The organism is Priestia sp. BR_2 (assembly GCF_041954005.1).
In the GTDB taxonomy this organism is placed as follows: domain Bacteria; phylum Bacillota; class Bacilli; order Paenibacillales; family Paenibacillaceae; genus Paenibacillus_AQ; species Paenibacillus_AQ lautus_A.
This window is the reverse complement of the sequence record NZ_JAVFHM010000282.1, coordinates 115343-173013: the sequence shown is the minus strand read 5'-3', so window position 1 is coordinate 173013 and position 57671 is coordinate 115343. Positions and strand designations below refer to the sequence as shown.

Sequence of the window (57671 nt, the reverse complement as noted above, 5' to 3'; positions counted from 1 at the left end):
GGCTTCCAGGTTACCGTCCAGGATCTCGATCCTTCCATGCGAATAACGGGGCTGCCGCCTTTTATCCGTAGCGGAACCGGGATTGAACAGCAGGACCCCCTGTACATCTTCTTTATAGGGAATATGGGAGTGGCCGAACAAGATGCAGTCCACCTCCGTATCTGCAAAAGCTTTTCTGGCTCGTGATGGCGTCGTTCCGCCTTGACCGTGTCCGTGCACAATCCCGATGCGCTTGCCTTCGATTTCAACCATTCTTTTATACCCAAAGCGTTCCACGATCCGCGCGTCATCCACATTCCCGGCCACGCCCTCCACGGGAGCATATTGACTTAACAGCTCGTAGAGCTCCCAATCGGACCAGTCTTCGGCATGAACAATAAGCTCCGATTGCCGTAAATCTTCAAGCAGCGGGTCTGGCAGTTCCTTCGCCTTTTTGGGCATATGGGTGTCTGACAATACCGTAATCCGATATGGGCGACTCATTGGGATGCACCTCTTCTTATGGTTATGTAATGCTGCAATACCAGCCATCTGACATTCATCTATATCCTACCAAATAAACGAAATCAAATAAAACCGCGCAGGGAGCTGCGCGGTTTTTCACGTCTTCTTTTAAGGCAGAAAAAAATTTCCAATCCAGTTTTAGTTTGTCCGCCTGCCGAATAGAATGTACGAGCAAGCAGGTACAAGCTGTGTTATCCATGTTCCAGACGAGAGGTGGAAATTGATGAGTATTCTAATTAGCTACATGATCCTTGGCCTTTCCCTATCGGCACCCGTTGGTCCGATTAATGCGGCGCAGCTTGATAAGGGAATCAAGAAAGGGTTCTGGCATGCTTGGCTGTTCGGCATTGGTGCGGTTCTTGCGGATATCCTGTATATGGTCCTCGTCTATCTCGGCGTTGTACATTTTCTGAATACGCCGTTCATGCAGACATTCCTCTGGCTGTTCGGCGCTTTTGTCCTTATTTATTCCGGGCTGGAAAGCATCCTGAACGCCAATAAAGTGACGATCAGTCAAGAAAAAAGCGAAGATTCGTTATGGAAAAGCATGCTCTCCGGATTTCTCATGTCCGTCTCGAATCCGATGACGATTCTGTTCTGGCTCGGCATCTACGGCTCTATCCTGGTCAAAACCGCGGCGGACGAAGGGTCCGGGAACCTGTTTCTCTACAGCGTAGCCGTGATCGCCGGGGTCGTGATTTGGGATTTGTTCATGGCCGCGCTCGGCAGCGTATTCCGTCGATATTTAAACGAGCGGGCGCTTTCTCTCATTTCGGTGCTCTCCGGGATCTCGTTAATCGTGTTTGGCGTTTATTTCGGAATTCGAGCTCTGGCATTACTTTATCCGCTCGTATTCTAACGGGCCGGTTTGGGGCTAAGCTTGCGCTTTTTCCTCTCCATCGCGCGGCCCTGACCGGATTTTTTCCACACGGAGCGCATGCATAATACGACCAGTCCGATTAACAATATGAACCCGAGACTGATCCAGAGTCCCGGCCGACTCGTCGGGTGCAGGGCGGTTCCGCTGACGGCAGCCGCTATGAGTATCATACCGATGTATCTTTTGGCCTTGCCCCATCCCGTAAGCTCCATCAGCCGGCCGGCCGATATCAGGATAAAAAACCAGTTGTACAGCAGCATAAGTCCTGCCGCAGTTGTCAGATACTCGTAAATCTTGCCGGGCATGAGCAGAGACAGCACGATGGATACAATCAACCCGGCGGCGGTAAGGGAAAGGGAGAAGATGGGCGTATCGCGCTTGAACATTTTTCTGGAAAACAGCTTGGGCGCATCCTTATCCTCGGATAACGTGACCAGCATCGTGGTTACGGCATACAGCGAGGCAACCATCGTCGAGAATCCGGCAATGATTAAGACCGCATTGAATATATGGGGGATAAAAGGCAGCTGATACGAGCTAAGCGCCACAACGAAGGGGCTTTTCGTCGTGGAGAATCGATTCCAGGCTACCATCATCACGGCCATGCCAATAGACAGTACATATACGATAGCCAGCAGGAGAATCATCACCTTGCCCGATTTCGGGGCTTCCTTCGGATTCTTCAAGCGGACGGCCATCACTCCCATGACTTCAATTCCGCCGAAAGCATAAAACGCAAAGATCAAGGACGACCACACGCCTTTTCCGCCCGTCGGGAATAAGGCGTTCATGCTGCCCGGAACATGGGGTCTAGACCCGCCTTTCAACCATCCCATCCAAGCGGCGGCGGCAATGACAAGAAACATGACGATGGCAGCGACCTTAATAACAGCCAGCACATTCTCCAGGCGGTCGAAGCCCTTGGTGCCGATCCATATGACAAAAAGCCCCAGTACGGCATAACCTGATGCGAATATCCACATCGGAACGCCAGGAAACCAAAAGCGGGAGAATATCGCCAGCGCCGTCATCTGGCTCCCCATGATCAACACTTCGGAGCACCAGTACATCCACCCTGTTGAGAAGCCTGCCCACCGGCCGTAGGCTTTTTTGGCGTAGGTTCGGAACGAGCCTTTTTGCGGATCCTCCGCCGTCATTCGCGCCAGCACATCAAACACGAAGTAGGTGGCCGTCGCCGCCAATATAATAGAAAGAAGAAAAGCCGGTCCCCCAAGCCGGATACCCAGCGCGGATCCGAGAAAATACCCCGTGCCGATCGTGGATGCGACTCCCAGCAGCGATAGCTGCCACCACTTCAGATTCCCTTTTGCTTCCCCTGCCTCCGTTTTCACTCTTCTGTTCACGGTTATGTCCTCCGGATATTGTGATGTGTTCGATCAAAACTTTCCTTATTATGAAGGGATTCTCCGTGATTTATGTACCGTGCCGCCGAGCCTAAAAATGCCTTTTAAGTTCATGATGAACAAACGAGCAAGCGGTTCATGCAGCCCGAGGCTGGATGCTCTCGCATATTTTGGCTGTTCCCCGAGAAGTATAAACGGAAGAAAGCAGAATTGGGGGATCACACATGTCATTAGCTCGCGGTATTCCAACGAATCAGGCGTTTATGATTATGATGCTCACGGCAGGTTTGACCAATCATGTCATGATCATCCCTGTGCTTCTGGAGAAGTCCGGACGGGATGCTTGGATCACCATTCTCGTGTCAGCCGTGTTATTCATGCCCTGGGTTCTGCTTATTTATGGAATCATCAAAAAAGTCGGCTCCCGTTCGATCAAGCAAGCGTTGGACGAAAGCAGCGGCAGAGCGGCGCGCATGCTTGCGATGGGCATGTCAGGCTTGTATTTTTTTGCCTTCGCCTTCTATACCTTGAAGGAAGTCATCGATTGGACGAAATCGACCTACATGGTCCAAACCCCTGTCGTTGCCACCGCATTCGTGCTCATGATGCTATGCCTTATCAGCATTAACCATGGGATTAAAACCATCGGCGTTGCCGCCGGCATCTTGCTGCCTTGCGTCGTCTTGCTGGGCATATTCGTATCCGTGTCCAATCTGAAAGTGAAAAATTACAGTTACTTGCTGCCTGTCCTTGAGGACGGCTTCATGCCGGTTCTCAGCGGAGTTCCTATCATGCTCGGAGGGCTGTCCCAATTTATCCTGATCTTGTTTCTGCGGCCTCACCTGCAGAAAAAACCCGGTTTTCTTACGATCCTGCTCATCCATCTGGTTCTCATCTTCCTCACGTTTGGACCCACGATCGGCGGCATTGCCGAATTTGGTCCGGAAGAAATGAAGCTTCAGCGGTACCCCGCCTATGAGCAATGGCGTCTCGTGAAGCTGGGCAAATTCGTGGAACACGTCGATTTTTTATCCATCTTCCAGTGGCTTAGCGGAGCTTATATCTCCATTTCCATTTCGATTTTTTTGCTCTGCGAAACCCTTCTTCCCAAGTCCAGACAGAGCGTTGGCGTATTAGCCGTCACCACGCTGCTCATCATACTGTGCGCCTCACCGATCAGCAATTTGAAAATGTATTATGCCATGGCCGACTATTTCTTGCCCGCATCCGCCGTTTATATCACCATCCTAAGCCTCCTGTTATTCTTCCTGATCCGCAAACCGAATCAGCAGGAGCCGCAGGATGTCAGTTCCACGAAAGGAGAAACGCCGCAATGAACATGACCGAACAGCAATTGCGCGATCGTTATGCCGATTCCGATGACGTCTATATAACGTCCTACCCGGGAATGGATGAAGAGCCTTGGGCGATTATGGTTTACAGCCCGATGATGTGCGATTCGAAAGTGTTGTCCGAGGTCTTTTTGCCTGTCATCAGCAAGGAATGGAATACTTCCGTTTCGCAAAAGCATCCGTTTGACCCGACCAGCCTTGAATATTATCTTACGCTGGATGTCGCCGATGCCGATTTGGAGTCCGTCGATGACATTGTTTATTCCGGCTACGTTGCCCTGTATTTTCCCAAGGACGATAAGCTGTATTCGTACAGCGCCGGCAAAACCATCGGCCGAACGCCGGAAGAAAGCGCCACGGAAACCTCGGTCAAAGGGCCCCGCGACGGGTTTGTCGAGGAATTGGATATCAATGTAGCACTTATCCGCAAAAGGCTGAAATCACCGGGACTTGTCTATTCCTCCTTTAAGCTTGGGGACAAAAGCAAAACCACCGTCGGCATCATGTATTTAAAGGACAAGGTCATACCGGAGACCGTCACGGCCATCGTGGACAAGCTAAACCATTACGCCGGGGATCCTCCCGTAGGGATCGGCGAGCTTGTGGAGCATCTGACTCCGTACAGGTTCAGCGTGCTTCCCATGTTTGACTACACGGGGCGGACGGACCTGGCATACGACTCTCTGACTCGCGGCCGTTTGGTCATTATTATGCAGGGAAGTCCCGTCCTATTGATCGCGCCTGCGAGCTTCATGCAGCTGCTGTTCGCTGCCGAAGACCCCCAAATGCCGTTCTATTTCGTGATGCCCTGGAGGATTCTGAGAATGTTCGGGTTCCTGATTTCCATTTTCCTTCCCGGCTTCTATATAACGCTATTAGCCTTTCACCAGGATCAAATCCCTTTTCCGCTGCTGGCAACGGTTGCGAATACCAGGCTCGGCCTTCCGATCCCGACCGGGTTTGAGATGCTGATCATCCTGTTTCTCCTCACTCTGCTGCGGGAGGCAGGCATGCAGATGCCTTCTCCGATCGCGTCGACCATTACGGTGGTTTCCGGTATCATTATCGGCGACGCAGCTATTCGGGGCGGTTTTTTCTCGCCGACGATGACCGTCATCGGTGCCCTATCCTTTGTGGCGGGGTCTACCCACTCCAATCAGGATTTTGTTGTCAGCCAAACGATCTTGCGTTTCTTTGTCCTTACCCTGTCCTCGATGTTCGGGTTATTCGGTTTCTTCATATCGGTCTTCATGATCGTTCAATATGCAGCAAACCATAATCCGTTCGGGCAGCCGTACCTTGCCCCTTTCTCGCCCTTCTCCATATCTAAAATCCTGGGCAATCTCTTGCGATTTCCGGGGAAACGGAAAAAGGGCGGCGCGTTATGAAGCGGGTATGGATACTCGTATGCCTGACATCTCTGCTGCTCTCAGGCTGCTGGGACAACAATGAAGTCCAGGATATCAACTATATCACGGCTTTGGGCGTGGATTACAAGGACGAGAAATATATCATATATGTGCAGATGCTTGACTTTGCCACGATTGCCAAACAAGAATCCAACAAACAGACGGAGAAAGCGCCTATCTGGGTTGGCCGTGGAACCGGCACCACGTTGACTGAAGCCCTCGTTGATCTGTACACGTCGAGTCAGCAGCGGGTCTCCTGGGGTCATGTGACGGCTTTGGTGCTTACGGAAGCCGTGTTAAAACCTAAGCAGTTGTCTCAAGTGTTCGACCTGACCAACCGCTCGCAGGAAATCCGGTATACGAAATGGATATACGGGACCAAGGATAAGATGGAGGATCTCTTTACGGTGTCGCCGTTCTTTCAGCTCTCCCCCCTGCACTCGCTGCTTCATGAACCCAGGGAAAGCTATGTCCAATTCTCGTTTATACGTCCGATCCAATTCGTGAACTTTATTCGTCTCTATCGGGAAAAAGCTGCAACCGTTCTGCTTCCCTCCCTTCATATTTCGACGCAGAACTGGTCGGAAAATCTGAAGCAGCATCCGATATTGGAAGTGAACGGCGGATTTCTGATCAAGAACAAAGAATTGATGGGCTGGCTCCCACGATCCGATCTGCTGGGGACCCGCTGGTTAGCATCGAATAATACTCACGCTGCCGTCGTCGTTCAGGCGGACGGTGAAGCAATCGGGAGCATTCGGCTGGAGAAGCCCCAATCTACCATCGAAGTCATCCGGAAGCCAAACGATGCTTCGTATCGAATCAAGCTGAACGTCATTGGCACGGTACAGAATATTTACAAGCAGGTGGGGATTAAGGAAATGAAGCGATTAACGGAAGATACCCTGCGTAAGGAATTGCAGAACACCTTTCATAAAGCAGCATTGATCCACGCGGATCCTTATGAACTATGTCTCCAATTGTACCGAACAGACCCCAAGCTTTGGAAGAAATTAGTGGAACAGAAAAAGGAAATCTACGACGAAACGCCGCTTGAGCTTGATGTCAATGTCAACATCCGGTATTGGGGACAACGCAAAAGCCTGAACCGATAATGAACATATGCAAAAAAAGAGAAACCCTGTGCTTGGAATAGCACAGGGTTTCTCTCGTTAGCAGCAGCTGCCGCCACATTTACATCATTTTTTTGATTTCGTCTTTAATGGATTCCGCCTGCGGTCCGAATACGACCTGAACCGCGCCATGACCCAGACGCATGACACCGGATGCGCCTAATTTTTTCAACTCCGAATCCTTAACGGCCTTCTCGTCTTTAACGACGAGGCGCAGACGCGTGATACAAGCATCGATGCTGGTAATATTATCCGCACCGCCGATGTTTTGCAAAACCTTGGCCGCTTTGGACTCATTGGATGCCGCGCCGGATGGAGCCGGGGCAGCTGTATCTCCATCGTCAGAAACCGTATCCATGTCGTCGTCTTCCTCGCGTCCAGGCGTTTTCAAGTTCAGCTTGACAATGAGGATTCTGAACAGCAGATAGTAAACGACTCCGAAAGCCAAGCCGACCGGCAGAAGCAGCCAAGCATTGGTAGACAGCTTCAGATTCACCAGGTAGTCGATCAGGCCCGCCGAGAACGAGAAGCCCAAATGCACATCCAGGACATACATGATCAATCCGGAAAGACCTGTCAAAATCGCATGGACTACATACAGTACCGGAGCAATGAACATGAACGCGAATTCAAGCGGTTCGGTGATCCCCGTCAGGAACGACGCCACTGCCGAACCGATAAAGATGGAGCCGACGAGCTTGCGTTTGGACGGCTTGGCGGTATGCATAAAGGCCAGCGCCGCAGCCGGCATCGCAAACATCATGATCGGGAAGAAACCGGACATGAACATGCCTGCCGTCGGGTCTCCCGCAAAGAAACGCCACAGGTCGCCGTGAACGACTTCGCCCGCGGCATTCGTGTAATCGCCGATCTGGAACCAGGCGATGGAGTTTAATACGTGATGCAGACCCAGAGGGATCAGCAAGCGGTTAGCCGTACCGAAAATGAACGAACCGATGCCTCCCAGACCGACAACCCAGTTGCCGAAGGCGGAAATGCCATCCTGGACCGGGCTCCAAATCATGCCGATCAGCACTGCCAGCACCATCGTGGAGGCCGCCGTGATGATCGGTACGAAGCGTTTACCCGCAAAGAAGCCCAACCAATCCGGCATCTTAATGTTGTGGAATTTATTATACAGGTAGGCGGACCATAGACCGACAAAGAAACCGCCAAGAACGCCCATATTCAGCTTTACGTCATCCGGTATAAACGGCATTTGCAGCGGCACTTGCGCCAGCACTCTTGTAAGCACCATGTACCCGATAAGAGCGGAGAGACCCGCAACGGCATCCCCGGCGAATCCGATCGCAACGCCGATCGCAAAAATAATCGGCAGATTATCCAGAATGGCAAGGGCGCCTGAAGTCATGAACGGAGTTACATATTGATTCAAAAAAGCTCCGAGAGCTCCCAATGGTATGTCTTTTTGATAGTCGATCAATCCAAGCCCCTGCAAGATACCTGCCGCAGGCAACGTGGCCACCGGCAGCATAAGGGACTTACCCAGCTTTTGCAATTTAGCCAGCATGTCAATCATCCTTTCAACTTCAATAATTTAGCTTTTGCTGAAACCGTTTACATAATGCGTCGATATAATAACCACTTCTTCCCATTCACTCCGGAACAGAAATACCTCAGAAAATCCTCCTCCTTGCGGGCTCTTGTATTCATCATTTTAAGGCGGCATGGATACCATCATCATTCGAAGTCAACAAAAAAAGCCAAGAAGAACGGCGACTATGCATTAAATAGTCCGTTTCTTCTTGGCTCATGCCCATGTTTATGGTAACACGCCTTAAACGTATTCATTTGATGTTGTTATCTTAATTCACGTCTTCCCGTTTTGTCAATAACCAATATTTATTTCCTTATCGAATGAATACTATTTCAATTCGATGGTCAAAACAGGATTTTGGCCGGACACGACGTCACCGGTCTGACCGTCCACCTTGGAAGCCACTTCATCCGCATTGGTTACGATAATCGGCGTAATCGTCGGATAACCGGCGGCCCGGATCGCAGCCATGTCGAATTCGATCAGCGTCTGACCCGACTTCACCTGGTCACCGGCTTGAACATGGCTTGTAAAGCCTTCACCCTTCAAACCGACCGTGTTAATCCCGATATGGAACAAATACTGCAGGCCGGTTGCGGGATCCTCGAGCATGACGGCATGCTTGGACTTGATGACATGCGCAACGGTCCCGTCAAACGGCGCGATTAATTTGCCCTCGGAAGGCTCGATGGCGATGCCTTGGCCCATGTGTCCGGCAGCAAACGCCTCATCGGGCACTTGCGATAAAGGCAAGGCTTTACCCGACAATGGGGCTGTGAGTTGAATGACAGTAGCTGTTTTTTTCTTTTTCCAACGATCAAACATGTTAAGATTCCTCCCTGGGTTGATTCTTTTGCTGTAGTCGGCCAGTGAAGAGCCGGTATAAATGCATAGCCAGAAAGCAGACCTCCGCTTCGGGCACTTTCTTGCCGAGTTCTTTCTCCATCATGCCTGCTAGACGTGTTGCCAATCCGTATTCCTGCGTGAACTTGGAGCGGATCTGTTCCGCGAACGGATTATCGACATGGATTTCCTGATTCAGAATGCGGTCTACCGAGAACCTTAAATGCATGAGCAGACGAACATAATCCATGCTTCCCCGGTCAAAGGCGACCTGCCGCTCCTCTTCAATATACCTCACCAGGCTTCCCACCACGTTCGATGCCTTGACCAGATGGCCAACGGGCACATGACTGACGGCCGAATACACATGGTAGGTCAAGAAGCCAATCTCATCCTCGGGAACCTCTATATCGAAGGTCTTGCCGATCAATTCCGCTGCCTTGGCTGCGATATCATATTCTTTTGGGAAGCTGATCCGGGTTTCTTCAAGGAAAGGATTGATAATATCCATGCCTTTGCGGATTCTGTAGATCGTAAACTGGATATGGCTTGGAAGCGCCAGGTATACCTTATCATTCAATGTGCCCGGAAATTCCTGTCCGATGAGATTCAGTATCTGATCCGTAATCTCCATCACCTGCGGATCAAATTCTTCCAGCAGATGGTGAGCTTGGCTCCACTGCTCCCGATCCTCCAGCCTGAACAGCTTTTCAATCCGCTTATCGTCCGAAGCGATCGTACCGCCTATTTTCGCGCCGAAGCCAATGCCTTTGCCTAAGATGACATATTCCGATTCTTTTTTGCCGCCAGTAACCATCACGACATTGTTACCAATAACACGAACGACTGTAAACAACTCGATCCCGCTCATTAACTTCCCCCTTTCCTTTAAGTTTAAACAGTGTTCCGCCATAGGATTCATTTGCGGAGAAATACTCCCACCGCATGAACATTGAAAAAGCCAAGAAAAGACCCCCTTAAATAAAGATGTCTCTTCTTGGCTCATGCCCTGCTTCAGGTAACACGCCGTTTTATGTTTCTGCTATGATTCCATCATAAAACAACCCGCTAGCATTCGTCAACTTACGACATGCCCTTGCAAGGAACAGCACATTAGCGCCGTCATATCCCGGACTTGACTTGATCGCTTATTACCCTATCCATTTCTGAAGGGTAAGGATGACCTCGCGGAGTTGGAGCGGCTTGTGAAGGTAGCCGTTCGCACCTTCTCCAATGAATTGATCCGAATCCCTCATCGCATTCGAGCTCATGACGATCAGTGGCAGATCGCTCCACTCCGGGTTCTCCCGTATCCGCTTCATCGTTTCGACGCCGTCCATTTCAGGCATGACCGTATCCAGCAATACCGCATCGATGGATGAATGTTTGCTTAACAGCTCCAAGCACTCGAAGCCGTTCTGGGCTGTGTGCACGGTCAACTGGAGTTTCTCCAGCGCATTGGTCAAAGCGTACACATTCCGTATATCATCATCGACGATCAATACGGTTTTGTTCTCCAACCGGCTAAACTCCTCCTGTTCGTACTCTTCCATCCGGATATCGCTCAAGCTGTTGTCGCTTGCCGTGGCAGCCACTTCGGGCAGCATAAACAGGCTGTCGACTGCACCGCTCTCCGTGACGAGCGGCAAATATAATATAAAGGTGCTGCCGATTCCTACTTCGCTCTCCACGGTTATATACCCGCCAAGCAGTTTGGCCAAATGCAGCGATATGGATAAGCCGAGACCCGTGCCTCCGAATTTTCTGGCGGTGGTTTCTTCGCCTTGCTGGAATGCTTCGAAGATCGGCTGTAAATGCTCTGCCGCAATCCCGATGCCGGTATCCTCAACGGAAAAAGCAATGACGTCGCCGCTGATAATGAAATCCGAAGTGACAATCGAATTCATTTTCTTTACCTTCAGCTTCACGCTGCCGCTCTCCGTAAACTTAATCGCATTGGAGAGCAGGTTGCGCAGGATTTGATGAAGGCGCATCCCATCGCTGTACATCATGTCGGGCAGGTCATCCGCCATCTCGATATCAAATTCCAGATTTTTGGATTCTGCGCTTTTGGAGAAGTATCCTTCCATCAGCTCCGGCAGCTCCGTCAAGTTCACCAAGTCCATTTCGATCTGCATCTTACCTGCCTCGACCTTGGACAGATCCAGGATATCATTGATCAAATTCAACAATTCACTGCCTGAATTATGAATGACGGTAGCGTAATGCTGTTCTTCCTCCGTCAGATTCCCCTGCTTATTCTCCGCCAAAATCTGGGAGAGGATGAGCATGCTGTTCAGCGGCGTCCGCAGCTCATGGGACATATTGGCCAGGAACTGCGATTTATATTTAGAGCTCTTCTCCAGCTCCTTCGCGTATTTTTCCAATTCGCTGGCTGCGATTAAAGCCGCTTCCTTTTGGGCTCCCAACCGTTCATTCAGCAGATGCATTTCCACGGAGTGCGTTTGAAGCTCCTCGGTCTGCGCTTGCAGCTCTTCGGTCTGGCTCTGCAGTTCCTCGTTCAGCGTTTGTGATTCATGATACAGCTGCTGGATTTCCATTTTGCTTTGAATCGAATTCAAGGTCACTCCGAGCTGAAAATTCAACTGTTCGATCAGTTGAATCTCCAGCTCATCGAAGGGTTTGAACTTGGCCAATTCGATCACGCCGAGAACTTGTCCCTCGAACATCACGGGCGCCAGCAGCAGCGTCGAAGGCTCGGCATCGCCGAGTCCAGATTCGATTCGCACATAGTTGGGCGGTATATCGTCCAGTATGATCATGCGCTGCTCCAGCATGCACTGCCCCACCAAACCTTCGCCGGGCAGGAAGCGATCCCTGACCTTGTTCCAAGGCTCTCCGTCCGGGTCGGCAAAAGCAGCAGCCTTAACCAGTTCCGATCCTGACCGGGTAATAAACACCGCCCCGTACGGAAGCTTCATGATCAAAGCCAGCTTATGGATGAAAAATTGCACGGCCGTCTCCACGCGATCGGACGATTGAAGAATCGTCGACATGACCGAAACATGGTCCTTGGCCCAGTTCTGCCTGCCAACCTGTGCGAGCAGTTCGTTGGTTGTATCGGCCAACTGGCCGACCTCGTCATTGGAATGCACATGGATTCGCTGGGAGAGGTTTCCTCCCTTGACAATGTCGGAGATGACGTTGGTTACTTGATTGATCGGCTTTACGATGCTTTTCGCAATGACCCAAGCCGCACATATGGTGATCAGTGCCGCCCCGGCCCATAACAGGTACATCGTGTACAATAAACGGGCATTGCTCTCCTTCATTTCTTCGATTCTGCTGGTTGTCAGTTCACGTTCCTTGCTTCGAAAGGAGAGGAACAGCTCATGAATGGAATTCATCGCTTGCTTTCCGGGATCGTTAATAAAGAAATGAAGGGCCTCTTCATCCTGTCCCAGCTGCATGAGTTGAACCGCAGGCTGTCCGGCGTTGGTAATCCACTCTTTGATATTCTCCTTAATATTTTCCAGATGATTGGCTTGCTCCGAGTTATCGCTCACAAGCTTGTACAGCTTGTTATAATTGATCTGCCAGGACGACAGCGCTTGGTTGAACGGCTCCAGGTAGGTTTCATCGCCCGTAATGACGTACCCTCTCTGGCCGGTTTCCATCTCCAGCATATTCTTCTCGATTTCATGCGTGAGATTATGTACTTCGATATCATGTTTCTCTATAAAATCCGCTTCTTGCTGCAGGGAAGAGATACGGTCGGAGACAATCCAGAGAAAAGCTCCAAGACACATTAATATCAATAAATAGCCGATGACAATCTTGCTGCGGATGTTGAATTTCAGGTTGTTAGACATACGGCTAACCTCCCTTGTTATCGATCAATATAAGTCTGCTCATATTCTCATAGTAATTGTTATGAAAATGGTTTACAAGCAAAACCAGTTTTCATGACATTCAATGATTCTTTAGTCGTAGGCAGTCAGATTTATAAACGTTTGGGCATATATTGTTAGGGGACGTGCTTGTACACTTTTAATATATTCCAGCTAAAAAAAGGAGGACCGCTCATATGAGGAACGTCACAGCGTTTGCGGAGACACTGCGGTGACAAGGCATGTATATCATTCCAGGAAACAGGCTGAACGTACTGCCGGTCGAGGAGCAGCGAACGTGTCGTCCCTGGAGCTGCCCCTTCTGCAGGGCATGTTCATGTCGGAAATCCATCTCGGCCGCGGTGAGGGGCTTCCGCCTCACGGCCATCCGGATACCGATGAATTGTGTTACATCATTCAAGGAGACATCAGTTATTCCCTGGTGGATCCGGAAAGTCACCGGAATCTCGTGTTTCAAGCCGTACCCGGTCAGGTGGTACATGCCCCGATCGGTTGGTGTCACTGGATTACATCGCTATCCCCCGGGACAATCCTGCTCTTGATCTATCGAACCGGGCATCCGCACCAAATCGATTTTGCACCGTTATGGCCATATTCGCTTTACGAAGAACATGCCTATGAAGGTAACGACCCGAACAAGCAGCTTTACTCGAAGACACTCCTTACGCCCGTCCCGCTGCAAAACAGGATCGAGAGCGAGACTCCGGAGAAGCCCCTGCCGGGGCCGCCATGGCTCAAAACCGGGCACCTAAACAACAAAACCACACGCAGCCGGTGATCGGCCGCGTGTGGTTCTTGTTGCTGGGACACTTCTTATGTAATGATTTCGCTCGCATCGTATGGCATTAATCAATATAGAATCTTTGTTCTGGGCGGATCTGCTTCTTCAGAAGCCGCAAGTCGGCTTCCAGCTTCGCCACCGTCTCTTCGATCTCTTCGGGATTCAGTGCCGGACGCTCAGCTTCTGGCTTAACGCCAGCCCTCAGATCGCGAATGGTGATCTGCTGCTCCTGCCATTTATCCATCAGATCGGAGATGGTGGCATAGAACCGCTCATAATCTTGAATCACTTCGTCCAGAAAGGAATCCACTTCCTCCTGATCGTAACCCCTCAGTTTATTCGAAAAATTCTTTTCATGGATAGACAAAGCGTCCAGTTGAATGCCTAGCTGACGAAAAAGCTTTTTCTGTTTATCCAATCGGCGTTTCATGTGTTCATCCATAATGATTTACCTCCAAATATTGGTGCAGCCCTTCTTCCTAGCCTTCTCTCTATCATTGTTTATATCATATTAAGCACCGTGATTAAAACACTCCGGGGCTTTTTTGGAGAATGTTCCAAAAACGGCAGGCCGTCATTCCCATGCTTCATGTGATTGTTACCAATCCATTTCGGGTATTGAATTTACATAAGAAGTTTCTATTGTGCACATAACCCAGAAAGGAGCGACTATTCCTATGACCAGCATGACAAAACAACAATACAGTGAACTAAGACAACGGTTGCTCAGTGATAAAGAACGGTTGGAAAATCAATTGGAGTACCGGGAAGACACCAACAAGGATCTTTCCCTGCGAGACTCCACGGGAGAGCTGAGCGCTGCCGACAACCATCCCGCTGACGTGGGCACCGAAGTTTTCGAACGCGGTCGGGATTTGGCCATTCAGGAGACGCTCGAGCGTGAATTGGAGCAGATTGATGCTGCCCTGCAGCGTATGGACCAAGGCGAATACGGAACCTGCGCCGAATGCGGACGGGAAATTCCGTATGAGCGGCTGGAAGCTTTGCCTTATACGGCCTATTGCCTCGAGCATACTCCCCGAAAAGACATCAACGACAACCGTCCGGTTGAAGAGGATGTCATGACCCCGCCCCCATCAGGCGCCGGCGTCAACCGCCAAGCAGCCGACGGTAAATTTGATGACGCCGGCGCCTGGGATGCCGTGGAAGATTACGGAACCTCCACATCGCCCGGCATGTCCATTAAACCAGGACAAGACGATTATAAGAAGAATGTATGAATTGATTTGGCAAATTAGAAGGGAAAGCTGGTACCTTACGTTCGGGTACCAGCTTTTTTTGCGTAATCAAGATTCTTTATGGTTCCGAACATTGGAAGCAAAAAACTCGTATTCGTCAAATTCTTCCCCGCGCTTCTTTTTATAAGGGGTCAGCATTTTATCCAGCTCAACAAATAACTCGCGCGCTTCATCTTCGCTCATATACAAGGTGGTATTGGTCAACATGGACGTTGCTTCGCCATCCTGGCTCATATTTTTAAAGAAACGGTCTCGATTCTGGTCGAACAGCTCGGATAATAATTTGTTCGTTTCGGATCGAATCAATTCCTTGATGACCGGCTCGTCGGAATCCGCCCCACGCTTGATCTTTACCGTACCGACAAAAGGCTCGTAATATTTAGCGATAATTCCGTTGATCTCTTTCGTCGATACGATCTTGACCAGGCCGATCCGCTCCAGCTTCTTCATATGATAATGAACCTTCGCAGGCACATCCCCGATCTTGTCCGCGACCTCCTTTACGGTTGCCGGACGATCCATCTTGTTTAATACATTCAAAATCTGGAGCCGATAGGGATCTGAATATATTTTGATCTCTTCCAGTGTAGTCAATTCCTTCGTTTCCACACCGTACACCTCAGCTTCACGTTAATTTTTCACCTTTTCATTATAGGCCGAGAATGTCGAAATTACAAAAACGGCGATGGGTTCAGATGGCACGGAAACTCTTCTTTCGAATCAGGAACAGCACGGGCACCAGCATGACGAATCCCATCAACGAGAAGAGCGCGGGAGGGGATTGATGCTCTGCCACAACTCCCGTTATCAGGCTTCCGACAGGAATTGCAGCCGTGCACAATACCGTCATCAGGGCGCCAATTCTGCCCAGCATATGCCGCGGCGTTACTTCCATCAGATACGTCGAGATCGGGGCATTCAGCATGGAGACGGCAAAACCGGCAACGAACATGCAGACCGCCGCGGACTCCACGCGCCACGCCGGGAGATGTCCTGGAATCCCTAATGCAAAATATCCGATCCCGAGCATGATCGATCCTGACATGATCAAGGTGCTCTTTTTGAAACTTTTGCCGTAGCGACCAATCCATAGCCCGCTGCAAATCATACCGATCAGAAGCGCCGTTCCCATTACGCTCAGACCTCCCGCTCCGGCACCCAATGTCTCCTTGACGTAGACCGGCTGCAGCACGTTCAACGGTGCCAAGCAGAAATTATTGATCATCGCCAGAACCGTCGTGATGAGAAGCAGCGAATGCTGCTTCACAAACAGAAGCGCCTCTTTGATGTCGCCGAGCACCGTTCTGTTCTTCTCAGGCACCGGTCCAGGGAATTCGGACTTGTCTTCGTCCTGTTCGGCCGCTTCCGGATTCGGCATGAATGCAATAATAACCGCGGCAATTAGAAACGTCACGGCATCGATCAGGATCGTTCCCGAGATTCCGATCAAGGCGATCAGGGCTCCGGCAATGGACAGACCGATTAATTCAGCGCTGCGGCTAACGGATGTGGAGAAAGAATTGCCCGCGAGCAGCTGTTCCTTGGGGAGCAGCCGGGGAACGATGGAGGTTTCGGCGGGTCTGGAGAAACATTCGAGCGTTGAATTCAGGAACGTGAAGACAAACAGATGCCAGACTTGAAGAGAACCGATCGCATACAGAAAGGCCGTCAGAGACACCACGATGCCGCGGCTGAGGTAGGTTAAGGCGAGGACTCTTTTCTTAGGCCAGCGGTCTACAAAGGTTCCCGTAAACAAACTGAAAAGCAATCCCGGCAGAAAGTTAAAAGCGAACAAGGTCCCCATTAACAGCTCTGAGCCTGTGAGCATATAAACCATCCAACTGTAAGCGATGGAGTCCAAGGAATCCCCTAATCGGGTAATGGCTTGAGCAGATAAATAAATCAGGTACGGGCGGATTTTCAACAGTTGGCCAAAGCCTTGTTTTTCCAAAACGGCGGCATTTTGCATGTTTCTTTCTCCTCTTCGTTATGAAATGGTTTCATTAAACTTTTTTGTTCGTTAAAATTATGATTACGTTAAATATTTTTTAACGTTAAGTTTATTTTAATGATTTTGAAGAGGAATGCAATAGGCAAAAAAAATAAATCGCCATGTTGGCGATTTAAGTCTAGCGTTATTATTTGATAGCGCAGCTTTATTTAATTTCCACCCGCGATGAAGATCTCGCAGCTTGAAGGCATGCTTCGATGGCTCTGATATTGCTGATGGCATCTTCCGGACCGTATGGCAATGGCGCGCCATCCATCACGGCAGCAGCCATGGCGTCCGCTTGCAGGGCAAAATGGTTGTAAATCCCCACTTTCTCCTCGCGGGTTCCCTTAGCCGTATGAACGAATATCTGGGCCATATCCTCCATTCTCTCCCAGCCGAAGGCGGAGGGCAGCTCGATCCTGCCGTCGGTTCCCGCAATCTCTAACGAGCATCTGGAGTAGGTCCACATGCCGCAGTCAAATGTCAGGCCCAGTCCATTGTCAAATTCCATCATGCCATGGACCATCATGTCCACGCCGTCATGCTCCTCGGAGAAAAAAGCGTGGGCCGTCACGGCTTTAGGCTCCTGTCCGTATATCATTCTCGCCGCCGAGATGGGATAACATCCCACGTCGTAGATCGAACCTCCGCCCATGTCCTTGCTGTAGCGGACATTGCTTTTATCCTCCGCATTGTTGAAGGTGAACGACCCGTGTATTCCGCGAAGCTGGCCGATTTCGCCGCTTTCGATGATTTCGCGGACGCGCGCGTGCTTCGGATGGTAGCGGTACATGAAGGCTTCGGCGAACAGCACGTTGCGTGCTTTGGCCGCCTCTGCCATCTCACGGACATCCGTTTCCGTCAGGGCCGCCGGTTTCTCGCACAGGATATGCTTTCCGGCCTCAGCGGCTTTGATGGTCCAAGGTTTATGCAGGTGATTCGGCAACGGAATATACACCGCATCAATGTCGGGATCCGCCAGAAGCTCATCGTAAGAACCATAGTATGTTTTAATATGGTATCGTTCCGCGAGCTCCCTGGCTTTATCGGCATTGCGGCTTGCGACGGCCCCAACCTCACAGCGTTCCGATTTCAATATGCCGGGTATCATTGAATTTCTTGCAATTCGAGCGGTACTCATAATCCCAAAGCGCAGTTTCTTGCTCACGAGGTCATTCCTCCTTTGGCTGCATTCCGGATCGATTTTTAATAATTGTCGTTTACGGCTTTATGAAGGATCCCCAAGCATCGATCCAAATCGGTCTTAACCTGTTTTTTATAGAGTTTGGCCTTCTCGGCACCTTCGTCAGTAAAATGATAAAGTACGATTTCCTGGAAATCGACCCGCGGATCGTTTCCTTTCAACTGTTTGGTACGGTATAGAACACCCTCCTGCACCAATTCATGCAGCGCACGATAGATTTCGCTTTGCGGCGGCGAATATCCATGGCTCTTGAATTCCTGCCGAAGCTCTTCGAGCATCTGATATCCATATCCGCGCTGCTGCTCCACCATGGTAATAAGATATACCTTGATAAAAGCGCGCTGCGCGATCATAAATGCCATTCGGACGCCTCCTCCTTCACGAGCTAATTGTCCCATAATATACCTTATTATAACCCACAGTTTCCCAGTTTGCACAATAGGAAGCATCCTTCTCTTTTTAAACCAAGAAGCCGTGGATTGAAACGTTGGCAGGTGATGGTCGCATGGGAATGAGGCAGGAAGCGCATGTTTTCATTATTGTGAATTTTTCATATGTTGCAATTGTATAATGTTTAGTTTTTCAACTGTTGTTGGTTCGGTCGTTTGGTTCGTTTGGGTCTTAGGAACGATGGCGCGAGCCCACGAAAAAACCCACCCTAAAGGGTGGGCTTCATTTTATTTTCACATGCCGGAGGTTGTCCCGGCGGATGGGTGCGATTTGCCGTATGGCCGAATAGAGCGAGGGTTCCGTGCACCCGCGATGCCGACGAGCCATTTTCCGAACGGCAGCTTTGCAAGCAGGCGCGTTGCGGCGTACGCTATCGCCACGCTGATGATCCATGAAGAAAGGATCCTCACCAGAGATGGCATGCCGATCAGCAGATACTCATCGACTGCATAGCTTATCCGGAGCGTTAATAAATGCATCAGGTAAGCTCCGTACGAATAGACTCCAATGGAGGTCAGGAGCGCATTCGTCCGCACTCCGGCATGCCGGGTAATCCAGCCGGCCGTATCGTACATGACCATAATGGAGCTAATCAGGAAAAGCGCCATCATCGGCCGCAGCAGCGACAAGGAATAGAACGTGATCGCTCCATCCTCCGCTGAACGGATTTCATTCACGGCCTGCATGAGCATCCAGCCGAACGTAAATGCAAAGACCAGCCATATGGCCGGCCGGGCCTTCCTGAGCCATTTTATCCAAGTGGCATGATATAAGCCGGCTGCTGCCCCAAGCGCAAAATAGAAGAAATAATAAAGTGCATTCCGATCCGCATAGGTTGTGAACAGCTCGCTCCACACCGGTATGCTCAAACTTCCCATCCAATGTCCGATATCGTTGATAACTCCCGTTAAGCCCACGTACAGCAGCCCGGAAAGAACCAGTATCGTAAGCTGCGTCCGTATGCCGCATCGTTCCTTGATTCCCAGTATGGCGGATCTGAAGAGTGGATACAGCAAATAAAATTGGAACAGCATAATAATATACCAAAAATGCGAGCTGGCTTTTCCGGTTAACCATACTTCCCCAAGATATTTCCAGTCCCCGATCAATGCGGGATTAAACTTATGATTGATTAATAACGTGATCAGGGTCCATACCGCAAAAGGAACATAAATGTCGCCGAATCGTCTCTTGATGAACCTGCCGTAATGTAAACGGCCTTTATCATTATAAAACAGCACCATGCCGGTAATAAAAATAAAGACGGGCACAGCGAATTTCGTCGCCATCAGGAGGAAGCCCATCATCAAGCCATCGTTTGCCGTCATCCCCGGCGCTACCGAATAATGCGCGATGGAGTGCTGCAAAACCACAGCCAGGAAGGCCATTCCTCGGAGGCGCTCGATTTCCGGAATTCTTTGTTTGGACATACTGCTCCCCCTTCATGCTGGCTTCGTATAATCAACCTCATTGTAAGGGACTTCTCCCTTGACGGGCTAATCCAATTATTTACTGGGGCATGACGGCTGGCTCCATACCTAGCATTCATCCGTATGATTATGTATATATTGAAAACTTCTATCGGCGTGCGTTCACGGAAGACTTACCGCGGGTAGCGACCTCATGGCTAAACGAATATCTCCAGGGCACAAATGAGGAAGTGTTACTTTCTGACCACAAAAAAAACCGGTTCCGAATCGGAACCGGTTCAAGCGCCTTTACAGCAGCGTAGTTCCTCGAGGAGGCAATGTGTCGACCCGGTCTGGATCAACCGCACCGTATCGCCCCTCGTTTCTGTAATCGTAATCGCGGAAAATATCGTAAATGCCGGTATTCTCTTGATCGGCATCAACCAGGACAAGAATCCGTCCCTGCTCGACATAGGACTCATATTCCTTCGCCTCATCTTCCGGGATGCCAAGGCCGATAAAACCTCCGACCAACCCGCCGGCTCCCGCACCGACTGCTGCGCCTGTAAGCGTCGCTGCTATCGGTCCGGCCGCAAGAATCGGGCCGATGCCGGGAATGGCGAGGGCTCCCAGTCCAGCCAGCAATCCTGCCGTGCCTCCAAGTATGCCGCCTGTTGCTGCACCCGCAGCTACTCCTTCGGGAGCCATCGTTCCCGTCTGCTCGGCTATCATGTCCGCCTCGCGTTTATCCTTCGCTATAATGGAAATGGCATCGTTCGGAATTCCGTGCCGCTGCAGCTGCTCTATGGCTTGAGCGGCCTCCTGTTCCGAACGAAATACCCCAACAACTTTCTTCTCCATGATAAACCCTCCTCATCGGTGGTCGTTCATATTTAACATTACCCGACGGGAGGGGAAATTAAACGTGGCGCTGCCTTGTTATGCCTTGGGTCTGGTCCGATTTGTTGCGATCGCCTCCAGCGGATCATCAGGCCAATAATGCTTAGGATATCTACCCTTAAGATCCTTTTTCACCTCGTAATACCCGTTTGCCCAAAAGCTCGACAGATCGGAGGTAACCTGGACCGGTCTCTGCGCAGGCGATAACAAATGTAAGGTCAGCGCAACGCGCCCGCCGGCAATTCGCGGCGTGTCCCGCATCCCGAACATCTCCTGCAGACGAACGGCCAGAAACGGCTGTTCAGGATTGCTGTAGTTGATCGGGATCTGCGATCCGCTCGGCACCTTGATATGCGTCGGCGCTTCTTTCTGAAGCTGCTGCTTCTGCTCCCAGCTGAGCATATGCTCCAAGAGCGTTCCGGGTGCCAGTCGCCTGATATCATTGCGATTCCGCAGCCCGTCCAAATAAGGAAGCAGCCACGCTTCCGCGCGATCCAGCAATCCTTCGTCCGATACATCCGGCCAATCCCCTTCGGCTTCGTGCCGGAACATAAAGGCCATCCGTTCTCTCAGCTGCACGGCCGCCTTGCTCCACTGAAATAAGCCAAGGCCCTCCTGCCTGATCCCTTGCAGCAAGGCGCGCGCTATTTCCTCCCCAGTCGGATTGGGATAGGCTTGTTCCTTGACAACGATGGCTCCCAGCATCAGCTTCTGCCTGGCCCTGATGCTGCCGGAAGCTGTATCCCATGCGACTTCTTTCTGCTGTTCCATCTCGTCAAGGTAATACTGCTCAAGCCAGGCTTCATCCATTTCGGAAGCCAGCTGGATATTCCCGTCTGCACCTTGATCATCTACGGCTGCGGCCACAATGTACCGGGCACGGCTCATAGGCTGAACCGCAGCCAGCTTCACGCCCCTGCCGCTGCGCATGAGAAACCCGCTGCTTCCCCTGTTCTTCGCGATCCGATCCGGATAGGCAAACGACAGCAGCAGGCCGCAGAGATTCAAGTCACCGTCAGCTGCATATTCGATATTCAGCTGGGCATGGAGCTTCCGAATCTCTTGTTTCATCCGCTGCAGCACGGCTTCGTTCGCCGTGTCCTGCTGGGCGGATCGCTGTCCATGCTGTTCAAACAAGAGAAGCCGTTCCACGCGCGAACGCAAATCCTGGTCCCGAAGCGCTTCGCTTCGGCTCAGTATATCGCGCTCCTGAAGCAGAACGGCGATTCGGATGGCTAGCGGGGCCTCGCCGATTTCCTGTGCCTTCAGCAGCATGTGAGCCAGCCTCGGATGAACTCCAAGCAGCGCCATCTCACGGCCGTGCCGGGTGATGCTGCCCGCATCATCCAGAGCCGATAGCTGTTTCAATAACGCTTGACCTTGCGTATAGGCCAGCCGAGGCGGCGCGTCAAGCCAAGCGAGCTGCTCCGGATCACGCGCACCCCATACGGCCAATTCCAAGGCCAGCGGCGCAAGATCGGATTCGCGGATCGCCGGAATGGTACTCTCCGGCAGATGGCGGTGCTCTTCCTCACTCCACAAGCGATAACACACGCCGGCCGAGACGCGGCCTGCCCTGCCCCTTCTCTCTGATCGGCGGACGCTCTGGACAGCCGCCTCGTGATCAATTGCGGCAGTCCCGTTCTCGGGGAGAATACCTCTGTTCGCATATAACCGCAGTCCACGACGGTTTTGATCCCCTGAATGGTAATGCTGCTCTCCGCGATGCTTGTGGACAGAACAATTTTACGCCTTCCGTTCACATCGCGTTTTATGGCTTCATCCTGCTTCTCCGCTGAAAGCGCGCTGTATAATTCACGAACGACGACTTCTGCGCTTAAGCCCGATCTTAATAATTCATTCGCGGTCCGCCTGATTTCACGAGCACCTGGCAAAAATACGAGTATGTCGCCTTCCTGTTCGGAGAGCGCGCGCGTAATGGCGTTAGCCGCACCTTTATGTATCTCATCCAGTGGGAACGAGCGCAGATAGCGAGTCGTTACCGGAAAAGCACGCCCTTCGCTGACGATGACCGGTGCGTCTCCAAGGAGCTTTGCAACCGGCTCCGCCTCAAGGGTAGCGGACATGACCAGCAGCCTTAAATCCTCCCGCAGCACCGCTTGGGATTCCATCGCAAAAGCCAGTCCGGCATCGGCCTGCAAATTCCGCTCATGAAATTCGTCGAATATAATCATGCCGATGCCGGTCAATTCCGGATCATCCTGCAGCATCCGCGTCAAAATGCCTTCCGTGACGACCTCGATCCGAGTGTCCCGTCCGATCTTGCTGTCCATCCGGACCCGGTACCCGATCGTTTCTCCTATCGCTTCTCCCAATGAGGACGCCATATATCCAGCCGCTGAGCGGGCCGCGATCCTTCTGGGCTCCAGCATGATGATCCGTTTGCCGGCAAGCCAAGGTTCATTCAGAAAAGCAAGCGGCACTTGCGTCGTCTTCCCTGCACCCGGTTCGGCGATCAACACGGCATGAGTTCCTGTTGATAAAGCCTTTTTCAATTGCGGTAATACTCGGTGAATCGGTAGTTCAGTCATGGATATCTCTCCGTCATCCTATCGAATATCAATATAATCCCTTAATTATATTAAACAGCCGATTTACGTCAAGTAGGCCATTGGCTGGCGAGAATCGATGCATATGCGCTACAATATGAATATCATTCCCATGGAAACATCAAGATTCAATTAGTCGGAAGGTGAAATGTATGGAGCAGCAAGCCACATTTCGCGGCCGCTTTGCCCCTACGCCATCAGGTAAGATGCATATCGGCAATGCCTTGACCGCTTTGCTTGGATGGCTGCAAATGAGGAGTATGAACGGTCAATATATACTCCGAATCGAAGATATCGATGTGCAGCGTTCCCGCCAAGAGCTCGCAGACGAGATCATGAGAGATCTGGAATGGCTCGGATTGGATTGGGATGAAGGCCCCGGCGTTGGCGGAGCCTGCGGGCCGTATCATCAGGCTGCTCGCCACGCGTTGTACGAACGGGAAATCGCCAAATTGAAGGAATCCAGTATGTTGTACCCCTGCTATTGCAGCCGGGCGGATATAACGGCAGCAGCCAGCGCACCGCATGGCATTGCATCGGAGGGCTTTCGCTATCCGGGAACCTGCCGAGAGCTGACCCGGGAGGAAGCTGCCCTGAAAGAGCTTCATAAGAAACCTTCGCTGCGCATGAAGGTGCCGCACAGAATCGTTTCCTTTGTTGACGGCATTGCCGGAGTGCAGCGCTACCGGCTATCCGACGGCGGAGATTTTGTCGTGAGGAGGGCCGACGATATCATTTCGTATCAGCTCGCGGTGGTGGTGGATGACGCGCTAATGGGCATAACCCATGTGCTCCGTGGAGCTGATCTTCTGGACTCCACCCCTCGTCAGCTGCTATTGTATGAAGCGCTGTCCTATCAGCCGCCGCAGTTTGCGCACACACCGCTGATGGTGGATGCGGAGGGCAAACGGCTGGCCAAGAGAACCCGCGGGCTCAGCCTCTCCTTTCTGCGCGGCCAGGGCATCGGGCCGGAACGCTTAACTGGCTGGCTGGCATGGACAGCCGGGCTCCTGGACCACCCGGAAGCAGTAACTCCTGCGGAATTGATCCCTGTTTTTGATTTATCGAAAGTTTCTTCATACCCCATAAAAATTACGGATCCTGTCAAAAACCGGCTGTTCGAGCTTTAACTTTAGCGAAAAACAATCAGCGCCAGCCCTTTCATTCTCGAGGCGAGAAGAAAGACTGGCGCTGTTATGTTATTCCTTACCGGTCAATCGTTCCCTGACCTTGGACTCATACTGCGTAAACGCGCTGTTACCGCTTAGCCCCCGCTGTTCCAGCAGCAACTGCAGCCTAAGATGCTTTTCGTTCAGCTTGCGTTTGAGCTGCTCCTGCTCGCCCTCGTTTCGGGTAGCGCCGAGCAAATCATAGAGCTGGACGCATTCCTTCCGAAGCGTGACTTCTTCAGGAACGTAACCCGCGTTTTTCATGATGCGGTAGGACATCCTCAAATCTTCCGGGATGTGCGAAAGATCGTCGATCGGGAGTTTTTTGCCGGCAAGAGGCAGGTTATCGAATTCTCCGTTGCGGATCGCTTCCTCGATCTTCTGCTCAGCCAATCTGGAAAAGATGCTCATGTAAGTCCAGCCTCCTCCTGTTCCTTCGTCCTCTCATCATAAATCAGCTCGCGGGATATTCCAAGTTCTAAATGTAGGGGATCACACACAGGTACATCCGATCCCTTACAACATTTCGACATTACAACAGCGATTCCGCTCCATCTATGAAGATCTGCGCCCCTGTAATATGTCTCGATTGGTCGGAAGCGAGGAACGCCACCAAATCGGCGACCTCTTCCGGCGTCCCCGGTCCGTCTGCCAGCGGCTGACTTCCTTCCGGATATTCAACCGGTATCACGATTTCCTCCAAATCCCCTTGCTTCTTCGTGCTTTGGTCGATGTTGGTGGATATCGCGCCAGGACAAATCACATTGACTCTGATCTTGAATTGAGCCAGCTCCAGCGCAGCCATCTTCGCAAAAGCGACCTGTCCCGCTTTGGTTGTGCTGTAGGCGCTCATGCCAAAGTTGGAGAAGGTTCGAGTGCCATTGACGGAGCTCGTAATGATGATGCTGCCCTGCCCCCTCTTCTTGAGATGCGGAATTGCATATTTGACCGTCAGGAACGTCCCGTTCAAATTTACGTTCAGCGTCTTGGCCCATTCCTCCAGCTTCATTTCATCGATCGGCGTCATGACGCCGTTGATCCCTGCATTGGCAAATACAATATCGACGCCGCCAAATATCTCCACCGTTTCAAGGACTGCCTTTTCCACCCGGTCGGGATCGGTTGTATCCACGTCGAATGCTCTGGCCGCCCCTTCGCGGATGGAGTTGATCTCCGATTCCGCTTGATGGGTCCGGTCATCCAACAGATCGAATAAGGCCACATTCGCGCCTTCCTTTGCAAGCTGAATGGCAGCCGCCTTCCCGATGCCCGATCCGGCACCGGTAATGATCGCCGTTCTCCCATGAAAACGTCCGTGTCCTTCATTCATGTCCAACACGCTCCTTTTGTCGTTATCCGTTATGCGTTCATCTGTCACAAGATTACCCAAAAGGAGTTGTTTTATAATCATGATTTCTAATTTTGTGCAAGATCCGGTTGGACTTACACGTCCGTTCGCGAAAAGATATAGGCTGAGAGCTGATATGAAGCGAAAACCACCAGGCAGGATATGCCGAGTCCATACCAAAGATAATCCGTTTGCAGGCCATCCGACCACAGCGTGTTGATAGCCATCGTAATCGCGAACAACACCGCTACCAGCACCAGCTTCAGCGTTTGTCCGCCCTTGGGCCCCAGCCAATAATAGAGAGGATAGTACACGGCTATAAACAGGATCAAGGAAATGCCGGACACTATATTTTGATAAAGAACAGCGCCTTCTCCATCCCCGCCTAACCAGATGTAAGCGATTTGGACCAGGAAACCCGCCAATAACCCGATCAACATAAACAAGAGGGAAGAGACATACTTGCTCAACACAATGTCCCGGCGCGGTATCGGCAAGCTCATGGAATATTTATGGAAAGGATGCAAATCGGTATTCGATATGACGATGATCATCATCCCGGCCACCATATAACCTAGGATGCCGACGGCATTGCCAAACGAAAACAACGCCAGCCAGATCGCGAAGAGCCAAGCATACTTACGGATGACCAACCAATCCTTATGAATGAGGGGAACGATATGACTCATGAACAGCGTCTCCTTTCGAAGTGTAATACATAATATCCTCCAGGGCAGGCCGCTCGTATAACACGCTGTCTCCGAACAGCTTGTGCGCGGATTCCCGGTTTGCCGAGAGAGCCTCGAACCCGTACGGCGTTTCCTTGAGGCCGGTAAACTGCTTGCGGACATCCGGGTCCAGCAGGTCGCTGCTGCCTTTGACAATGACATATTTATCGATAATTTCATCCTTGCCTTCACTGAACACGATGCGACCCCGGTGAATAAAGGTGATGTAATCCGCGATTCGATCCAGATCATCCGTATTATGCGTCGAGAACAGGATGCTACGGGTCTCATCCTGTATAAAATCGCTCAGCAATTGCAGCAGCTCTCTGCGAAATACCGGGTCAAGACCCGCTGTCGGCTCATCCAAAATCAATATTCGCGGATCATGGGCCATGGCCATCGCAATGGAAAACTTCATTTTCATGCCTTTCGAGCAATCCTTTAGTTTCTTTCTGCCAGGAAGCTCGAACATCCGCATGAGCTGATCCATTCTGGTGCTGTTCCAGCGTTTATAAAAAGGGGACGTCATGCGGATAATTTGATTCAGCGTTAAATACTCATAAAAAATATTCTCGTCCGAAACAAAACCGATCTCTTCCTTATAACTTGCATCGTCCGAGCGAAGCCGCCGGCCATTCACGACGATCTGGCCTGAATCCGGGACAATCATCCCCATGATGGAGCGGATAAGCGTGCTCTTGCCGGCTCCGTTGGGGCCGATCAATCCGGTAATGTAACCCTTAGGGATGAGAAGGGAAATGTCGTTCAGCGCAAACGACGGATATTTCTTGCTCAGATGGTTGATTTGCATTGCAGGTTGATCCTGATCCTGTATTCCGTCTACATGCTTCATTCGGATTCCTCCTTGTTTATTGTATGGATCATCTCGATCAATTCCTCGGCCTCTATAGGAATGCTTCGGCATTCCTCGAGAATGTCCCTGATTTTATCTTCGATCAGGCGCAGGCGCTGCTCCCGAATCATATCCTGATTGCCTCCCGATACGAAGGAGCCTCTGCCTACCATCGACTCGATCAAGCCCACGGCTTCCAGCTCGCTGTATGCCCGCTTCGTCGTAATAACGCTGATTCCCAAGTCCTTGGCTAGCTGCCGGATGGAAGGAAGCGGCTCGCCCGGCTTCATCTCTCCGCGCATGATGCTCTGCCGGATCTGTCTTTCAATTTGCAAGTAAATCGGCTCGCCGCTGGAATGGGATAGAATAATCTGAATCATCGCAATAATTTTTCACCGCCTTTTTTGTGCCTGATATTAGGATTTTGTATGTTGATGATGTGTATATAAAGTATTCATTGTATATATACAATATACACATTTGAAAATGCCGCGTCAATTCCGTTTATCTTCGAATCCAAATAAAAAAAGCCGGACCTCATGGGTCCGGCTCGCGAAATAATCGGTCATTTCTGTATTACCATACGATCTCCAGAAAGGAAGCATCATCTTCCAGGCCGCCTGTATGGCGGGCATTCATTAATACTTGCACTTGCTCATCGGGAATCGGCTCCTTCATCGGGTCCAGATCCGTAAGCCCGTCGCTGTATAATTGAAGACGATAACCGGTCTCGGGTTCCAGCTTGCACGTAAACACGTGAGGACTGCCTCCGATCGGTCCGGTGCGGGAAGACCAGCGTTCGGCCGTTCGGAAGCGGTCTCCGAATATTGAAGTAATCTCCTCCTGCTGACGCCATAATCGTACCCTGGAGTCTCCCTGCCAGGCAAGCCACAGCCTTCCTTTTCGACGAAAACCCGATGACCGCTCGATGCGTCCGCATATGTACATGGCTTCGCTTCCCTTGCGCTGCTTCTCCTCCAGCACTTCACGCAGCAGCTTGGGGGTTTCGGAGCTCAGCGAATGCGTGCGCATTTCCCGATCTGCTTCATGCGTTAGTTCCTTCAGCTTGCGCTCCAGCGATGAGGACGTGGGCTCTTCAACCGTATCCAGCCAGTTCATCAAGCCCTGACCGAGCAGGCGCGAAGCCACATCGCCTCGATAACTCAAGCCGACGCCGTCACACAATACAAAATGGCAGACCTCTTCATCCATTTTCAAAGCAATGAAATCCTGGCCCGTCTCGGAGAGCATGACGGATTCCGCCGCTCTGCCATACGCATAACGACATGTGAACAAATCCCTAATCTTCGTAAGCGGCTCTTCCCCGGTCTGCTTGCTCTCGTAATAAAACGACGCTGCTTGAGCCTTCCGCTTGCGAATCCCCAACGTTTCCATGCTTCTAGCGTATGATCGCTTCATGCTGTGACCTCTTACCTTACCGGCGTGGCGGCTGACATCTGGAACCCGATGGACACCAGCTCGGAGCATGTGCCCGGGAGCATCATCAAGGCCCCCGGACTCAGCTGATAATCCGCCTCAACCAGCATTTCTCGATAGCTTTCGGGAAGAACGGAAGACATCATCTTGAGTTTGCGCGCATGTTCATCCTCAAGCTGCGTATCAGCCAATATCCCCTTCCAGCGGCGTGGTTCGGAGATCGGCTGGTTCATCAGATGGTCGGAGATGAAAATATTCTCCACCAGTACGTTTCCGTCCGGAACGCTCATATTCATGATACGGCGGGCAATCGGTTCCGGGTCCTCTCCCGTGGCCACGCCATCCGTCATATGGCATACGAGCGGCGCAGGGCAATCCTGCATGTTGGGAATCTCCGATTGCAGAATTTTCTCGGCCTGAAGAAACGCTTTGGCCGAATCGGAGAAACGCTTCGGCGTCAAATCCGGAAGCGAGCCGATCGCCGCAATTTCGTCAATGCCCTTGATCCCGTTTAACAAATCATATACGTCATCGCTGTATGCAAGGATGGCGATCCGGTACCTCGGCGTCAGCCGGTTCCCCTTGGTGGAACGAAACACCATTTGCCGAATGGCTAAGGATAATGCTTCGTAAACAACATCAATCCTTCTTCGATCCTCCATCAGCATATTCATGGACGCGCTGATATCAATCAGATATATAATGAGCGCTGGCGTGCGCTGCGATGCTTGAATGGTATAGTTCATCGTGAATAACATTCACCCCTGCAATTTGTCATGTTTACTTCTTTACAGTTTAGGTATCCAGTGGCTGTCGTCACTGATGAATTGCTGCAGATTGTTAAGGCGGCTGCTCATTTTGCCAACCGTTTTGTAATAGGATTTGTCCTTGTTATATAGCGCTATGAATTCACGGGCGGCATTCTTCGCGCGGTCCTTGTTGCCGGCCACCTGCGCATTATACGCCTTGTTATACAAGGCAACCAGTTCGACAACGTTTTGGGACCGCTGCTTCTGAAGCTGGGCGGCTTGCGCTTGCTGAGCGGCCCGCGCTCGAGCCTGTCGTTCCGCCTCCGCCTTGGCCGCTGCCTCTTCCTGAGCCTGCCTTTTCTTCTTCTCTTCCAGCTGGGCTAAATACGCCTCGTATTTTGCCTGATTATCATATTTCTCCTGCAGCGCCTGCTTTTTCTTTTTCTCCTCAAGCGATGCCAGATAAGCTTCATACTTCGCCTGCTTCTCATACTTTGCCTGAAGCTCGGATTTCTCCTGCTCCTTGCGCGCCAACTCGGCTTCCTCGGCCTTCTTCGCCTCTTCCGCCTTCAGGCGTTCCTCTTCGGCTTTTTTGGCCTCCGCTTCCTTCTTTGCAGCCTCCTCCTGCTGCTTCCGCGCTTCTTCCTCCTGCTTGCGCGCAGCCTCTTCTTTCTCCTGGGCCTGCTGCTCCGCTAAACGCTGGGCATCCATCTGGCGGCTCTCGGCCTTCTCAGCCAATATCTGATTCACCGTAATCGCGGAGCCCGCTAAGATCACGATGGCCGCAGCGGTAGAAAGCATGAATTTGCGGGATGACAACAAAGCTTTAATGCCTTTGTTGGATGATTCTTCAGCGGGACGCAGTTGTTCCTCCAGCCCCTGTATGGCGGCCGCAAGCTCCACTTCAAGCGGACTGTCCTTCTTTACGAAGTGATACGCCGAACGGAATATCTCCAATGCTCCGGAAAGATTGCCTGCCTTCTCCAAATCGCGCGCCTGATGAAACAAGCGTCCTACTACATTGTCGTTAACCTCTCGCGTGCCCGGCTCGATTCCAAGCGATGCCATGATGTCTGCAGGCACCTCCCGGGAACGTTCAGAGCCGGATTCATCCGAATCGTCCTCCTGGGCAGCCGCAGCGGCAGTGGCGGCGGCTGCCGGAGCTTCTTCCACCACTTCTTCCTCACTTACCGAGGATAAAGCGATGAGCCACTCGCCAAAGGTAGGGCAGCTGCTCAAATCCTGACTGTCCCAAGCTCTGCCGAACAGATCCGAGATCCGAGTGCCCCAACGCTGACCCAGCGATTTTTTAAGCAAAAAATAACGTTCGCACGGGGTCTGCATTTCATGCTGATCAAAATAGCTTTCGCCCCATGCCCGATTCACGATAGCCGGATCGCTCCACCCCAGCATCTCGGCAATGATGACGGCCCCTGCAAAACGATCGGCATACGCACTCCATAAACCGCTGTGCACCGTTCGATGCGCCGCATATCCCGGCGAGCCGGCGAGCAAAACGTCGGGACGGTCCATTTTTGGACTGTACATCTGCTCCACATCGACAAGCTCCACGGCAGCAGCGCCTTCCGGCAGCTTCACTTCCGAAAAAAACGGAAGCATGACATTGGGCGCAGACAGATCGCAATGCGCCAATCCGCGCTGCTCCATGCTTGAGCCGATGGCTGCCAAAGCCTTGGCCAGCATCAGGCTTTCGGAACGTCCCAGATTACGCTGATCGCTTATAACGTCAAACCAAGTACATCCATGAATCCATGGCATGATGACCGCGTAGAGCAAATCCGGATATTCCGCTATCAAATCTCCGTTTCTTTCGGGAGTGAGCACCTCTCGACTGCTTACCTGCAAACCCGGTATCTCGCGATAATTCCCCATATGCTCGGATTGATAAACCATAGCCGGAATTCTGAACTTAGGAAAAAACACTTTAAGTGCTTTGGCTTCATGCAGCTCCCCGTTCACGGGGATCAGCTGGTAGACGATCCCTTGCCTCCCAGCCTGGGCATAAGCTACGCCCGGTGCCGCCGGATGCTGTCCTACCGTATAAGCCGTTCCATTAACAACGATCCCATCGCCCGGGTTTGGCTGAAATGTCATGAACTTCACCCTCTCTTAACTCCATTACCTTGCTATATAACTCTATTAACCGATTGAACCGCGATTGATTCACGATTAACTACATTCTAAATATCCAAAATTGCAAGAAAACCGGGTTGCCTACCACCCGGTTTATTTTGCCTATTAAACTATTATAATGCATCAGAAAGCAAAAGTCTCCGAATGATATTAACGGGATTCGTCAGCCATACGGAATTTCTGAGCGATCGCCTTCAGCTCATTGCTGATGCTGTCAAGCGTTTGTACGAAGGAGTTCATCAAGCGGCTTGCTTCCTGGAATTCCTGGAAGAAGCGCTGCTTCGTCATACCATCCCATTGACCTTCCATTCCGTTGATCGATTGCGTCAGGCTGTTAACGATTTGCTGACTTTGATCACCGCTCTGTTTAAATTGGTTCGCTACTTGCTCCACTTGTTCTGGCGTAATTAAAATACGTCCTGCCATTTATGTAACCTCCTTGAAATTCGTTTTCTGGTGACACTTGACATCTTAGCCCAGAAGACTCGGTTTATCAAAATGTCCTCAGACCTAATTTCGAGTTACCCTATACGTCCCAATTTGAAACATTTTCCATCCCGAATTTCCCAAATGGAATAGGGATTTAGTTGGCAATCCCAAACGAAGACGGATCGGTAAAGGTCCAGCTCTGCCCGGCTAATGCGGCCTGTTTAGCCGCTCCCCCGTTGTCTCCGCTGGTCATGCCCACGGCTGCGGCTGCCGAACTCGGGTTCGATATAACCGTGCCGGAGTTACCATATTCCGGAAGTATGGACGAGCGCCCATCCATCCCGGAAGCGGCGAACAGAGCCGTCGGTGATACGGTGCTTACGATAGCATGCTCCAAAATCGTATGGTATTGATGATCCGTTTCTTGAAATTGATCGGCTTTGCTTTGAAGATGCTTGCCCAGCTGAGCAAGAAGAGCTCCCAGATGCTCTCCAAGACTCCGGGCAGACTGCCATTCATCAATAACCGCCGCTTTGAGAGACGTCTCCCAAACAAGGGATTCCATGGCTTGGTTGAGCGTTCTCGTTATCGCTAAATATTCATCGCCACTATGCTTCAGCTGACGGCTTAACGTCCGGAGAGACTCCGGCTCGACAGAAATACGCATTGGTCCTCACCTTTCATACAGGCTCTGTTACTGTTTCAGCCACATGAGTAACATATGACGAAACTGCTCTTTGGTCGCTGGCGCTGCGGTTAGCCAGTCCTGGTCTCCCTCCAGGCTCATACGCAGCAGCCAATTCATGGACTCGTTCACTATAAATGCTGCATTTTGACTTTCCCAGCTGATTCCGTTCCAAATCGACAGCTGGAGTTCCCCCGAAGATACCTTGTTCTTCATGCATTTCGCCAAAGCGATTGAACCTTCCGCATCGTCCGTCAATCTGGCCAACCGATCGCCGATATCGTCGCAATTATGCTCGGTAACCGAGGTATAGATATCGCCGAATTCCTTCCGGCTAAGCAACAGTGCCGGAATATCTCCCCAGTTTTGGTCGCTGAGGGCCAGATCCTGCACCAGTTGATCGCAGGTTTGTTCGATGGTACCGAGTTCGCTAAGCATGTAACACCGGTTGTCTTCATCGCTTCTGCATACTTGTATTACCCGTTCGTCAGTAACATGCAAATATCCTTCAAACGCCGAATCCTGATTTTCATATTTCAACCAGCACGCACGTTCCGCAAGACCGGCAATAGCCACTCGTGAGAAGACTTCGGGTGGAATCGACAATTCCCCGCCTTCCTCTTGAATCAAATATTGCTTGCTTAGGAGCGATTGTTTGGTTTTCTCCCACTCAACCGCGATTTCTTCCGTTAAATATCCTACAAAAGGATCTTCAACACCAAGTAATCGGTCCGATCCGATAATTCCAGCCAAGAAGAAAAATTCCTTGTCATTCAGCGTGATCGTTTCTTGTTTGGAAGCATGAATTGTCAACATTATGAGCCACCTCCCCTCAAACTACAACATGCCATCGGTCGCGAATTTCTGTGACCCATCTTTGGGCGTTCCATTCCTCATCGAACGGAACTGCGCCTTTTATTCTGGAAAATTTACGTTTTACGTAGTACCCTTGTCCCGGCGGAAGTATTTTTAGTCCTCCAGGACTATTAGAAGATTCGGAAAAAGGAATCCGGAAGAACGATAAATCGTTGGAATCCAAGGTCCCGAATAAAAATCCGTTTTGAGCAGCTTTGATATCGGTAAACCAGTCGACGCCATACGTCGGGAAATCCGCCGGCACGCCGGCAATGACGACATGAACCCTGCGGTCCCTTCCCTGTCTGACGATGGCCGACAGCTGGTCCTTCAAGGTGAAATCCGAAAGCTGCTTGCTGAGAACGTCGGCGTCATCGATCATAAGCAGGATGGCCGGGTCCTCGCTCTCCTTCGACCGGGTCTGAACCCGTTCATACAGGCTCGTAATAAGTGGACCCAGATCCTCCTCATTCTCCGCGTGGCCGCGCACATGCGGAAGATGGTTCATCCGGCTCAGGCCGCTGCTTCCATAGCGCGTATCCACCGTATAGATCTCCAGCTCATCGGGAGAAGTATGATATGCGAGCGATAGCATCCAGCTAAGAAGGAATGACGTCTTGCCGCCTTCCATTGGACTGGCCACGATAAAATGCGGCCCATCCTCCAGATTGATCGCAAAAGGAGTCAGATCATCCGTAGCCACCCCGACGGGCACCTGATACTTTACCGTTGCGGCCGCTTCATAAGGCTTTTGCACCTTAAGCAGCTGATGGAGCGGAATCTTGTCCGGCAGCGATTCGATCCGCGGGGCTTCCTCGCCATGCCATGATTCATGGTGTACCCGAATCCTGTCGCGAAGGGCTGCCGAACGGTCCCCCTCCTCCTGGCCGGAAGCCGGAAGTGCCGTCTGGAATTCAAGCGGAGGCACCTGGCCTTTGACCAGCCCTCTTCCTGGCGGAAGCTGGCTCGGGGCTCTCGTGGGACGACCCACCGCGTAATAATAGTCGGCCGGATCGGCAAGCTCGTACGATACCGCTTGCGAGATATTGCTCCGCACCTTCTCGAACATATCCGAAATCCGGTTCGCCGTGATGATAAACGTGATGCCCAGACTGCCGCCTTCCCGCAGCAGGTATTCCAGCATATCATTCTCGTCCGGATAGGAATTCCTAAAGTTCAGATAACCGTCGATAACCACGACCAGCTGTGGAACCGTCTCCGTGCTGCCACGGCGGTAGGACGCAACGGTCTTCACGCCTGCCTCGGCGATCATGTCTTTGCGTACAGCGGCCGTTTTCGCAAGAAAACGGAACAGGCGCTTGATCCGGTCATCTTCCTCTGCCGTCATGACTCCCCCGATATGCGGCAATCCTGCAAAGTCCCGCATCATTCGACCCATATCCACGATATATCCATGCCAAAAGTCCGGGGTATATCGACTTGCCAACGACATGAGCATCGTTTGAATAAAGGTCGTCTTTCCGAGTCCTGGCATCCCGTATACGGCCCAGTGGCCTTGCTCCAGATTGAGCACCAGCGGCTTCTGGCATTGGTTTGGCAAATCGTCAACCATTCCGACATAGGACACGAGTGCCGAATCGCCGAACGCAGCCGGCTGTTCAATGCTGGATTGTACTGTCTCCAAATCCAGGCTCTCCGGAAGCGGCGGAAGCCAAGGCCCCTGCAGCCGTTCGATCCCTTGCGCTTCGGCCACTTCCGCTACATGGTCAATAAACACCTGCAGCTGTTTGGGCACTTCCAGATGCGCTCCCAGGGATGGAGTCGACGCAAGCAGCGGTTCCGTCTTCCCGTTGATCCGGACCTCTCGGATCGAGACGGCGCCTGGCGTATCCTTCTCTTCAACGTAAGGAGCGCCGCTCCAAGCAAACTGCATTTCTTCAAACACTTCATCGCTGCCCACCTGGAAGTAGCCTCGTCCGGGCTTGTTGATCCAGGCTGCATTCGGAATCTTCAGCATGTCGCGGCTGTCGCCCTCGCTTTGTACCCGAAGACAGATGCGGAAGCGAGAATTACTCCAAATTTTATCGTCCACGACGCCGGCCGGCTTCTGCGTCGCCAAGATCAGATGGACACCCAGCGTTCGCCCGATTGCGGCGATGCTGATCAGTTCATCCATAAATTCAGGCTGGTCTTTCTTCAGCTGTGCAAATTCATCAATGATAATGACGAGATGCGGGAGCGGCTCGCCATGGCGATTGCGCAGCAGCTTGTAATACTCGTCAATGTGCTGCAGATTTCCCGCATCGTTCAATATTTTCTGGCGGCGGACCAACTCGGCTTTGAGCGACACCTTCGCCCGCTCGATCAGATTGTTGTCCAAATTCGTTATGGTGCCCACGACGTGCGGAAGGTTCACAAACGTATTGGACATGCCGCCGCCCTTATAGTCGATTAGCATGAATGCCAGATCATGAGGGTGAAACTCCGATGCCAGGGAAGCAACGATGGATTGGATAACCTCGCTTTTCCCGGAACCGGTCGTTCCCGCGATCAGGCCATGCGGTCCATGACCTTGACGCTCTATTTTATCATGAAGATTCAAATTAATCTTCTTTCCGCCCGCTCGCACACCCATGGGAACGGGCAATGAATCCGGATATCGGTTCTGCTGCCAGCGTTTATATACATCCAAATCGTCGATTTTCTGAATATCCATCATCTCGAATAGTGCCAAAACGCTAGGAATATCGGATGCAGAAGACCGCTTCAGCCGAATCGGCGCCATATACCGGGCCAATGCTTCGATCTGTTCCCTGCTGATGTGATGGGATTGGAAGGATTGCTTGGAAACGGTGCCGTCCGGTTTCTTGATCGTGTACGCCGCCTGCTCCCGATCGACTTCGACGATAAGCTGGCAGTGCATCGGCAAGCTTTCTTTCCGGTCGGATAGAATGATGGTGACGGCGTCAGCCGCATCGGCATCTTCCATCAACAGAGGCAGCAGAGGTTCTTCCTCAATCAATTGGGCTGCGGATAGGATCACGACGTAAGCCGGCGTCTCAATCGATTTTTTTCCATGTTCGGAGCGATTGTTTTTACGCCGGTATAAATGGGTAAATATTTCATCAGCAAGCTGATGCGCATTGCTCCGTCGATCTGCAAGATAGCGGCTGGAACGGTCATCATCCCACGTATGGGGCAGCCAGCGCAGCCACTGCCATTCGCTTGCTTCCCTCTCCTCGTAGAAGGCGGCAATTTTCACTTCGTCAGGCGAGTGCCTGACGGCGGTTTGGGCCATCATGACGCGAAGCATGTTTAATACGCGTTCTCTTCCGCCGACGATCCCGATGACCTTGGATTCGAATAACGGCAGTGCAATCGAGGCATCGTCGACCGTCTGGAACTCGGATGACAGCAATTCGGCCGCTTCGATTAACGGGTCCTTATCATACCCGTCCGCACGGGGAGGCTTCACGTTAATGTGAAACGGCACTTCCCCCTTGCCCACGCAAATCTCCAGAAAATCCTTATCTTCCGGGGAACGTTCCCATAAACTGCTGCTCCGGTTCTTCACAACGTTGTAACAGACGTCCGGATCCCCATGGATGTCAAACAGAATATGGACCTGATCCTCCTGCCGCTCCTTCAGTTCTTCCCGATGCACGTCAAGCTGAGCCCGGTACTTCTGATTCCGTTCGGCCAGGTTCTTCTGATAGGTCTTCTTGTTGCTTAAATACATGAAGAACGGCAGCGTGTAGGATGTCAGCATCATAAAGATGGAGAGCATCTGGAACATCATGTAATTGGGATTCCCCATCTTACCGCTTACGTTCATATAGACATAGAAACCGATCGTCGCCGCCGTCATAATAATCGGGATAATGATGGCAATCATGGAAAACGACGGCTTGCTTGGCTCGGACGGTGGTCTCAGAATTTCCAAGTCTTCATTCGGTAAAGCCGGTCTAATGCGCGGCGAACGTTGGTACAACACGTTCATATGTCACTTCCTCCTAATCCAAAGCATCTGAAATGTACAATTATGTATTTGGCTGTTTCAGTTAAAACCAATGGGTTACTTACCCAATTTCAACTCTCTTGAAACAACGATCTTCTGCCATAGACAGGAGCTTCATCGGTGGTTGTCGAGAATGCGCGCTGCAACCGAACGTAGGAGCCTTCCCTCAATCCCGCTTCAACCAGGTTAGAGTGGCCGCCTACCGTAAACCACAAGCCTTCCGGGAATTTCGCTTCTAATATATATTGAATCCCTTCACTCGAGGGTTCGCGAAAAAGACGTAATCCCAGCAGCTCGTTCAACCGTTCAATGGAGCATTCATCGGGTACGTCGATATCAAACCAATCATCTTCGTTTCGACCGCTGATCACGGTGAGTATCATCTGGTCAACCTGCCTTCCTCAAAATGGTAATCCTATGTTTATTCCATATTGAAAGCCCAATCACCTATTTCAATAGTTGCAAAAAATAGTTACATTATTGTAACTATATCATTCCAGGGTCTGTTCTGTCAATTTGTGTCATATTTCCTATTTCCTATTTTCGATGCGGATTTGTTGGTTCCGAGGAACTATTTGTGTATTCATTATAGGGGAAATCCGGGTTTTTCGACGGTTAAATCCCGTCGTTCACAAAAATGTCACGCTCATAAAAATGATGCTGATTAATTCTATGAATTTAAGGTTATTTTAAGATTGGCAATTTATAATGCAAATATCATGAAAAAACTTTCGTGAGGTGATTGATATGAAAACACTGATCATGTTCCAAAACAAGCCGGTTCCCGTTTATTTTACTACGGATAGCAAGCAGCCGGTTCAAAAGGTATTGAAACTGCTAACCAGCGCGCTTGACCATAAAATCCAAACCGGCAAAAAGGCGCTGCAAAAATGCCTCAACTCCCTCATCAGCATTGAAATCGAGGGATCCGAGGCAATTCTACACAGCAAAAGCGAAAACGACTCTCTTGCGCTATCTCTCTTTTAATAAAAGAGGGGTAGCCCTTTTTTTGTTTGTCTCCATTATAACCCGTAATAACGATCCTCGGCTATCTGTGCCCGCTGAATTCGGATCTGGAACAATTTCACGAGATTTCTCCGCGTTGTGATCTCCTGGCAATTACTCAGCTTTTTTAATATAAACCGATCGATGGACATACTGTTCATCCCTCCATTCTTGTCTTGGAAAAACGACCCTATGTTCTGATAACTTCTATTAACCGTGCCTTTTCAAGATTAAACGAGACTTCCGCCCTTATACAAAGCTTCTCACGGTTCGACGTTTTATGATGCTAACCCATTTTATGATCAGTACCTTGCATTATTCAGTACTAAGTGATATCTTATTGCAGATCACTACTGAATATTAATTACTACCTCGTGATAACAGCATGAACATGAACTTACGAAAGGAGGTATCGCCGTATGAATGTCAGTATTCAATTCAAAAAAGGCGTTCTTGAACTCTGCGTGCTTGTGCTGATCCATCGCAAGGACCAATATGGCTACGAGCTGGCTCAAGCCGTCTCCCGGCATATCGAGGTAGCCGAAGGCGCCCTGTACCCTCTCCTTCGCAGGCTTGTTAATGAAGGCTACTGCACCACCTACCTCCAGGAATCGAGCGAGGGCCCCCCCCGTAAATATTATAAGTTGACGGACAGCGGAGTGATTTATATGCGATCTATGGTGAAGGAATGGCAAGCATTTGTAAGCAACGTGACCAATTTGATAGAGGAAGGGAATTTGTATGACTAAAAAACAGTTTATTTCGATTTTGGAATCTCGCCTTGCCGCGCTTCCTCCGGGGGAACGCCGGGAATTCATTCAGGATGTAGAGTCCCATTTTGTCATCGGCATGCAGAATGGGCGTTCCGAAGAGGAGATTGCCCGGGAGTTGGGAGACCCTTTTGAGATGGCGAAGGAAGCTTTAGGCGACCGGTACGTGGATATGGAAATGCCTGCTCCCTCGGCGGTCAGAAGACCGTTTGCCATAGGCAAATATGCGGTGGGAACCGGTTTGTTCTTCTGTGCATTAGTGACCGTGCCGTTCCTTGCGGCATTATGGTCCGGTGGCGTCGCCATCGCTCTGGGAGCCCTGGCAACCTTGCTGAGCCCGGTGCTCGTTCTGCTCGATTACATCCTGAATGGAACGTTTTATCCGGCTAAATTATTCTTATCGATCTCCTTGATCGGAATCGGCATCTTCCTCGGATATGCCACACGCTCGGCCATGGTTGGATTGTTATCGTTAACCTTGAGGTACTCCAGATGGAATACACGTTTGTTGAAGGGTCGTGACGCACAGTGAACAGAAAATGGTTGTTCAGCTTAGCAATCGCACTTATATTGGTAGGAATCATCGGCATGGCTGCGAACAAGTTTAAATTCGGGGAAGAACTGGTCAGCTACCAGAACCGATGGGATCTGCAGGATGCCGTGAATTTGAAGAAATTAACAATCACCAGCAATATGAATGTCAGTTTCGTTTTTGAGGACAGCGGCGATGATAACGGGTATATCGCTTTTGACGGCAAATTAAAGCCGGAGCATGTCGATATCCTTGAAGCTTTTAAGCCTGCAGGTCAAGAAATCGATTTGGATCTGACTACGGCTGATTCGTTTCAGTTTATGAGCGTGGACTTTCATTCGCCGAAAGGGAAAATAACCATTGTCCTTCCTACAAGCACGAAACTCGAGGAGCTCGATTTATCAACGTTATCCGATAACATCCAGGTAAGCGGAGCTTCGTCCAAGTCGATTGCCATTTCCGTAAAGTCAGGCAATATCAACATGAACGGAATCGTAGCTGACCAGTTGAACGTAGAGAACATTTCGGGCAGTATTCGCGGCTCCGACATTCAGGCCTCCGCTCAACTCGTCAATCATTCAGGAGACGTCGAATTGAAAGATATGGAAGGCCCCGTGGACATCGAGGTCACTTCCGGCAATGTAAACGTAGGATTGCTCGGCGTTTCGTCGGTGAATATCCTGTGCAGATCAGGCAACGTGAAAGTGCAGCCTGACCCTTCATTCCGCGGTTTCTATGACCTTAAGTCGCTCACCGGATCGATATCGGCGCCGGAGTCATTGAAGGAAACAACCGATACCATCCAAGTGGAAACCTACTCCGGTAATATCGATATCGTACACTGAGGCATTGTTGACAAACGATAGAAATGAAATATACTATAATTTATAAAGTAAACTATACAACAAGGAGAGTCTTCATACATGTCGAATGTACTATTCATCAAAGCTAACAACAGAGCGATCGAGCAATCGGTCAGCGTAAAAATGTACCATGAGTTTCTGGAATCCTTCAAAGCAAGCCATCCGGAAGATCAAATCACGGAGCTTGACCTGTTCGCAGAGAATCTTCCATATTACGACGGAACAGCCATCAACGGTATGTTCAAAGCTGCCCAGGGTTTGGAAGCTACTCCTGAAGAGCAAGCGGCTGCTGCCAATGTCAGCAAATATCTTGACCAATTCCTTGCCGCAGACAAAATCGTGCTGGCTTTCCCATTGTGGAACATGACCGTCCCTGCCGTTCTTCATACCTATATCGATTACCTGAACCAAGCAGGCAAAACGTTTAAATATACACCGCAAGGCGTGGTAGGTCTCGTGACCGGCAAAAAAGTCGTCATCCTGAATGCACGCGGCGGCAACTATTCCGAAGGTCCTATGGCTGCAGCAGAGATGGCTGTCAACTTCGTTATGGGCAATCTTCGTCAATGGGGCGTGCAGGATATCGAAACCCTCATCATCGAAGGTCACAACCAGTTCCCTGACGAAGCGGAAATGATCGTTCGGAACGGTCTTGAGCTTGTTAAAAAGGCCGCTGTCGGATTTTAATTGAACTTATACGTATTCATTCATATAGCACTTCGCAAAAGCTGCCTTCACTGACCCAATCAGTGAGGGCAGCTTTTTTGCTTTCGTTTAGAGCGCATCCCACTGCGTCCATTCCTCGCGCGGGTTAAGAATATAGATTTCCTGATCCCGGCTCATAAATCGATGATTGATAAATTCTCGCCGAATCGTCGCATAATCCTCGTGAAAGCCCTTGATAAACGCATTGATGTCCTTTTCCGGATATTCCCTCCCCGCCTCCAACTGCTCCACCAAAAATTCCATGATGACAAGCTTCTTTTTATACTGTGCCGGGATGGACCGCAAGGATCCGTCCTTAGCAATAAAACTGCGAAGAACGGATGCTTTGTAGGCTTCTCGGGCAGTCTGTTCCATGCTGGACTCCTCCTTTTCGACAAACAATTTAACAAATCTCTAATTTAATGTTTATCTAATTAGATATTAATTAAATTACAATTGTTTGTCAATCTCTTTCTGCATTTAGGCCCGCTCGGACGGGAGTGCGATCGCCTGCATTCTGGATTTATCGCGATAATTGCTGTAGGATTATAATGCTGATAGATAGCGTAAGGTTAATACATAAGGAGGTTCATCATGCTCGACGTCTTAATTATCGGCGCAGGCCCATGCGGTCTAGCAGCTGCCATTGAGTGCGGCCGCCAGGGCCTCAGCTGCGAGATCATTGATAAACACAACGTAGTCCATTCCATTTATCTCTATCCGACCCATATGCAGTTTTTCAGTACGGCTGAAATGCTTGAAATCGGAGAAGTTCCGTTCGCCATATCGAATGACAAACCGTACCGGCACGAGGCGCTGGCCTATTATCGCCGGGTCGCCAAACATTTTAACCTGAATATTTCCCCATACGAAGAAGCCCTCACCATTGCCAAGCAGCCTGACGGCGGCTTTCAAGTAAAGACGCGGCGACGCGGCGGTGAAGAGACCCTTCGACAAGCCAAACACGTAGTCATTGCTACGGGTTATTTTGATCATCCGAATTATATTGGCATTCCTGGTGAAGACTTGGAGAAAGTAACCCATTATTTCCGGGAAGCCCATCCTTATGCCGGCATGAAAACGGCGATCATCGGCGGCAGCAATTCCGCGGTGGATGCGGCCATGGAGCTAATCCGTGTCGGGGCCGAGGTTACGATGGTCTATCGGGGCGAGGAAGTCTCGCAGAACATCAAACCTTGGGTTCGGCCCCTGTTCGACAGCATGGTTCAAAAAGGGCATATCCAGCTTCATCTGAACTCCCGCGTCGTTCAAATCGCGGAGTCCTCCATTACGGTGCTTTCGAATCAGGGACAGGAATCGATCATCGAAAACGACTTTGTATTGGCATTGACCGGGTTCCGTCCTGATCGCAAACTGCTCGCCTCTTCCGGCGTTCAGCTCGACGAAGATATGGAGAAACCTCTCTATAATCCGGATACGATGGAGACCAATGTTCCGGGACTGTACGTCGCCGGCGTAATTGCGTCCGGCCGCAATGCCAATGAGGTGTTCATTGAAACCGGCAGGCTGCACGGCCGATTGATCGCGGAGCATCTGGGCACAAAGGTGTAACCAACGTCTTCCAAAGCGTACATTCCGGGAAGACAACCCGCGTGCAATTGATGTTTATTGCGATATCAGGAAGGCTTACTCATCAGTAATTCATACTTTCTGATATCTAAATCATAAGGAGTGATCTCCATTGGACGTAACCTCGCTCATTCTGCTGGCTATGGCGGGCCTGGGCATTATCAGCAGCAATTCCGCCGTGACCATAGCCATGCTGGCATTGCTGCTCATCCGCGTCACCGGCTTCCAGCAAGCCTTCCCATGGCTTGAGAAATACGGGCTGACCCTCGGCATCATAATTCTCACCATCGGCGTGATGTCTCCGCTGGCGAGCGGCAAAATGAGTCTCCAAACGATCGGCGAATCCTTCCTGAATTGGAAGTCGCTTCTGGCCATCGCCGTCGGCATGCTTGTCGCATATCTGGGCGGACGCGGAGCCACGCTGATGGGCAGCAACCCTACGGTAGTCGCCGGCCTGCTCGTCGGCACCGTGCTCGGGGTAGCCCTGTTCCGCGGCGTGCCCGTCGGCCCGCTTATTGCCGCCGGCCTGCTGTCCTTACTTATCGGCAAATCGTGAAGTCTCACGGAACAACTGTTATTTATATAGGTAAATAGGATAAAGGCCAAAAACCTCCCTGCCGGTTTCATGAACCTTAAGGGAGGTTTATTTGTTCTATATTTAAGTACCATGCCGGACGGGCCGTTACCATATATAGTCTATTTTATGGTATGATAGCTATCGTATTTTAACGGCTTTTCCCGTAATCCCCTAAGAATTAGGATGTATCAGGAGGTAACACAATTGTCTTCAACGAATACCGAATCGGCCGCTGCCCCGTTAAAGCAGCTTCCCATGCTGCTCTTCAGGCAGCTAAGGCCGAAGCAATGGACCAAAAATTTGTTAATATTTGCAGCCCCCCTCTTCTCGTTTGAAACGGTAAATCCGGGGTCGCTTGTTGAAACCCTGATCGGTTTCTTCCTGCTGTCCTTCGTTTCTGGCTGCGTCTACATTGTGAACGATTATGCCGATCGCGAAGCGGATCGCAACCATCCGGTGAAGAAATACCGGCCCATGGCCTCGGGAGCACTCCCGCCTAAGCTGGCTGTCGTGTTCGGCATACTGCTGCTGATCGCTTCGCTGGCCGTCTCTTATCTGCTCAATCCGCTGTTTACCGCATTACTGCTGCTCTATTTTGCCATGAACGTGGCTTATTCCTTCCGGCTGAAACATGTTGTCATCATCGACATCATGATTATCGCGGCCGGGTTTGTGCTGCGCGCGATCGCAGGCGGGCTCGTCATTCACGTCCCGTTCACGCCCTGGTTCCTTTTATGTACCATGCTGCTATCGCTCTTCCTGGCGATCGGCAAGAGACGGCATGAGCTTCATCTGCTGCAGCATGACAAGGGCTCTCACCGCAAGGTGCTTGATCAATACTCGTTTGATCTGCTCGACCAGATGAGCAGCATCGTCACAACGGCAACCATCATCAGTTATTCGCTCTTTACCTTTACGTCCGGCAGGACCGTTCATCTTATGTGGACCATTCCGCTCGTCATCTACGGGATGTTTCGGTATCTTTATCTGATTCATATCGAGAAAAAGGGCGGTGCCCCGGACCGGGTGCTCCTGGAGGACTCGCACATCCTGGTCACCGTGATCCTCTATGTCATCAGCGTTATCGGAATATTGATCTATTTTGAGTAATTAAAAAAACGGCAATTGAGGGAAATTTCATGAATCAGAAATTCGCTATTTTTGACATCGACAAAACGGTCATCCATACGGACTCCATGTTTCGATTTTTGAAGTACGGCATACGAAAACACCCGGCCACGACACCGGTCATCCTGAAAGTCGTGCTGCATTCCGTGCTCTACAAGCTCCGTCTCCTGGAAGCCGAAAAGGCAAAAAGCGCTTATTTTCATGCAATGCGCCATATGGATGACGCCGACCTGAAGCATTTTTACGAAACGGAATTGAAGCCTGCCATCTTCCCGGATGCGCTGAAGGAAATGCAGCTAAAAAAAAGCGAGGGCTATCATGTCCTGCTCGTAACCGCGTCCCCCGACGCTTACATGAGATATTTTGCGGAGCTGCCCTGCGTCGACGCGGTCATTGCCACGAAATTATCCGTTCGGGATGGGCGTTTCACGTCGATGATTGAAGGAAACAACTGCAAGGGGGAGGAGAAAGTGAACCGGATTCAGGAATACTTAAGCGAGCAGCGGCTGGCCATTGATTACGACTCTTCCTGCGCGTACTCCGATTCCTTATCCGACCTGCCGATGTTTCGGCTTGTTAAGCACAAATATTTGATCAATCAAAAGTCCGCCCATGGATGCGAGGGATTAACATGGAACAAGTAAAAGCGCAGAGTGCCCCGCGCCACCTAGGCAAGCTGTTTATGGTCTTATCGGCTTTTTTGACGGCGACCGGCCAGCTGTTCTGGAAATGGGGACACGCCAATTTGGTGTATATGGGAATCGGATTTGTGTGTTACGGCCTGGGAGCCATCCTCATGATCAAATCGTTTTCCCTGGAGAAGCTGTCCGTTGCTTATCCCCTGATGTGCATCAGCTATATCGTGGCTTTGTTTTACGGGGATTTCTTTCTGGATGAGCCGTTAACCTTGAAAAAGCTGGCCGCCGTGGCCCTGCTTGGAATCGGGGTGACATTAACCTCCTATGAAAAGTGACGTGCCGCTGTACTTGCTTCTGCTTCTAATGACCTTGCTGGGCTCGCTGGGCAGCGTATTCTTCAAAGGATATACCGCGGGTAAACGAATCAAGCTGCTGCTGATCGGTTTTCTTAGCTACGGTTTGGGAGCCTTGTTAAACATTTACCTGCTGGGGAAACTTCCGTATACGCTGGTGATGCCGGCCAATGCCCTTACGTTCCTGTGGGCGCTGCTGTTTGCCAAACTGGTGTTCAAGGAAACCATCGGCATTCGAAAAATCGCCGGCGTCGCCTTTATCATATCCGGATTGCTGCTGCTGATCTGGTAAACGAATGCCGCTAGGCCGAATCTCAATACATATCACGGATAGATTGGTGGAACGAAAAACATGACTTTTTTCAGTTATTTATTTGGAAATAGAAAAGATAATTTCACGGCGGTCGGGCTAAGCGTCTGCCTTGCCTTATGGTATGTATTCATGAACCTTCCCTTCGTGACATACATCAAGGATCACGCAGCCGAATTGATGCCTCACAGCCCCTTCTACGGTGCGCCCTTTACGCTGAATCTATTTAACTTCGACCCTTCGATGGAATATGGACCGGAAAATATTTCGATCATCCATCCGTTCATTAATTTCCTGACGAGTCCGCTAACAACGATGATCGGGAGCTCCAACCTCCCTTATCTTCTGATTCAATCCGTCTTGAACGCCTTTAGTGCAGCTTTGGTTTATTACATCGTTCGGCGAAGCGGAGCCGGCTGGCTGCTGTCCTTCGTAACGGCGGCTTTCTTCGGTATCAGCTCATATTCGCTGTTCACGGCATTCATTCCGGATTCATACGCGTATGCCCAATTCATGATCATTTTGTCGGCCGCTTATTTGCACTACAGCCGGTTGGAGGACCGGTATGCCGTCATGCCGAATGCCTCCCTGGCCCTGATTAATTTCGGGATCACGTCCACGAATGTGGCAACGTTCGCTGGAGCGCTGCTGATCAGCCTGTTCGATCGGCGCCGAATGGATACGTTCAAAAGGTTTATCATCATTATGCTGATTTTTCTGGGAATGGTGGTGATCGTCACCCTGCTTCAGCACTTGCTGTTCTCCGGTAAGTCATGGATCGCGAACGTGTTTTCAAGCGTGCAGAATGGTGCGCTCAGCTATGTTTCGCCCTTTTCATGGGAGCATCATTCCCGGGTCTTCTACATGCTGTTTGTAAGCCCGATCCTGTCGCCTGAGCTTGCCATGATCGATCCGGGAATCGCGGCGTTCGTGACAGATCTGGCCAAACCGTATCCGATCCATGTCCATATCGTCGGGATCGGGGTACTGCTCCTAGCCGTTCTGTCCTTTATCAGGGGCATCCGTTCCCGGGATACCTGGGCATTTTCCATCTATATTCTGTTCGCCATTCTGCTGCACATCATCGTGGGGTTCGGTTTGGCCACATATGCTTACGATCTCTACCTCTACGCAGGACATTATCTGTTTGCGCTGTTCGTGCTTGCTGCGCTGTTCATTGCCAAGACGAAGAGCCTCCGGCTTCAACAAGTCCTCACCGGCATCATGGCGCTGTTCCTGCTCATCACGCTCGTCAACAATATCGTGCTGCACGGTCAGTCGCTGGACTATATTCAGACGACCTATGACACGGTGTTCAAACATATCGAGAAATAAGACTGTAAAAAAATCAAAAGACCCGTCCCCTGAAGCATGGCCGAATACCATGCCTAAGAAGGACGGGTCTTTCGTGTAATTAAGTCTCCAAATGCTGCACGTTGTACAGTCTGGCATAGCTTCCATCCAGAGTCATCAGCTCGCCGTGCGTGCCCTGCTCCGTAATTCTTCCATTCTCCAGCACAACGATTTGATCGGCGTGCGTTATGGTCGAAAGACGATGGGCGACGATCAATGTGGTGCGGTTATTGGATAGGGATTGAAGCGCCTGCTGGATCAGATGCTCGGACTCCAAATCCAGCGCCGAAGTCGCCTCATCCAGCACCAGAATGTCCGGATCCTTGAGAAAGACGCGGGCGATCGCCAGCCTTTGCTTCTGACCTCCCGACAGCTTGACGCCGCGTTCGCCCACTTCCGTGTCATAGCCTTGCGGCAGCTGGGTGATGAAGTCATGGGCATTGGCGGCTTGGGCAGCGGCGACGATCGCGGCTTCATCCGCCTCCGGATTGCCGAACAGAATATTTTCTCGGACGGTGCCGCTAAACAGGAAGTTGTCCTGCAGGACCATGCCCACCGATCCGCGCAGGCTGTCCAGCGTCAAATCCCTGACATCGTGGCCGTTAATCTTCACCGCGCCCTGCTGCACATCGTAGAATCTCGGAATCAGTCCGATCAGGGACGATTTGCCGCCGCCGCTCATGCCGACGAACGCAATCGTCTGTCCCTGCCGAATGGTCAGGTTAATATCTTGAAGCACCCATCCCGCAGCGTCATTGTATTTGAAGGAGACACGGTCGAATTCAATCTGTCCCGCGGTCTTAAGCGTTTTGGCATTCGGACGGTCCACGATGTCATACGGCTCGTCCATTAGCTCCTTGACCCGCTCCAGCGACGCTGAGGCCTGCGTCAGCACCGTTGAAGAGTTAATCAGGCGGCGAAGGGGCGCATACAATCTGTCGAGATAACCGAAGAAGGCAACAAACGTACCTAATGTCAGATCTCCCTGGATCACCCGGTAGCCCCCGTACCCGATAACCAGAATAGGCGCAATATCGGTCAGCGTGTTAATCACCGAGAAAGTCAGTGCATTCCAGCGCGTCTGGGCCATCGCTTTATTCAGGAAATTTCCGTTGATGCCTTCGAATTTCTCCTGATCATAACGCTCCAGGGTAAAGCTTCGGATGACCGAGATCCCTTGAATCCGCTCATGCAGGTATGCCTGAATGCCCGCGAGAGCCTGCGACCGGTCTTTGGTCAAGCGCTTAAGCCGTTTATAGAGTAAGTTCACCGCTAGTCCGTAGAGAGGCAGAATCGAGATGGCAACCAGCGTCAAAACGGGATTCATGAAGAGCATGACCACTAATACGAACAGCAATGTGAACATATCCAGCCAGATGTTCATCATGCCGACTTCCACCAGGTTTTTCGATTGCTCCACATCATTGATAAAACGCGATATCGCCTCGCCGACCTTGGTATTCTGGTAGTAACGGAGGGACAACCGCTGCAGATGCGCATACAGCCGGTTACGCATATCAAACAAAATACGGCTCGTAATGAACTGCGCAAAATACTGACGCAGGTATTCCACCGGACCGCGAACGATGACAAACAGCACCAGCGTCCCCCCGAGAATCCACATCAGATCCTGGATTTTCTGCTCGATGCTCATCTGCTGATTGATCAGCAGATCATCCACGACATATTTCATGATCATGGGCAGCAATAACGGGATCGCGAATTTGATCATGCCGATGATGAGGGTGAGAATGATCCACTTCATATACGGCTTAACGAACGGATAATAGATTTTCCATGACTTCAAAGGTGAATCACAGCCCCTTTCTTCAGGTTATAGAATGCACAATGTTTTCTGCGAAGGTGAACCCCTTCGATAATCGCAAGAAAAACGCCCTTCTAAACGCTGTCTGCCTTCTGTAAAGGTACATCGATGGAGGTTTTTCTCAAGGGACATCCATCTTGTGACAGACGAAGAGCAGTTGACATTTGAGAGCTTCAATGCTTTATTAGTTCTAAACTCATGAAATGTATCATGTCTGCAGGAGGATTTAGTCATGACCAGAATTTTCGTGACGGAGGCGGTCATGCTGGCCATTTACGGTCAGCTGTTAGTACCACCCAAACCCGTCGAATACATCATTCCATACACCACGATTTTGGAATTATATGAGCTTCATACCACGGAGGAACATCTCATGAATAGCAGTGCTGATGACCAGCACGTCAAGATAAAGATCGGCGAATTGATTTCATATTTCGAAGAGCCGCTGAACAAAAAGAAAATCGAGCGGGCCCTCCAGGTTCCCTGGTCCAAAAGCCCGACCATTCCCGTTAGCGAAACCACTCGGGTCTCGGTCATGAACACCATGGACACCGCACCGTACGGAGAGTCCTTCGATCCCATTGAGACCGAGCTGCTGCTGGCTTCCCAAAAAGCGGAGGCTCCCATATTGACGGATCAATACGAGTTGATTCAGCGCATCGTTGAAAGCGCTCTTCCCGTGCAGGTCTATGATATCGACGATTTTGACTTTGCGCTGGAGGTCCCGTTATCCGGGCAGCCGTAAGGCTCCTGTGTACATGCATACACAAGGCAAAAGGAGTCCCTTCCCCGGTTTGAATGGGGCAGGGACTCCTCATGTTGACCGAAAAAAATTCCCCGTGCGGGGAATTTAAAGCATGCACATCTGCCTCCACGAACGAGCCTCAGCTCTTCTTTTTTATCTTATCGAGCAAGCGGATCGTGATCGCATCCATAGCGGGCAATGCCTGGAAATCAAAATATTTAAGAGATACTTCCGTATTCGGGGACAAATGAATGGCGCTGTGCAGACCGGTTGCCGCGTAAACGCCGATTACATAATATACCTCATCTCCACCAAGCTGCTTCTTCATATACTCCGGACCTGATACAAGGTCCAAGAGTCGCATATCGTCCGCGGTCAGGCCGCTCTCTTCCCACAGCTCTCTGGAGGCTGTGTCTTCAAGAGCTTCGCCGGGCTTCAGGTTTCCGATCGGGAGTCCCCACTCGTCCCTGTTCTGACGTTTCAGGAGAAGAATCTCTCCGTTATCGTTCAGCACAAGCACCGCCGCTTTCACACGGACCACCGAACGTTTGCCGATATACTGGCGAATATCACGGTGATATACGCTCATCTTGGGAACCTCCTTTCCCTAGATGGCGCTGCAGTCTCTCATCAGGTTAATTTACTGCGCCCTCTTCTTCATAAATATACGAAATGTCATCCAAGGATTCCTCATATTTCACGCGTAGCGTATACCCTTTCAAATACCACAAATCCTGCTCTTCCATATAGAAAGTTACCTCTTCCGAACGCTCCGTCAGTCCTGCTTCCCTTGGCTCTTCTACCGAAATACCGAGCGAAAAGCCGGGATGGAGCCCGCCGCCTGAGCTATAGCGTGGAAAGAAGCGAACGAACGTGCCGGCTTGAAGGTCGAGCTCCTTCTTGTACCAACGTGCTGCCTGATCGCTGACTTGAATTTGCATGTGTCGTGCACCCTCCTTAGACGTTATTTTATGTTGATCCCTATCTTTTTGGCAGACCGGAGATCATAGGGACGGTATCCATATTTAGCTGCAATATTATCATAACGCATACGCACGTTAGGATACAAATCATTTTGATAATTAAATAGTGACATAAGGTTCCGGCCTTCCTTCACTATAAGAATAACTCGCGGGGATCCGAAAAAATAAGTTTGACACATTCCAGTTCATGGTGATAAAATTCAGTCCATACGAGATCGATTTGAATAAAATGTAAAATGACGAAGAAAGGGTGAGTGACATGCTGAAATTGTTTGCGATGGATAAAGATCATCTGGATCATCATTCCTTACAATTCAATATGGATCGACTCCCCGCTGGTGCTGACTCATCATCATCAAGCCTCGTTCGTTCGTTGTCGGAATGAATTAGAACGAAGCTGCTGACCTTTGCGCGGAAGTCATGATCACCGTGCGTATGATAAGTTCAAAATTAATGAAGCATATCGTCCGTCGTCGGATGATGTGCTTTTTTTGGTTTTTGCGGATGATATGATGCCAGAACGATACGAAAGGAAGGGATAATGTGTTTGCCGTACTTAAAAATTTAGGCTGGTTTTTCAAGCGTGAGAAAAAACGTTATTTGATCGGCCTGGCGCTGCTCATCTTTTGCGGATTGGTTGAGCTTCTGCCGCCGCTCCTGCTCGGAAACGCCATTGACGATATCGTCAGCAGTTCCATAACCTGGGCGTCCCTCGTCCAATACCTGCTCATGATTCTCGGCATCGTTGCTGTCGTATATTGTGCCACGTACATATGGATGCACCGTTTATTCGGAGGCGCAAACCTCGTGGAACGCCTGCTCCGTACCCGGTACATGAACCATTTGCTGCGGATGCTTCCTCCGTTTTTCGAGCGCAACCGTACCGGGGACCTGATGGCCAAGGCGACGAATGATCTTCGCTCCGTGGCTGCAACCGCCGGCTTCGGCATGCTCGTCATGACGGACTCCACCATCTACTTGATCGTCGTCCTGTTCGCCATGGGTTTCATCGTCAGCTGGAAGCTGACGCTGGCGGCGATTCTGCCGATGCCGATCATTGCCATCGGCATGGTGATCTACGGAAGAGCCATTCATAAGCGCTACACGCTGGCTCAAGATGCCTTTGGAGACATGAACGACCAGGTGCTGGAGTCCGTAGCCGGCGTGCGCGTCATCCGCGCTTATGTGCAGGAACGCGCCGATCAACAGCGCTTCCAGGATATTACGGATGACGTATATCGCAAAAATCTGGCGGTTGCCAAAGTGGATGCCTTATTCGAGCCGACCATCAATTTTTCCATCGGTCTCAGCTACGTCATCGGTTTGGCCTACGGGGTGTACCTCGTGTTCCAAAATCAAATCACGCTCGGAGATCTCGTATCGTTCAATATGTACCTCGGGATGATGATTTGGCCGATGTTTGCTATCGGGGAATTGATCAATATCATGCAGCGGGGTAACGCCTCGCTGGATCGGGTCAACGAAACCTTGAAGACGCCGCCGGATGTTGCCGACGTCGCGGACCCCGTAGACGTGAAGGTTCCGGACACGATTCAATTTAAGGATGTCACCTTCCGTTACCCGACCTCGACGATCGAAAATTTGCAAAATATCAGCTTTACGCTGCAAAAAGGGCAGACGCTAGGCGTTGTAGGACGCACGGGCAGCGGCAAATCGACGCTGCTGAAGCAGCTTCTGCATGAGTATCCGACCGGAACCGGGGATATCCTCATATCCGGCGTGCCGATGGAGAGGCTCGCGACCGATCAGCTCCACAGCTGGATCGGGTATGTGCCGCAGGAGCAGATCCTGTTCTCCAAGACGGTGCGCCAGAACATCCAATTCGGCAAGAAGGATGCCAGCGACGAATTGATCATGGAGGCGATTACGACCGCTGCGTTTGACCGCGATCTGGTCACCCTGTCCGATGGTCTTGATACCGTTGTCGGCGAAAAAGGCGTGGCGCTGTCCGGCGGGCAAAAACAGCGGGTATCCCTGGCCCGGGCTTTCATCGGCGATCCTGAAATCCTGATTCTGGACGATTCCTTGTCCGCGGTGGATGCGCGCACGGAAGCCAGGATCATCGATAATATCCGGAGCAAGCGTGCCGGTAAAACGACCCTGATCTCCACGCATCGCCTCTCGGCGGTCCAGCATGCCGATCTGATCGTCGTGCTGGAGGACGGCCGAATCACGGAGCAGGGAACCCATGATGAACTGCTGGAACTCGGCGGCTGGTACCGCGAGCAATTCGAACGCCAGCAGGTGGAAAACAATCTGACCTCGGAGGAGGTGTCTTAATTGACTCCAAGCGATACAACCATCTCGAATGAATCCGGAATTGCCAAACGGCTCTTCCGCTATGCCTTAACGGCTAAGGGCACCTTCATCACCGCCCTGATTCTGCTGGCCATCGGCGTTGCCGCGGAGCTGGCAGGGCCCTTCATCGCGAAAACGATGATCGACGAGCATATCCTGGGCATCGAGCGTCCCTATTATGAGACGACGCAGGCTCAGGGTGCCGCATCCTATAACGGAACTTATTATAAACGCGAGGATCGCTTTCAGGAAGGCGAGACGCGAGGCCGGGAAGTGCGCCTCGTTCAGGCAGGCCGCAGCTTCTATTTCATTGATGAGCCGGTAACCCGAACCGAGGGAAACCGTTCCTTCCAGGATGGCGTATTGACGATTTCCTACGCCTCGGAAGAGCTGCAATACCCGGCCGTCAAATTAACCAAGGAACAGCTGTTTGAATTTTACAAGCCCGAGCTGCCCAGCATTTATAAACTCGTCGGCCTGTTCCTGATCTGTCTTCTGATCTCCATGATAACGGTATTCGGCAGAACGTACTGGCTCCAATCGGCAGCCAATCGGGTCATCCAGAAGCTGCGTACCGATGTATATGCCCATATACAGCGCTTGCCCGTCAACTTCTTCGATAATCTGCCGGCTGGCAAAGTCGTATCCCGGGTAACCAATGACACCGAAGCGGTAAAGGACCTGTTCGTTGCGGTATTATCCAACTTCAGCTCCGGCGCCGTCTATATCACGGGTGTTTATGTCGCCCTGTTCCTTCTGGACGTCAGACTCGGCTTGATCAGTTTGTTTGTCATCCCGATGCTGATTGTATGGACCATCCTGTACCGTAAATTCGCAACCAAATACAATACGGTCATCCGCTCCCGTCTGAGCGAGATTAACGCCATTATCAATGAATCCATTCAGGGTATGGCCATCATCCGTGTATTCCGCCGCCAAAAAGCGACCCAGGACGAGTTCGAGGCGCTAAACGCGGATTACATGGCCCATCAGAACAAAATGCTGAATCTGAACTCCTTCACCACGCACAACCTGGTCAATGTGCTGCGTAACGTTTCCTTTGTGGTCGTGCTCTGGTATTTCGGTTCGGCATCGCTGAACGGTGCCGGGATCGTTTCGATCGGCGTGCTGTACGCCTTCGTCGATCTGCTCGGCCGCATGTTCCAGCCGATTACCGGCATGGTCAACCAGCTGGCCGCGCTCGATACCTCCATCGTCTCCGCCAAGCGGGTATTCGAGCTGATGGATGAAACGGGCGAAAAAGTAACGGACGGCTCCATGCCGCGATATTTGGGGAATGTGGAGTTTCAGGACGTATCGTTCGCTTACAAGAAGGACTACGTGCTGAAGAACATTTCGTTTGAAGCGAAGCAAGGACAGACGGTTGCGCTTGTCGGGCATACGGGCTCGGGCAAAAGCTCCATCATCAATCTGCTGTTCCGTTTCTACGACCCGCAAAAAGGCACCATCACGATTGACGGCCAGCCTGTCACCGATATTCCGAAGCAGTGGCTCCGCAAGCATATGGGAATCGTGCTGCAGGATCCGTACCTGTTCACCGGCACCATTGCATCCAATGTCAGCCTGGGCGATCCGAACATTACCCGGGAACAGGTAGAGCAGGCCCTTCGCGACGTAGGTGCAGATCGGCTCCTGGCCCATCTGCCGCAAGGCTTTGATGAGCCGGTGCTGGAAAAAGGCAGCACGCTTTCCGCCGGTCAGCGCCAGTTGATCTCGTTTGCCCGTGCATTGGCGTTCAACCCGGCCATACTGATCCTTGATGAGGCCACCGCTAACATCGATACCGAGACGGAAGCCTTGATTCAAGACGCGCTGGAGGTTCTGAAGCGCGGACGTACAACGTTTATCATCGCTCACCGCTTATCCACGATCCGCAGCGCCGATCAGATTCTGGTCCTTCACCGCGGAGAAATCGTGGAGCAGGGTTCCCATGACGAATTGATGGCCTTGGGCGGAAGGTACTTTAAAATGTACCAGCTCCAGCAAGGAAGCTCGCCTTCGGTTCCGGAGAATAAGGAAACGGTGCTGGCCGCTTCCAACAGCAACTTGGCCGGAGGGCATTTATAGATCAAGTTAGGCAAAGCTAACGCAGTCATATGAAGACAGACCGAGGTTAATCGTAGTTTTTCTTGCGATATCCGGAAGTTCCAAGCTTCGAAGTTTATACTTTCCGACACTATAAAAAGGCTGTCCCCTGTCGAATGTAACATTCGCTTGGGGACAGCCTTCTTTTTTACATCGTATTCTGGCGGCACACGACAAGAATTACTTTGCCGAATCAAGAGTACCGGCTGCTTTGACCGTGATTTTGGTGTATTTGGACGGCACGAGCACGTCATCGGACGATTTTGAGATGACCTGCGGGTACATTTTGTCCGGATCGGGTTGCACCACCTTGAAGTAGATTACGGCTTCGGTGTCGCTAACATAGTCGACCGAAGTAATTTTAATGCCATACCCCGGATTCGGCAGATCTTCCTTGGTTACCGTGACTTTGTTCTGCGATTCGTCCAACTTGACAACGCTTGTGCTTACATCCGGTTCAGATTGCGCCGGCTCTTCGGGTGTCATGTTCTTCTGATGCTCCTCAATGAATCGAATGGAATTGTATACGAGCTCTGCGGCTTCGATTCGCGATAAACTCTTCGTTGGATGGAACTTGTCGTTCGCGTCCAGCTTCGCGATTTTGGTTAACAGCAGGAATTGCACGGCCCCCCGGCTCTCCTCTTTCATCAGACCCTCGTCGGCCACATGCAAATACATCATGATCACGGGATAATTCCCGGTCTTCTGAATCGCTTCCGAGAGCAAGGTCGCGAACCCTTCGCGCGTGATCGGCTCATTCCATTTCATGTCCGCGGATACCGACAATCCGTTCTGAGCCGCAATGTTCACGGCTTCGGCAAACCAAGCATCCTTCGGAACACTGTCAAACGAGCGGCCCGTAAAGTTCGGCTGCACCTCCAGGCCGGCCGCATTCACGATCATCTGCACCGCCTGAGCGGTCGTTATCGTCTTGGACGGAGCGAATTTGTCGGCGCTGATGCCCTGGATAATCCCTTTCGATTGCAGTTCCTTCACCATTTGCAATGGCTTCTCCTCTTGTATATCCGTAAAAGCAGAGGCGGCGCCGGCACCGAGCAATGACGAAGTGACAAGCATAGCGGTTAATAATTTGGTTGTTTTTTTCATAGTTACACCTCCTATTATTCCTGACGCAGAGGTGCTGGAATATGTTTCATCTAAAGCGCATTTTCTTCTACACGCTTTTTTCGCTATCCAGGCCCAGCTTTATATACATCTCGCGGGAGTAACCTTGAAGCTTCTGCTCCAGCGCTTGGGCTTGGTCCTTAAATGCCGTCAGCTCCCGAATCATTCGGGAACGGCCGGCCGGGCTAAACGTCTCATGGATCCGTTCTTTGAAATAATCATGAACGATATAGTTTCGCTGCTTCCATACTTCTTTTAATTGAAGCGTCTCTTCCTCGGAGAACGGAAAGTAATGCTGGATCTCATGGACCAGCTGGCCCAGGGAGCTGCTTAGTTTCCGCTGATATAATTGGGTGAAATCTTCCTCTGAAGGCACATTCCCTTGAGAAAGCTTGATCAGCATCAACAAATTCGCGAGCTGCTGCTCAAGGGCCTGTGAATAATACACCGCTAATCCGAAATAGGCAAACAGCTCTTTGGAGTGGTCACTGTCCAGCAGTCGAGTTTGTTTCATGGTATCCTCCTCTAGTATTGGCTGTCTTTACCGTTTCTATTTGTGTATATTCCTATGGTAAAGGAAGACTCCTCCTACTTCAACCTACTTTTCGGATCATGGACGCTGCGTCCTTGCGGGAAGCCGTCCATAAATAAACAGCCAGTAATATAAATCCGTAGATGAAGGAATAGGCGATCGTCAGGAGTTTGACGGCCGGTGACCGCTCGTCGGCATGCATGAACAGGTCCATCATGACGGAGACAGGCGGCAGCAAGTAAGGGATGATTCCCCAATAAGCATGATCGAACTGGACAATGGATTGACCGGCCAAGGAAACAATGATCACGATGAACAGTAACCCTGCCGCTCTTCCCTGGTTCT

General features: G+C 51.0%; 55 protein-coding genes and 1 pseudogene (2 of these 56 running past the window's edge). 22 read left to right on the top strand and 34 right to left on the bottom strand.

Annotated features, from left to right (window positions below):
• Window positions 1-483 carry the 5' portion of a metallophosphoesterase family protein gene (locus tag RB298_RS22720; protein WP_486048675.1) on the bottom strand. 27 nt of this gene lie to the left of the window's left edge, so 483 of the gene's 510 nt are visible here — the first part of the coding sequence; its start codon is at window positions 481-483; the stop codon falls past the left edge of the window.
• A gap of 244 nt (window positions 484-727) precedes the next feature.
• On the opposite strand from RB298_RS22720, the gene RB298_RS22715 reads away from it, so the two are divergent.
• Entirely contained in the window at window positions 728-1363 is a 636-nt protein-coding gene (locus RB298_RS22715) for a LysE family transporter (protein ID WP_096774435.1), read from the top strand.
• Here the strand turns inward: RB298_RS22715 and RB298_RS22710 are convergent.
• A complete protein-coding gene (locus RB298_RS22710) occupies window positions 1360-2748 on the bottom strand; it encodes an amino acid permease (RefSeq protein ID WP_486048673.1) in 1389 nt (462 codons plus the stop codon). The genes RB298_RS22715 and RB298_RS22710 overlap by 4 nt on opposite strands.
• Window positions 2749-2972: 224 nt before the next feature.
• Here RB298_RS22710 and RB298_RS22705 point away from each other — a divergent pair, with 224 nt between their 5' ends.
• Genes RB298_RS22705 through RB298_RS22695 form a run of 3 tightly spaced genes read left to right on the top strand, consistent with a single transcriptional unit; the run spans window position 2973 to window position 6624 of the window.
• Entirely contained in the window at window positions 2973-4085 is a 1113-nt protein-coding gene (locus tag RB298_RS22705; protein WP_486048671.1) for a GerAB/ArcD/ProY family transporter, read from the top strand.
• Complete coding sequence (locus tag RB298_RS22700) at window positions 4082-5488, top strand: spore germination protein (protein WP_486048669.1); 1407 nt, start codon at window positions 4082-4084, stop codon at window positions 5486-5488. Before RB298_RS22705 ends, RB298_RS22700 begins: the two co-directional genes overlap by 4 nt.
• Window positions 5485-6624 (top strand): Ger(x)C family spore germination protein, encoded by a 1140-nt coding sequence (locus RB298_RS22695; protein WP_332293812.1) that lies wholly within the window; start codon window positions 5485-5487, stop codon window positions 6622-6624. The genes RB298_RS22700 and RB298_RS22695 overlap by 4 nt, the downstream gene beginning before the upstream one ends.
• A gap of 79 nt (window positions 6625-6703) precedes the next feature.
• On the opposite strand, the gene nagE is transcribed toward RB298_RS22695, so the two are convergent.
• The 4 genes from nagE to RB298_RS22675 form a co-directional block, all read right to left on the bottom strand.
• Window positions 6704-8173, bottom strand: coding sequence for an N-acetylglucosamine-specific PTS transporter subunit IIBC (nagE, locus tag RB298_RS22690; protein ID WP_096774440.1), 1470 nt, complete (start codon window positions 8171-8173; stop codon window positions 6704-6706).
• A 354-nt stretch (window positions 8174-8527) separates the two neighbouring features.
• Window positions 8528-9025, bottom strand: coding sequence for a PTS sugar transporter subunit IIA (locus RB298_RS22685; RefSeq protein ID WP_096774441.1), 498 nt, complete (start codon window positions 9023-9025; stop codon window positions 8528-8530).
• Window position 9026: 1 nt separating this feature from the next.
• Window positions 9027-9914, bottom strand: coding sequence for a transcription antiterminator (locus RB298_RS22680; protein ID WP_332293810.1), 888 nt, complete (start codon window positions 9912-9914; stop codon window positions 9027-9029).
• Window positions 9915-10194: 280 nt separating this feature from the next.
• A complete protein-coding gene (locus RB298_RS22675; protein ID WP_332293809.1) occupies window positions 10195-12876 on the bottom strand; it encodes a CHASE3 domain-containing protein in 2682 nt (893 codons plus the stop codon).
• Between the two features lie 250 nt (window positions 12877-13126).
• Here RB298_RS22675 and RB298_RS22670 point away from each other — a divergent pair, with 250 nt between their 5' ends.
• Window positions 13127-13693, top strand: a complete 567-nt coding sequence (locus tag RB298_RS22670) for a cupin domain-containing protein (RefSeq protein ID WP_277746348.1) — start codon at window positions 13127-13129, stop codon at window positions 13691-13693.
• Window positions 13694-13760: 67 nt separating this feature from the next.
• Here the strand turns inward: RB298_RS22670 and RB298_RS22665 are convergent, their stop codons facing one another.
• The gene (locus RB298_RS22665) at window positions 13761-14138 is read right to left on the bottom strand and encodes a DivIVA domain-containing protein (RefSeq protein WP_009590687.1); all 378 of its coding nucleotides are present in this window, start codon (window positions 14136-14138) and stop codon (window positions 13761-13763) included.
• Window positions 14139-14373: 235 nt separating this feature from the next.
• Between RB298_RS22665 and RB298_RS22660 the strand changes: the two genes are divergently transcribed.
• Window positions 14374-14937, top strand: coding sequence for a TraR/DksA C4-type zinc finger protein (locus RB298_RS22660; RefSeq protein WP_486048665.1), 564 nt, complete (start codon window positions 14374-14376; stop codon window positions 14935-14937).
• A gap of 66 nt (window positions 14938-15003) precedes the next feature.
• On the opposite strand, the gene RB298_RS22655 is transcribed toward RB298_RS22660, so the two are convergent.
• The 7 genes and pseudogenes from RB298_RS22655 to hrpB all read right to left on the bottom strand — a co-directional run bounded on the left by RB298_RS22655 (window position 15004) and on the right by hrpB (window position 23463).
• A complete protein-coding gene (locus tag RB298_RS22655; RefSeq protein ID WP_096774444.1) occupies window positions 15004-15564 on the bottom strand; it encodes a winged helix-turn-helix domain-containing protein in 561 nt (186 codons plus the stop codon).
• An 82-nt stretch (window positions 15565-15646) separates the two neighbouring features.
• Window positions 15647-16924 carry an MFS transporter gene (locus RB298_RS22650; RefSeq protein WP_486048663.1) on the bottom strand — a complete coding sequence of 426 codons (1278 nt, stop codon included), beginning with the start codon at window positions 16922-16924 and terminating at the stop codon, window positions 15647-15649.
• Window positions 16925-17111: 187 nt separating this feature from the next.
• Window positions 17112-18116, bottom strand: a complete 1005-nt coding sequence (locus RB298_RS22645; protein ID WP_096774446.1) for a Gfo/Idh/MocA family protein — start codon at window positions 18114-18116, stop codon at window positions 17112-17114.
• 38 nt (window positions 18117-18154) lie between these two features.
• Window positions 18155-18514: a replication termination protein gene (locus RB298_RS22640; RefSeq protein WP_009590710.1), complete on the bottom strand. Its 360-nt coding sequence runs from the start codon at window positions 18512-18514 to the stop codon at window positions 18155-18157.
• A 321-nt stretch (window positions 18515-18835) separates the two neighbouring features.
• Window positions 18836-20032 (bottom strand): acyltransferase, encoded by a 1197-nt coding sequence (locus RB298_RS22635; protein ID WP_486048660.1) that lies wholly within the window; start codon window positions 20030-20032, stop codon window positions 18836-18838.
• Window positions 20033-20320: 288 nt separating this feature from the next.
• Window positions 20321-20872, bottom strand: coding sequence for a general stress protein (locus RB298_RS22630; RefSeq protein ID WP_096774448.1), 552 nt, complete (start codon window positions 20870-20872; stop codon window positions 20321-20323).
• A gap of 78 nt (window positions 20873-20950) precedes the next feature.
• Window positions 20951-23463: pseudogene (gene hrpB / locus RB298_RS22625) on the bottom strand (ATP-dependent helicase HrpB).
• A 170-nt stretch (window positions 23464-23633) separates the two neighbouring features.
• Between hrpB and gluQRS the strand changes: the two are divergent.
• Window positions 23634-24611, top strand: coding sequence for a tRNA glutamyl-Q(34) synthetase GluQRS (gene gluQRS / locus RB298_RS22620; RefSeq protein ID WP_213579156.1), 978 nt, complete (start codon window positions 23634-23636; stop codon window positions 24609-24611).
• Window positions 24612-24680: 69 nt separating this feature from the next.
• Here the strand turns inward: gluQRS and RB298_RS22615 are convergent, their stop codons facing one another.
• From RB298_RS22615 to RB298_RS22555, 13 genes are all read right to left on the bottom strand, one after another.
• On the bottom strand, window positions 24681-25061 hold the full coding sequence (locus tag RB298_RS22615; protein WP_009590658.1) for a DnaJ family domain-containing protein: 381 nt from the start codon (window positions 25059-25061) through the stop codon (window positions 24681-24683).
• Between the two features lie 121 nt (window positions 25062-25182).
• Window positions 25183-25980, bottom strand: coding sequence for an SDR family oxidoreductase (locus RB298_RS22610; protein WP_009590728.1), 798 nt, complete (start codon window positions 25978-25980; stop codon window positions 25183-25185).
• Window positions 25981-26093: 113 nt separating this feature from the next.
• On the bottom strand, window positions 26094-26687 hold the full coding sequence (locus RB298_RS22605) for an ABC-2 transporter permease (protein ID WP_486048657.1): 594 nt from the start codon (window positions 26685-26687) through the stop codon (window positions 26094-26096).
• A complete protein-coding gene (locus RB298_RS22600) occupies window positions 26659-27579 on the bottom strand; it encodes an ABC transporter ATP-binding protein (RefSeq protein ID WP_486048655.1) in 921 nt (306 codons plus the stop codon). Before RB298_RS22600 ends, RB298_RS22605 begins: the two co-directional genes overlap by 29 nt.
• On the bottom strand, window positions 27576-27959 hold the full coding sequence (locus tag RB298_RS22595) for a GntR family transcriptional regulator (protein ID WP_009590704.1): 384 nt from the start codon (window positions 27957-27959) through the stop codon (window positions 27576-27578). Before RB298_RS22595 ends, RB298_RS22600 begins: the two co-directional genes overlap by 4 nt.
• A gap of 196 nt (window positions 27960-28155) precedes the next feature.
• A complete protein-coding gene (locus tag RB298_RS22590) occupies window positions 28156-28998 on the bottom strand; it encodes a hypothetical protein (protein ID WP_486048653.1) in 843 nt (280 codons plus the stop codon).
• An 11-nt stretch (window positions 28999-29009) separates the two neighbouring features.
• The gene (locus RB298_RS22585; protein WP_036661656.1) at window positions 29010-29762 is read right to left on the bottom strand and encodes a vWA domain-containing protein; all 753 of its coding nucleotides are present in this window, start codon (window positions 29760-29762) and stop codon (window positions 29010-29012) included.
• Window positions 29763-29804: 42 nt separating this feature from the next.
• Window positions 29805-31880 carry a hypothetical protein gene (locus RB298_RS22580; protein ID WP_452515954.1) on the bottom strand — a complete coding sequence of 692 codons (2076 nt, stop codon included), beginning with the start codon at window positions 31878-31880 and terminating at the stop codon, window positions 29805-29807.
• 189 nt (window positions 31881-32069) lie between these two features.
• On the bottom strand, window positions 32070-32345 hold the full coding sequence (locus RB298_RS22575) for a WXG100 family type VII secretion target (protein WP_006211202.1): 276 nt from the start codon (window positions 32343-32345) through the stop codon (window positions 32070-32072).
• 157 nt (window positions 32346-32502) lie between these two features.
• A complete protein-coding gene (locus tag RB298_RS22570) occupies window positions 32503-33015 on the bottom strand; it encodes a WXG100 family type VII secretion target (protein ID WP_486048650.1) in 513 nt (170 codons plus the stop codon).
• Between the two features lie 27 nt (window positions 33016-33042).
• On the bottom strand, window positions 33043-33849 hold the full coding sequence (locus RB298_RS22565; protein ID WP_015736243.1) for a hypothetical protein: 807 nt from the start codon (window positions 33847-33849) through the stop codon (window positions 33043-33045).
• Window positions 33850-33865: 16 nt separating this feature from the next.
• The gene (gene essC / locus RB298_RS22560; protein WP_192571317.1) at window positions 33866-37849 is read right to left on the bottom strand and encodes a type VII secretion protein EssC; all 3984 of its coding nucleotides are present in this window, start codon (window positions 37847-37849) and stop codon (window positions 33866-33868) included.
• 89 nt (window positions 37850-37938) lie between these two features.
• Complete coding sequence (locus tag RB298_RS22555) at window positions 37939-38250, bottom strand: hypothetical protein (RefSeq protein ID WP_009590697.1); 312 nt, start codon at window positions 38248-38250, stop codon at window positions 37939-37941.
• Between the two features lie 364 nt (window positions 38251-38614).
• Here RB298_RS22555 and RB298_RS22550 point away from each other — a divergent pair, with 364 nt between their 5' ends.
• The 5 genes from RB298_RS22550 to RB298_RS22530 all read left to right on the top strand — a co-directional run bounded on the left by RB298_RS22550 (window position 38615) and on the right by RB298_RS22530 (window position 41724).
• Window positions 38615-38854 carry a hypothetical protein gene (locus RB298_RS22550; RefSeq protein WP_006211206.1) on the top strand — a complete coding sequence of 80 codons (240 nt, stop codon included), beginning with the start codon at window positions 38615-38617 and terminating at the stop codon, window positions 38852-38854.
• 437 nt (window positions 38855-39291) lie between these two features.
• Window positions 39292-39621 carry a PadR family transcriptional regulator gene (locus tag RB298_RS22545; RefSeq protein ID WP_009590638.1) on the top strand — a complete coding sequence of 110 codons (330 nt, stop codon included), beginning with the start codon at window positions 39292-39294 and terminating at the stop codon, window positions 39619-39621.
• Window positions 39614-40174 carry a DUF1700 domain-containing protein gene (locus RB298_RS22540; protein ID WP_096774456.1) on the top strand — a complete coding sequence of 187 codons (561 nt, stop codon included), beginning with the start codon at window positions 39614-39616 and terminating at the stop codon, window positions 40172-40174. The genes RB298_RS22545 and RB298_RS22540 overlap by 8 nt, the downstream gene beginning before the upstream one ends.
• Entirely contained in the window at window positions 40171-41019 is an 849-nt protein-coding gene (locus RB298_RS22535; protein ID WP_486048646.1) for a DUF4097 family beta strand repeat-containing protein, read from the top strand. The genes RB298_RS22540 and RB298_RS22535 overlap by 4 nt, the downstream gene beginning before the upstream one ends.
• Window positions 41020-41097: 78 nt before the next feature.
• Complete coding sequence (locus RB298_RS22530; RefSeq protein WP_486048645.1) at window positions 41098-41724, top strand: FMN-dependent NADH-azoreductase; 627 nt, start codon at window positions 41098-41100, stop codon at window positions 41722-41724.
• Window positions 41725-41811: 87 nt separating this feature from the next.
• Here the strand turns inward: RB298_RS22530 and RB298_RS22525 are convergent, their stop codons facing one another.
• Window positions 41812-42117 (bottom strand): DUF2087 domain-containing protein, encoded by a 306-nt coding sequence (locus RB298_RS22525; RefSeq protein ID WP_486048643.1) that lies wholly within the window; start codon window positions 42115-42117, stop codon window positions 41812-41814.
• Between the two features lie 219 nt (window positions 42118-42336).
• On the opposite strand from RB298_RS22525, the gene RB298_RS22520 reads away from it, so the two are divergent.
• From RB298_RS22520 to RB298_RS22490, 7 genes are all read left to right on the top strand, one after another.
• The gene (locus RB298_RS22520) at window positions 42337-43314 is read left to right on the top strand and encodes a YpdA family putative bacillithiol disulfide reductase (protein WP_192571315.1); all 978 of its coding nucleotides are present in this window, start codon (window positions 42337-42339) and stop codon (window positions 43312-43314) included.
• Window positions 43315-43444: 130 nt separating this feature from the next.
• Window positions 43445-43888 carry a DUF441 domain-containing protein gene (locus RB298_RS22515; protein WP_015736251.1) on the top strand — a complete coding sequence of 148 codons (444 nt, stop codon included), beginning with the start codon at window positions 43445-43447 and terminating at the stop codon, window positions 43886-43888.
• 225 nt (window positions 43889-44113) lie between these two features.
• Window positions 44114-45019 (top strand): decaprenyl-phosphate phosphoribosyltransferase, encoded by a 906-nt coding sequence (locus tag RB298_RS22510; protein WP_015736252.1) that lies wholly within the window; start codon window positions 44114-44116, stop codon window positions 45017-45019.
• 29 nt (window positions 45020-45048) lie between these two features.
• Window positions 45049-45681, top strand: a complete 633-nt coding sequence (locus RB298_RS22505; protein WP_145037668.1) for an HAD family hydrolase — start codon at window positions 45049-45051, stop codon at window positions 45679-45681.
• Window positions 45669-46010: an EamA family transporter gene (locus RB298_RS22500; RefSeq protein ID WP_145037666.1), complete on the top strand. Its 342-nt coding sequence runs from the start codon at window positions 45669-45671 to the stop codon at window positions 46008-46010. The genes RB298_RS22505 and RB298_RS22500 overlap by 13 nt, the downstream gene beginning before the upstream one ends.
• Complete coding sequence (locus tag RB298_RS22495; protein WP_096774462.1) at window positions 46000-46320, top strand: EamA family transporter; 321 nt, start codon at window positions 46000-46002, stop codon at window positions 46318-46320. The genes RB298_RS22500 and RB298_RS22495 overlap by 11 nt, the downstream gene beginning before the upstream one ends.
• Before the next feature lie 60 nt (window positions 46321-46380).
• Complete coding sequence (locus RB298_RS22490; RefSeq protein ID WP_375120286.1) at window positions 46381-47673, top strand: DUF6080 domain-containing protein; 1293 nt, start codon at window positions 46381-46383, stop codon at window positions 47671-47673.
• A gap of 79 nt (window positions 47674-47752) precedes the next feature.
• Here the strand turns inward: RB298_RS22490 and RB298_RS22485 are convergent, their stop codons facing one another.
• Complete coding sequence (locus RB298_RS22485) at window positions 47753-49498, bottom strand: ABC transporter ATP-binding protein (RefSeq protein ID WP_486048638.1); 1746 nt, start codon at window positions 49496-49498, stop codon at window positions 47753-47755.
• Between the two features lie 250 nt (window positions 49499-49748).
• On the opposite strand from RB298_RS22485, the gene RB298_RS22480 reads away from it, so the two are divergent.
• Complete coding sequence (locus RB298_RS22480; RefSeq protein ID WP_009590651.1) at window positions 49749-50261, top strand: hypothetical protein; 513 nt, start codon at window positions 49749-49751, stop codon at window positions 50259-50261.
• A gap of 139 nt (window positions 50262-50400) precedes the next feature.
• Here RB298_RS22480 and RB298_RS22475 read toward each other — a convergent pair whose 3' ends face one another.
• Both RB298_RS22475 and RB298_RS22470 read right to left on the bottom strand, forming a co-directional pair.
• Window positions 50401-50850: an NUDIX domain-containing protein gene (locus tag RB298_RS22475; protein ID WP_009590665.1), complete on the bottom strand. Its 450-nt coding sequence runs from the start codon at window positions 50848-50850 to the stop codon at window positions 50401-50403.
• 46 nt (window positions 50851-50896) lie between these two features.
• Window positions 50897-51202 (bottom strand): HesB/YadR/YfhF family protein, encoded by a 306-nt coding sequence (locus RB298_RS22470; RefSeq protein ID WP_009590696.1) that lies wholly within the window; start codon window positions 51200-51202, stop codon window positions 50897-50899.
• Between the two features lie 585 nt (window positions 51203-51787).
• On the opposite strand from RB298_RS22470, the gene RB298_RS22465 reads away from it, so the two are divergent.
• Both RB298_RS22465 and RB298_RS22460 read left to right on the top strand, forming a co-directional pair.
• Window positions 51788-53545 (top strand): ABC transporter ATP-binding protein, encoded by a 1758-nt coding sequence (locus RB298_RS22465; protein WP_036661603.1) that lies wholly within the window; start codon window positions 51788-51790, stop codon window positions 53543-53545.
• Window positions 53546-55651, top strand: coding sequence for an ABC transporter ATP-binding protein (locus tag RB298_RS22460; RefSeq protein ID WP_213579167.1), 2106 nt, complete (start codon window positions 53546-53548; stop codon window positions 55649-55651).
• A gap of 198 nt (window positions 55652-55849) precedes the next feature.
• On the opposite strand, the gene RB298_RS22455 is transcribed toward RB298_RS22460, so the two are convergent.
• The 3 genes from RB298_RS22455 to RB298_RS22445 form a co-directional block, all read right to left on the bottom strand.
• On the bottom strand, window positions 55850-56776 hold the full coding sequence (locus RB298_RS22455) for an S-layer homology domain-containing protein (protein WP_486048635.1): 927 nt from the start codon (window positions 56774-56776) through the stop codon (window positions 55850-55852).
• 67 nt (window positions 56777-56843) lie between these two features.
• Complete coding sequence (locus tag RB298_RS22450; protein WP_015736261.1) at window positions 56844-57308, bottom strand: hypothetical protein; 465 nt, start codon at window positions 57306-57308, stop codon at window positions 56844-56846.
• A gap of 79 nt (window positions 57309-57387) precedes the next feature.
• Window positions 57388-57671, bottom strand: the 3' portion of a protein-coding gene (locus RB298_RS22445; RefSeq protein ID WP_486048633.1) for a hypothetical protein. Its footprint extends 448 nt past the window's final position; the window shows 284 of its 732 coding nt (coding positions 449-732); its start codon lies beyond the right edge, outside the window; it ends in the stop codon at window positions 57388-57390.

Coding starts and splice junctions, on each gene's coding strand:
- RB298_RS22480 (WP_009590651.1), top strand. CDS start 49,749: ATGACCAGAATTTTCGTGACGGAGGCGGTCATGCTGGCCATTTACGGT.
- RB298_RS22665 (WP_009590687.1), bottom strand. CDS start 14,138: ATGGATGAACACATGAAACGCCGATTGGATAAACAGAAAAAGCTTTTT.
- RB298_RS22470 (WP_009590696.1), bottom strand. CDS start 51,202: ATGCAAATTCAAGTCAGCGATCAGGCAGCACGTTGGTACAAGAAGGAG.
- RB298_RS22695 (WP_332293812.1), top strand. CDS start 5,485: ATGAAGCGGGTATGGATACTCGTATGCCTGACATCTCTGCTGCTCTCA.
- RB298_RS22675 (WP_332293809.1), bottom strand. CDS start 12,876: ATGTCTAACAACCTGAAATTCAACATCCGCAGCAAGATTGTCATCGGC.
- RB298_RS22585 (WP_036661656.1), bottom strand. CDS start 29,762: ATGAACTATACCATTCAAGCATCGCAGCGCACGCCAGCGCTCATTATA.
- RB298_RS22605 (WP_486048657.1), bottom strand. CDS start 26,687: ATGAGTCATATCGTTCCCCTCATTCATAAGGATTGGTTGGTCATCCGT.
- RB298_RS22610 (WP_009590728.1), bottom strand. CDS start 25,980: ATGAATGAAGGACACGGACGTTTTCATGGGAGAACGGCGATCATTACC.
- RB298_RS22495 (WP_096774462.1), top strand. CDS start 46,000: ATGAAAAGTGACGTGCCGCTGTACTTGCTTCTGCTTCTAATGACCTTG.
- RB298_RS22550 (WP_006211206.1), top strand. CDS start 38,615: ATGAAAACACTGATCATGTTCCAAAACAAGCCGGTTCCCGTTTATTTT.
- RB298_RS22575 (WP_006211202.1), bottom strand. CDS start 32,345: ATGGCAGGACGTATTTTAATTACGCCAGAACAAGTGGAGCAAGTAGCG.
- RB298_RS22540 (WP_096774456.1), top strand. CDS start 39,614: ATGACTAAAAAACAGTTTATTTCGATTTTGGAATCTCGCCTTGCCGCG.
- nagE (WP_096774440.1), bottom strand. CDS start 8,173: ATGCTGGCTAAATTGCAAAAGCTGGGTAAGTCCCTTATGCTGCCGGTG.
- RB298_RS22685 (WP_096774441.1), bottom strand. CDS start 9,025: ATGTTTGATCGTTGGAAAAAGAAAAAAACAGCTACTGTCATTCAACTC.
- RB298_RS22530 (WP_486048645.1), top strand. CDS start 41,098: ATGTCGAATGTACTATTCATCAAAGCTAACAACAGAGCGATCGAGCAA.
- RB298_RS22505 (WP_145037668.1), top strand. CDS start 45,049: ATGAATCAGAAATTCGCTATTTTTGACATCGACAAAACGGTCATCCAT.
- RB298_RS22450 (WP_015736261.1), bottom strand. CDS start 57,308: ATGAAACAAACTCGACTGCTGGACAGTGACCACTCCAAAGAGCTGTTT.
- RB298_RS22590 (WP_486048653.1), bottom strand. CDS start 28,998: ATGAAGCGATCATACGCTAGAAGCATGGAAACGTTGGGGATTCGCAAG.
- RB298_RS22615 (WP_009590658.1), bottom strand. CDS start 25,061: ATGAGCATCTTTTCCAGATTGGCTGAGCAGAAGATCGAGGAAGCGATC.
- RB298_RS22705 (WP_486048671.1), top strand. CDS start 2,973: ATGTCATTAGCTCGCGGTATTCCAACGAATCAGGCGTTTATGATTATG.
- RB298_RS22635 (WP_486048660.1), bottom strand. CDS start 20,032: ATGTCCAAACAAAGAATTCCGGAAATCGAGCGCCTCCGAGGAATGGCC.
- RB298_RS22525 (WP_486048643.1), bottom strand. CDS start 42,117: ATGGAACAGACTGCCCGAGAAGCCTACAAAGCATCCGTTCTTCGCAGT.
- RB298_RS22520 (WP_192571315.1), top strand. CDS start 42,337: ATGCTCGACGTCTTAATTATCGGCGCAGGCCCATGCGGTCTAGCAGCT.
- RB298_RS22680 (WP_332293810.1), bottom strand. CDS start 9,914: ATGAGCGGGATCGAGTTGTTTACAGTCGTTCGTGTTATTGGTAACAAT.
- RB298_RS22630 (WP_096774448.1), bottom strand. CDS start 20,872: ATGGAGAAGAAAGTTGTTGGGGTATTTCGTTCGGAACAGGAGGCCGCT.
- RB298_RS22500 (WP_145037666.1), top strand. CDS start 45,669: ATGGAACAAGTAAAAGCGCAGAGTGCCCCGCGCCACCTAGGCAAGCTG.
- RB298_RS22715 (WP_096774435.1), top strand. CDS start 728: ATGAGTATTCTAATTAGCTACATGATCCTTGGCCTTTCCCTATCGGCA.
- RB298_RS22650 (WP_486048663.1), bottom strand. CDS start 16,924: ATGCAAAATGCCGCCGTTTTGGAAAAACAAGGCTTTGGCCAACTGTTG.
- RB298_RS22545 (WP_009590638.1), top strand. CDS start 39,292: ATGAATGTCAGTATTCAATTCAAAAAAGGCGTTCTTGAACTCTGCGTG.
- RB298_RS22600 (WP_486048655.1), bottom strand. CDS start 27,579: ATGAAGCATGTAGACGGAATACAGGATCAGGATCAACCTGCAATGCAA.
- RB298_RS22565 (WP_015736243.1), bottom strand. CDS start 33,849: ATGTTGACAATTCATGCTTCCAAACAAGAAACGATCACGCTGAATGAC.
- RB298_RS22700 (WP_486048669.1), top strand. CDS start 4,082: ATGAACATGACCGAACAGCAATTGCGCGATCGTTATGCCGATTCCGAT.
- RB298_RS22640 (WP_009590710.1), bottom strand. CDS start 18,514: ATGGCATTTATGATCGCGCAGCGCGCTTTTATCAAGGTATATCTTATT.
- RB298_RS22580 (WP_452515954.1), bottom strand. CDS start 31,880: ATGACATTTCAGCCAAACCCGGGCGATGGGATCGTTGTTAATGGAACG.
- RB298_RS22595 (WP_009590704.1), bottom strand. CDS start 27,959: ATGATTCAGATTATTCTATCCCATTCCAGCGGCGAGCCGATTTACTTG.
- RB298_RS22555 (WP_009590697.1), bottom strand. CDS start 38,250: ATGATACTCACCGTGATCAGCGGTCGAAACGAAGATGATTGGTTTGAT.
- essC (WP_192571317.1), bottom strand. CDS start 37,849: ATGAACGTGTTGTACCAACGTTCGCCGCGCATTAGACCGGCTTTACCG.
- gluQRS (WP_213579156.1), top strand. CDS start 23,634: ATGGAGCAGCAAGCCACATTTCGCGGCCGCTTTGCCCCTACGCCATCA.
- RB298_RS22660 (WP_486048665.1), top strand. CDS start 14,374: ATGACCAGCATGACAAAACAACAATACAGTGAACTAAGACAACGGTTG.
- RB298_RS22490 (WP_375120286.1), top strand. CDS start 46,381: ATGACTTTTTTCAGTTATTTATTTGGAAATAGAAAAGATAATTTCACG.
- RB298_RS22455 (WP_486048635.1), bottom strand. CDS start 56,776: ATGAAAAAAACAACCAAATTATTAACCGCTATGCTTGTCACTTCGTCA.
- RB298_RS22570 (WP_486048650.1), bottom strand. CDS start 33,015: ATGCGTATTTCTGTCGAGCCGGAGTCTCTCCGGACGTTAAGCCGTCAG.
- RB298_RS22475 (WP_009590665.1), bottom strand. CDS start 50,850: ATGAGCGTATATCACCGTGATATTCGCCAGTATATCGGCAAACGTTCG.